This window comes from Sporosarcina sp. P29 (genome assembly GCF_002743265.1).
Lineage (GTDB): Bacteria > Bacillota > Bacilli > Bacillales_A > Planococcaceae > Sporosarcina.
Genome location: NZ_PDYX01000002.1, coordinates 1 through 57,671 on the forward strand (window position 1 = coordinate 1; position 57,671 = coordinate 57,671).

Below are 57,671 nucleotides of genomic sequence, written 5' to 3' on the forward strand. Positions count from 1 at the left end.
AAAATTCATATGCACGTATCACCTTTCTCTTTGACTTGTTTCTCGACAATTCAAGTATAAAAGAAATTGGTGATCACGTGCATTTTTTTGTTCAATTGTTTGAGAACCCCAACATTTATTATAGAACCAAAAAAGAAGCCGTCACAAGGACGACTTCTTTCCTACATACTCTTCTCAAGCTTCTTATACTTCATCAACATACCGATTCGCCACGGCAAGATCATCGAGAACGCGAGGATGAAGAACATGCCGCCGAGCTCTCCGACGTCTATAGTGTTACTGAGGACGATTTTGCCGACCATGCGAATGATTAGCAAGCCGAGCAAGATGACCAGAAACGCCTTCGACTTCTTCATATAAATCCTGTCGTTCTTAATCTCGAACGTTGTCGTATAAATTAAAAACGCAGAAAATATGATCCCCACGAGACTCGCCTCGAGTACTTGCGTCCACGGTACACGGAACTCGTCGAATAAGAACATCAACATCCCCGTCGACATGAACAATGGCGGTAAGATGATCTTTTTCGCCAGAATCGGCTTATTCGACGCCTTCGCTCGCATCGTGTAGACGATTGTCGTCATCACGACGAAAATTACCGTCGAACCGATGATTAAGTAAATGGAAGGAATACTTGTGAAGACATAATCTATCAGTTCTTGTATCTTATGCATCTGCGTTCCCCCACTGCACCAACTCATCTAGGCGTTTCTTCAGATCATTCATTGGAACAATCCGCGCGAAACGCGTCAACTCTTTCTGTTCGTTAAATAATAAGACAACCGGCGCTGTAAAGAGGGACAATTGTCCAGCCATTTCCGGAACTTCCGCTGCGTTCACGCGGTAGAAATCAAACGGATAATCGCCTTCGAGTGCCGCCACTTGCGGATAAAGTCCTTCGCAAACGGAGCAGTTATTCGTCTTCACGAACAACAGAAACTGCGGCGTCTCATTCAATACATGTTGCCACTCGTCAAAAGAAGTAATTTCTTTCATCATACACCTCTTTTCTGCTCACCAGCTTACATTAAAAGCCTTGGAAATCGCCAAAAATCGGGCTAAGCCAACTTGTGAAATAGACCATTCCGTTAAAGAATAGTATTATACCGAACACGATCATCAAGTAGCCGCCTACTTTCGTAATCTTCATACTGTGTTTGCGGATCCAGCCAATTCTTGTAATGAAGAATGACAAGAAGAAGAATGGAATCGCGAAACCAAGTACATAAAGCATCATATACAACATACTAGATGCTGGGTTCGTCGCGGCGAGATAAATGATGGCACCGATGATCGGTCCCATACATGGCTGCCATCCAGCGGAAAACGCTAGACCAATCAGTGCCGTACCAAAGTAACCCGCGGGACGATTTTTAAATTGCAGCTTTTTCTCTTGCATTAGAAATTCTGGTTTAAATAATCCAATCGTCATCAGTCCGAAGATGATGATGAAAATGGCACCTAGCTGACGAATCAAATCTTGATATTGCAAGAAGATGGATCCGATAAAGGATGTACTGAATCCTAAAATAATGAATACAATCGAGAATCCAAGTAAGAAGAACAGCGTGTGCAACATGCCAGCACGGTTCATTCCTTTTTTCTTATCTCCAAGTTCATCCAGTGACATGCCGGTGATATACGATATAAAGGCCGGGTATAGTGGCAGTACGCATGGAGAAATAAAACTCAGGAAACCTGCTCCAAACGCAAAGAAAATATTAACATCCGTCCCCAACAAAATTCCTCCTTTAACAGTAGGACAAGTAGAATGCCGGCAAGCGCCAACATTCCCACTCTATCGTACCAAACAAGAGGCTAGATTACGCTTCATTTGATTGTGAAATCTTTTTGACAATCACATAAACTTTACCCTTGCGTACCGTTCTGCAATTCATACATCGTGTAGTACAAGCCCTTTTGCGCAAGCAATTCTGCGTGTGTCCCACGTTCAACGATTTCGCCGTGGTGGAGCACGAGAATTAATTCGGCATCCGCGATTGTACTTAGACGGTGTGCGATCGCAATCGTCGTACGGCCTTCGCGCATCTTCTCTAAACTTTTCTGGATTGCAACTTCCGTTTCCGTATCAATATTCGCTGTCGCTTCGTCGAGCACAAGAACTTTCGGGTTCATCGCAATCGTCCGTGCGAACGCGATTAATTGACGCTGACCACTTGATAGTGTCGACCCACGTTCCGTCACTTTTTGTTCATAACCGTTCGGCAACTCTTCAATAAAGTGATTGGCTTGGACGAACTCTGCGGCTTCTCGCACATCTTCATCTGTCAACTCTTCGTTATGCAGACGGATATTGCTTGCAATATCACCGTAAAACATGAACGGATCTTGCAAGACGAGTCCTACTTTCTTGCGCAGTTCTTCTATTGGATAGTCCTTTAGCGATACTCCATCAATGAAGATGTCACCGCGCTCGTATTCATAGAAACGCATGAATAGATTGATAATCGAACTCTTCCCACTTCCTGTATGACCGACAAGTGCAACCGTTTCGCCTGCATTCGCGGTAAAGGAAATGTCTTTTAGTACATCATTTTTGCCGTCGTAACTGAACGTCACATTACGGAATTCGATCGTACCTTCTTGTATCTCTTGTGTAGACGCGGCTTTTTGTTCCGGTTCAATTTCCGGATTATCGATCAGCGCGAATACTCGTGATGCAGATACGATTGCTTGTTGGAACATCGACAAGCGTTGCATCACTTGATTGATCGGCTGGAATAGACGTCTCAGTAACGTAGTAAACGCATAGATAATCCCGACATCAACGACTGATGTAAGAGATGCCGTTCCGAAATAACTAAGTACCGCCACGATGGATAAGGCATACATTAAATCGATGAATGGCCCAAGCATCAAGCTGTCAAAACGAATATTTCGCAGTCCGACGCGGTAATGTCCTTCATTGACTTCAATGAACTCGTCAGACAAGCGTTTCTCCTGGCGAAAGGCTTGAATCATGCCCATACCGGATAAGGACTCGGAGATTTTCGCATTCAACTGACTGAGCCGTTCTCGGATATCTTGATAGAAGTCTGCACTGTAATAGCGGTAGACCGATACAAGAATGAGGAATAGCGGCAACAGGATCAGCGTATAGAGCGCGAGTTTTCCGTCTAGCGTAAAGAGCGCAATGTAGACGCCGACAATTCCGAAGATCGCCTGCATGAACGTAACCGCCACACTGACGAACATTTCCTTGATTGATTCGGTATCATTCGTTACACGTGAAACGATTCCGCCAGCTGGTGTCTGATCGAAGTACCGCAGTCCAAGCTTCTGAACTTTCGAGAACGCATCGATACGGATTTGCTGGATGATCGCGAGTGCGAGCTCTTGGAATCGCAATGTTTGGAAATACGACCCGACAATATTGACGAGTTGTAGTCCGATGTAGATCAGTGCAATAATCCATACTTCTTTCGCTGGGAAGTTTAGAGGTACGACATAGTCATCGAGGAATCGTTGGATCACTAGAGGTCCAAGAATCGTCGATGTTACCGTCAACAGCAATAATAGAGTCGCAATCAGTGCACTTTTCTTCATCGGCAAGACGTATTTCGCTAGCCTCATGAATGTTTTGAACTGATCCCTGGCGGACATCTTCTGTTTGTTATTCATCTGCGCCGCCTCCTTGCTCTACGATCGACTCTAGCTGTTGCAGATCGTACATTTCTTTATATATTCCGTTTTGTGCGATTAAACTTTCATGGTCGCCAATTTCAACGACTTCACCTTCATCAAGAACGATAATCTGATGAGCGTGCTGGATCGCACTTAAGCGGTGCGACGTAATGATAGTCGTCTTACCCGTTCTTTCTTCTTTCAATGAACGAAGAATCGCTTCTTCTGTCCGAGCATCGACGGCGGATAATGAATCATCCAGCAATAAAAGCTCAGGATCCATAAGCAACGCACGTGCAATCGACACACGCTGACGCTGACCACCGGATAATGATACGCCACGTTCTCCAACCATCGTCTCGTAGCCTTCTTCAAATGTCAGAATGTCCTCGTGAATATGCGCGGATTTCGCAGCCGCCACAATTTTCTCTGGATCAATCTTCGGGTTCGTAAAGGCAATATTTTCACCGAGTGTCGTCGAGAACAAGAAATGGTCTTGTGGCACATAGCCGATTGCTTGGCGTAAACATTCTTTCTTATACCGCGTGATCGGAATGCCACCATACGTAATCGTTCCTGTATACCCTTCGAATTCTCGCATTAATAACTTGAGAATTGCGGTTTTCCCTGAACCGGTCTTGCCGATGACGCCAAGTGTCTCACCTTGCTTGATCGTAAAGTGTAAATTACGCAACGATGCCCGCTGATCGTCTGGGAACTTGAACGTATCGATATCGAAGACAATATCTCCTTGCGGTAATTGACTCACCGCATTTGGACGATCTTGAATGCCTTGCTCAACCGAAAGTAAATCTTGAATTCGGCTGTACGACGCATTTCCTCGTTCCACAATATTGAATAGGAAACCAATTGCCAACATCGGCCATGTTAACAGTCCTAAATAGGAAGTAAACGCGACCAAATCCCCGATCGACAACTCACCTGATAAAATGAAGCGTGTACCGAAATAAAAGGATAGGACATATGAGATCGCAAATATCCCTGCAATCGTCGGATCGAACAACGCATCCACTTTCGCTACGCGCATATTCTCCTTAACGACTTGTTCCGAACGTTTCGTGAACGATTCGACATCTTCTTTTTGCTGGCCAAACGTCTTCAGCACTTTAATACCTGAAATACTCTCTTGCGCTTTGTCGTTCAAATCGGAGAATGCTTCCTGCGCTACACGGAATCGATTACGTAATAACCGTCCATAATAACTCGTCAGGATAATCATCACCGGAATTGGCACAAGAGCGATCAGCGTTAATTTCCAACTAATCGAAAACGCCATCATCAAGATGACGAAACCACCTGTCGAAATCGAATCGAAAAGTGTCAGAATTCCTGATCCCGCCGTTTGTTGCACCGCATTGATATCATTCGTTGCATGTGCCATTAAATCTCCAACACGTCGTCGCTGATAAAATGATGGCGACATGCGCGTGAAATGCGTAAACAGACGCTCTCTCATGACACGTGCAAGGTATACTGATGAGCCAAAGATCATCACGCGCCAAATATAGCGCAAGACATACATCAAGACTCCCGCCACTACTAGAATAAGCATCCAGCGTGTTAGCATCTCCGCGGTCAATTCATCTTTCGCGACCGCATCGACAATAAAACCGATAATTTTCGGCGGTGCCAGTTGCAGTAACGCGACAATCATCAGGGCCGTGATCCCTATGCTGTATTGTTTTTTTCTTTCAGAAAAAAACCAGCGTAAATCCAGTAACACTTTCACTGGCTTTCCTCCTTTATTCTGCATCACTTCTCTTGCAGTGTTTTTTATAGTGCTTGCTATTTGAGTTTAGCAAAACTTCTAGCATATCGAAAGTTACGGAACTGGGATATTTCAGTATTTGAAATAAATCCTCTCTATACTAGCGAGATCATACGACTTGATTCGACTTAATTTTATTTATAATGGCCACCGATTAATTGATTCCTTCTATACGCCGTACCGCCTGGCGTAACGGAAACCGCGCGAAGAATCGCAGCGGATCCATACTTCACACGAATTTCATCCATTACCTGACCAATTTTCTGTTGCTTCCAGTTCATTGGTTCAAATAAACTAAGTTGAAAGCTGTCATGTTCTTCGAGATTCGACAAGTTGACGGAAATATGGCGCACGGGACGCCCGTCATGGAACGTTTCAAACAGCTCCAGGCAAACGCGATAAATCGCCATCGTTTCATTCGTCGCTTCCGGCAACGTTTTTTGACGATTGAAACCGCCACCTAGCGCGTGCTTTGAATAACCGAACGATAACGTAATCGTGCGCCCTTTCTTTTTGGCAAGCCGCGCGCGCATCGCTGTATCCTCACACATCTCAAGCAACACGGCCAACACTTCGTCAGTCGTCGTATAATCGCGCAACAACGTCTGACCTTTGCCGTAACTCACTTGCCCCTCGATCAATACCGAGCCGAGGTCGGAATAATCGATACCGTGCGCATGATAATACAGTTGATTGCCCATCACACCGAACTTCTTCTCCAAATTTTCAAGTGGCGTGTGCGCGAGATCACCGACCGAATAAATGCCCATATCTTCAAGCGTTCGTTCCACTCGCTTGCCAATCCCCCACATTTTATGAAGCGGGGCAACAGGCCATAACTTCGCCGGCACATCCTCATACGTCCAGTGCGCGATTCCCGTTTTCTTCGCTTCAAGATCTAGCGCAAGCTTCGATAGCAACATATTCGGCCCAACTCCACACGCCGAACGCAACTCGAATTGCCGGTACAACTCATCCTGAATGCGGAAAATCAACGTCTCAAGAGGACCCCACAGTTTTTCGGTACCCGTAAAATCGACAAAGCTTTCATCGATACTGTACACATGAATCGCTTCTTTTGGCACATAGCGGTTCAACAACTTCGTCAATTCCATCGACACATCGATGTAAAACTGCATTTTCGGTTCAATTAAACGAATGCTTGGATCGTCCGGAATCTCATACAGACGCATGCCTGTCGTCACACCAAATCGTTTTTTTAGTGGCGGCGAAGCAGCTAGTACGACTCCGCCTTTTCTTTCGATATTGCCGACAATCGCAATCGGCACTTCCATTACATCGAGTCCTTCCATTGCTGCGGCGCAACTCGCGTAGAAGCTGCGCATATCAAGACAGGCAATTTTTCTATTCGGTAATGGTTTCATATGGCATTCACCTCTCATAAGAACAAGTGTTCTTATGAGTAGTATACCCCCATTTATTGCGTTCAAGCAATGGAAATTCGCGGGATTTGCGTATATTTTTGGTGAATTCTCTAACTAGACAAAAATATCCCGAAAATCAGAGTGTGACCTCTCACTTTCGGGATATGCTATTCAGGTATACTTTTATAGTATAGTAATTATTTACAGGGAAATATCTTCAGGAGGTTGGCCTGATTTATTCATTAAACGAATCGCTTCTGGTTCGATTTTCAAAATAACCAAGTTCGGATCTTCAGGACCATCAAACCATGCTTTCATATGATCGTTCCAGATTTTCTCTTTCAAGCTTTCGTCATCGGAAATTGTGACACGGCCGGAATACTCGACGAACGCGTCACCGAATCCTTCACCTTCATAGCCAAGCAGAATATGCGTGTGAGGATTGTCTTCGAGCTCATCCACCTTTTCCGTTTTTTTATTCGTTGGTGTATACAAAGTCAAACCATCACTCATGAATGTCATATACCGGCTGTACGGTTTATTGTTGTCCACCGTTGCCATCGTGCCCGTCATACTCTCGTTCAAAATTTTAATCACTGTATCTTTTGCAGTCATTTACTTCCGCTCCTTTCGCGATTACTCCTAGTCTTCCCACCACCGCGATTTCTAAACCTGATACGTTTCGTGTAGATAACTCATTTCAGCCAATATTGACTGCCATTGCGGGTTTGACCAAAATATCCGTATTCCGTTAAATAATTCCGAAGTGTAATGAAATCTTCATGGATTTCCGAAAGTCGATCATTCATTTCATGTTTACTGTACGAAATGTCCCCGTCAAAGCGTTTACTAATTTCCTGGACAATAATCCGTCGCTGTTTTTCTGTCGCCGGCATTTCTTTTAGCTGGCCATCTGTTCCTTCAGGGAAAAACGTGCGCAATATCGCTTGCTGCTCATCCTCGGCAACCAAATAATCATCATGGAAAAGCTGAGATGCTTTATGTGGCGGAATAAACGCCTGTGTGTACGACTCGCGTTCCTTCAATAACTCCATCATCGCAAGAAATACTTTCGCCTGACGTTCTTTCTCTTTTAGCGCAAAGCGATGATGCCGCACAGTCGTCGCACTGCCGATCTCCAGTTCTTCTTGTATATCCTTATCGCTTTTTCCTTGATAGAATAAACGCAACAAATCACCTTGATGATCCGTAATGCCCGACCATTTCTTATCAAGTTCAAGCAAATACGCAAACACTGATTGATGCGAATGTTCGATATGCACGTGCATAAATCGCTCTGCTTCATACAACGCATTTTCGTACGGATAAATCACACCTTTTTCAATCTGTTTACCACATAATAAACAATCATACGATGTAGAGCTTTCTATATAGCCTTGCTTTAATTCTGTTAATGAAGCATCCCAGAACGTTTCTGTAAATTCCATATATCTCACACTCCTAGTACATTTTTGGTCACAACAAACAAAATGTATATTCGTTTGTTCAATATATTATATGATACCCCGTACGTTCTATGACTTCAATAGTGCAACAAACAATATCTGATTTTGTTTGCGGTCTTTCTTAGAGCGCTATCCATACAGTCGCCAAACAAAATTGCACGTGATACACTACTTTCATACATACACAAACGGGGTGACATTATGTGTTTACTGGCATTTCAATTGCAAAGCCATCCGAAGTATCAACTTGTTATGATGGCGAACCGTGATGAAGCATACGGACGTCCAGCGGCGCCAGCCGACTTCTGGAGTGATCATCCGGATATTTTAGCAGGACGTGATCTCGAACAAATGGGCACGTGGCTCGGCGTTAACAAACAAGGAAAAGTCGCTGCGTTGACGAATTATCGCGACTTCTCACTACCGCAAACCGGCACACTGTCACGCGGTCATATCGTCTCTTCCTATTTACAATCAGAGCAGTCTGCACAAATATTCATGGAACAGTTGCATACGAACCGAGAGGATTATGCTGGTTGCAATGTGCTTGCCGGGTCAGCTCAGGAGATGTATTACTACTCGAACATCGAGCAATCTATCCAACAGCTAAGTCACGGAACACACGGACTGAGTAATGCATTTCTAAATACTCCTTGGCCAAAAGTGGATAAAACGAAAGCCTTACTGGCAGAGTACTTAGAACAAACGGAGACGATCGACCCCGATGTCTTATTCGATATGATGCAACGAGCGGAACGGTTTCCAACCGAACAGTTGCCTGACACAGGTGTAGGTGAGGATCTTGAGAGTTTGCTGTCTTCAATATTTATCGCGTCAAAAGACTATGGCACGCGTTGCACAACAGTACTGACAATAGATAGTGAAGATCAAGTGGAATTCGAAGAGCGCACATACGAAAAAAGCATATGTACTATCGCACAGAAATTCTCTTTCCACATCGAAAAGCCGGCTCACTCTTAAAAGAGTACAGCCGGCTTTTTTCTGTTTTTCATACATTATTTCCATATAATAGTTATAACATGTCCATATATTTTTTGAATTCAGCCAAGGCTTTTTCACGGTCTCCCGTACTGAATAAACGCTTATTCTCCGCTCCAATAATACGGTAATGCCCACCTGCGGTATGTTGTTGCAACTTATATTGCTGCCATTGCCCGATCTCCGTCCACCAATTAATCGACGCACTCGCTGCAGTTTCCCGCGAATGAATCTCTGTATGTACTGCCATTTCAGCTAATTCGATTGGATCTTCTCCCATGACCGAGCGCAACAAAGCACTCTCACGAAACAGCGCGCAAACTACTACCGCAGTAGCCCAACCAATTTCCTGGCGACCTTTCTCCAGTTGCACTAAAGTCTTCTTTGAGATACCTATAATCTCCGCCATTTGATCTTGCGTATAGTCCATCTCTGTTCGAATTAACTTCAAGCGGGGCGACACTAAGTCAATAACCGTCTGCTTATTCACTACTTTATTCCTCCTTTGCACTAATAGTGTATAATTACACTATTAGTTACTAAAGTTATTTAACTTGTAAAATAGTTGTTTATTGTGTGTTTTTTCTTCATTCGTGTAAATCAGCTTTTCTCTCTATAAGTAGTGTATCACAACTAGAATCCCTATATAAATCTCCATAGAAAAAACCTGCTGAACCGAAGCTCAACAGGTAGTAAATAGATCGTTTTAAATCGTTCTTGTAGAATCCCAGTTTGTAATATCTTCCTCTAGCGGAATTTGTGCAGCTCGTGCTTTCACTGCCGCGTTGAAGAACAAAGCTACTAGGAAGATTGAGATGACAGTCGCTCCGATTAAAGAGACATTCATTGGTAATCCGAATCCAATGGCTGCGTTTAGTATATAGGTCGTCGTAGCCATCAGCATGAACGTTCCGGGTATGAGTGCAACCCAGTAGTTCTTACCGGCAATGAAGAGATACATCGCACCTACGAATAACGCAATGACAGCCGTCGACTGATTCGCCCAGGAGAAGTAACGCCATAGAATGTTGAAGTCTATTTGAGTTAACGCGATTGATATAGCAAACATCGGAAGTGCGATCCATAGACGACTCATGATTTTCGCTTGCGGATACTTAATGTAGTCCGCGATAATCATGCGGGCACTACGGAATGCTGTGTCGCCTGATGTGATCGGTAAGATGATGACGCCGATCACCGCAAGTGTTCCTCCGACAGCACCAAGCATTGTCATGGATACTTCGCTCACAATAACTGCTGGTCCGCCAGCTGCAAGCAATTCACTCAATGTCACTCCGTTGAACAACGCCATACCAGCTGCTGCCCAGATCATCGCAATAATAGCTTCTGCAATCATCATACCGTAGAAAATTTTGCGACCTTGGCTTTCATTCTTCGTTGTCCGGGAAATAATCGGGGACTGTGTCGCATGGAAACCGGATAGCGCTCCACATGAGATCGTTAAGAATAATAACGGGAAGATTGGAATATTATCTGGATGTAAGTTCGCAAATGTTAATTCCGGAATTGGAACACCTTTGAACACCATCATGCCACCGATACCGACTGCACTGATCACAAGTAGTGCACCGAAGATTGGATAGAAACGACCGATGATCTTATCGATCGGTAATAGTGTTGCCAAAATATAATAAAGGAAAATAAGTGCTAAGATAATTCCCATTGCCATCCAACCATTCATTAGGTTGTAGAGCAGTCCTGCGGGTGCCGAAACGAATACCGTACCGACCAAGACGAGTAATAATAATGCAAACGCATTGACGATATGTTTCATCGCTTTACCTAAGAATTTTCCTGCTAGTTCAGGCAAGTGGGCTCCGCGGTTTCGGATGGAGATCATACCTGTCAGATAATCGTGTACAGCACCTGCGAAAATGGCACCAACGACAATCCAGATAAATGCGACCGGTCCGTATAACGCTCCCATAATCGGGCCGAAAATCGGGCCAACTCCTGCGATATTTAGTAATTGAATCAATGAGTTCTTGCTAGTGCTCATTGGCACGTAGTCGACTCCATCTGCGCTTGTATACGCTGGTGTCGCACGCTCTTCCTTCACGCCGAACATTTTGACGATGTACTTACCATACGTAAAATATCCGACTATTAATAAGACGATAGAAAATAAAAATGTAATCAATGCTTTTTCCCTCCCTTATAGTGATAACGCTTACATCAACTATAATAGAAAGATGTCCGAACTATGACAAAATCTCGTAACATGTCAGAATCGCGAAGTAAGATGCACTCCGAGAGATTAACATGTTACGAGATGCTTTATCCTTCAAGGCGTTGACGTAATTCTTTGACATAATTTCGGCTAACTGCCAGTTTCTCCGGCCGCTCATCGACTTCTAGTTGATAGGCTCCATTGAACCAAGGCGTCAAACTACTGACGTGCACGAGGTTCACGAGAATGCTTTTATGAATCCGGAAGAACGACGAATGTGTCAATCTACTTTCTAGTTCTTTTAATGTCATACGCGTTTCGTAATCGCGCGTAGGTGTCACGACCTTCGTCCATTTCTCTTCTCGGTGTACGTAAAGAATATCACCGATTGGAATATAGTGGATTTCACCTTCTGTTTCTACTGGTAATCGATCCATTCGTTTCGGCGACGTTTCAGGTTGAGCCCGTTGCAGCAACTGTTCTACACGTTCGATCGTCTGCCGCAGTTGCTCTTCATCATACGGCTTCAGTAAATAGTCCATCGCATGAACACGGAACGCTTGTGCCGCGAATTGCGGGTAGGCAGTGGCGAAGATAATTAACGGTACTTTTTTCAGTGCACCTAGCGTCTTTGCCACTTCCATGCCATCAACTTTCGGCATTTCAATATCGAGGAACACGACATCCGGCTGTAGTTGCATCGCCTTGATAATTGCCGACTCCCCGGAATCCGCCTCTCCGACAACTTTCACTCGTTCAAATTGTCCAAGCAAATAAATCATCTCTTCGCGCGCATACCTTTCATCATCCACGACCAATGCGCGAATCGTTTCCGTCATATCCGTTCACCTCCGATTTCGGAATATGGAATGAAATCTTCGTTCCTTCATTCGGTGTACTTTCTATTGCCAGTCCCGAATTTTCATCAAACGTCATCTTCAAGCGTCGATTGACATTATACAGGCCAAGCCCAGTACCTTTTTCAGACTCGACTTGATCCTGTCCGAGCATAGCGAGCCGCTCAGGAACAATTCCCGTGCCGTTGTCCTCCACTATAATATGAATATCATCGCCTAGTTCATGTATCGAAATATGAACGCTTGCATTCGCGTCCAACTCTTTAATACCGTGCGTAATTGCATTTTCCACGATGGGTTGCAACGTCAGTGGCGGAATCTTCTCTTGCAGGATGCTCGGATCCACATCGATACAAATCTTTAGCTTATCAATAAAACGCGCTTCTTCGATCATCAAATACGCTTCGACGTGTGCAAGTTCTTGCTGTAACGTAACCATCTTCGCCGTCGTGCCTTCGAGATTCTGACGTAAGAAAAAGGACAGCGATGACAGCAATTTACGCGCTTCGTCCGGATTCGTTCGGATCAATGAAATAATAATATTCATCGAATTAAACAGGAAATGTGGACTAATTTGCGCTTGCAATGCCTGGATTTCCGCTTCCTTCGCTAGTTGATAAGCATGATCTGCCTCGGCAATTTCCAGTTGATTGCTGAGTAATTCTGCGAGTCCCGCAATTAATTCAATCGTGACATCGGTAATCGCTTTACGCGAAGGATAGAATAGTTTCAACGTTCCAATCGTTTCACCGCGTGTTTTAAGTGGCGCAATAACAATAGCCCCTGATGCCGATACACTCGGATGTTCATGCATGACAGAGTCTGTGACTATGAGCCGACCTTCTCGAATCACTTGACGCGTTAAATCCGTCTGGATCGAACCTTCCATAACCGTCCCTTTGGATCCGACAAACGCAAGAATATCCGTTTTATCCGTCATCGCGACAGCACCTGGTTGCAACTCGTCTAGGAGGATACCGCACACCGCGGTGGCCGTATCTTTTCGCATGCCTGTCCGTAAATAACCCAGTGTCTGATCCGCAATACGCAATGTTTTTTGCGCTTGTAACGCCGTCATTTTATCTTGATCACTGATGACATTATACGCAATCAGCATGAATAAGGCAGTCCCAATACCGTTTGCTAAAATCATCGGTAAGCCAATCGCTTGTACCAATGCAAACGCTTTCTCAAACGGCTCTGCAATAACGACAATGAGCAACATTTGCAACGCTTCCGCAGCTGCACCAATCGCAAATGCCAAAAGCGGACTGATGTGCTTGCCTTTCTTATAGAAGTAACCTGCAAGAACACCAGAAATAATAGTGGAAATCCCACACGAAATAGCCGTGAATCCCCCTAAAGACATCCGATGAATCCCAGCGATAAGTCCAGCACCGATTCCGAGTCGATAGCCACCGAGCAAACCTGCAACAACAACCCCGATTACACGGGAATTCGCAATTGCCTCATCAGTATCGAGTTGCCATGACATATTTTCAAAATGAAACGTCTGCATATCTAGTGCCACACCAAAATACGTTCCGAAAATCCCGAACAATCCAAAAAAGAGTATCGCCGTCAGCTCTTGCCGACGATTCAATACATCTTGATGGATCATATTTTGGAAAAACCGAAAACGAGTCAGAAGGAAAGCGACCGCCACAATCATTCCGACCCGTTCGAACATGATGATCAGTAAATCTAGCATCGCTTTCCTCCGTTCTCAGAGATTACTTTTGTATCGCTTTGTTGACGACAGACACAACTTCCAAGCGTGTCATCTTCTCACGCCCTTCTTTTAGCGCATCCAGTGTACTATGCGCCAAAGCCAACGGAATATTACAGAAGTTCAAAATCGTCTTCGTATGGATATCTTCAATGTACGCATCCGCTAACGCCAAGTTCTCTTCTGCATAGGCAAACATTTCCGGCAGCTTCCAGTCGTTCGGGAAGAAGTTCACGTCACGCACCGCGTCTTCCTTATAGTTACGTAGAATATTAACAGACTGCAACCCGCGACCAAAACCAATCGCTAGGTCTCGATCCGTCTCCGTACCATCATACCAGCGCCAAATATCCGCAAGCATCACGCCCACTAATCCAGCGACATAATACGTATAGTCATCGAGATCTTCACGCGTCTCGATCACCCAGTCCTTACCTGCCCACTCCGCCATGCCGCGACCCATGATCGCAGTCGATTCAAGTACTTTATTACGTGCCGTTTCCGGACAGAACTCTACCCAGTCAGCTAAGCGCAACGTCACTTCAGGCAACTGATCACGGTATGGTGCGAATAACTCGTCCAGTGCAGACGCCATCGATTCACCTGTTGCGATTCCGCGGTCTAGAATATCGCTTACTTTGTTCAGCAAGTCGATAACGATCGACACGTCCAGTTGTTCATGATCTTCAATTTCATCGATTGCACGCATACACAGGTATGCAGACGCAACGGCTTCGCGAACGTTTGGTTCAAGTAATTTAATCGGTATGTAGAATGTACGGCTTGTCTCTTTTAAGACTTTCATTGCTTCTTTTTGTAATTTCGCTTCGGTTTTCATATAAGGTTCCCTCCATCAATCTTTGCACAGGTTGTGATTATATAGAATGGGTTTATTATAGCATTGATTGGGTTTGGGGTGCGACTGGAAAGGTGTTGGGGGAGGAAAAGCAAGTAGGTTGTGTGACGATTGTGCCTAAGATTGCTGAATGAGAATGGGTTGGCGCTGTTTCGTTGCGTTCCAGGCGGACGCGTTCGGGAGGGCCCGAACTAGTCGCGGTGCTCTTTTTAGTTGTTTCACCTGATCGGGCTGATCCTCCCTGAGTCGCCGCCTTCCACTTCACTTCACTGGATGGACGTTTAGGTAACTGTTCAAGTAGTAGTTCTCTGACTGCGACGAAACAGATCCTATAAAAAAGCTACCTAATGTCAACGTACGGACTTTCTAGGTAGCTCTTCTATTTTAACAATTACTCAGTCCGCGTATCATCTCTCGCACGACGAACCAAATACAAAATCCCTTCAATTGAAAGTACAACCAACAATGAAATCCCGAACAGTGGCATGATGACACCTAAAAACACCATAAGCACAACAAACCCTATCGAAATTTTACTCGTCGTCTTAGGCGGTGCCGAAATATTTCCTTTTCTCTTGCGTAACAACCACATCTTGAACCCGTAGAAAATCAGGAATAAAAATGCCAGACACACGATTAAATTAATAATTTTATTCGGCAAGCCAAACAGATGACCCTCGTGCAACGGAATTCCCCATGTGAACCATTTCGCTAAGATACCATACTCGTCATAGCCTACTTTGGAAATCAAATTGCCGCTGTATTGATCAAAATATGAAGTCATTTCTTCAGCAGGATGTACATCTAACCCTGTTACACCGGTGTTACTTCCTTTCGATACCGTGAACACACTATCTTCAGAAAATGGATATACGATCGAATACGGTGTTGAAATCTTTTCGCCCTGTACTATTTCCATCAATTCTTCAACAGCAATCCCATTATGGCCCATGTCCATTCCTGACATATCTCCATTTCCACCGTGATTCGCGTGTGGATCTGGTTTTTCGGATGAAGGGGCTTCTTCTTTACGAGTTGCCCAAGGAATCTCACTCATATCAGAAGTAGGTGGCTGTTGTTGTAGCAACGGCGTTCCAATAGAAGGATGTTCTTGGGAGGCAGTATAGATGAAATTCCCCATGAATGCGGACCAGGGAAGCCCTGTGAAAATAAGAATGATCATGGGAATAGTGATAATTGTTCCAATTAAAGCATGAACCCGTTTAAATTGGAGTCGATGTGTTGATTTCTTCGGTTTTTTTAGCGCACGACTTTTAAATGTCATATACAGTCCGGAAAATAATAAAAAGATTGCCCAGCATGCAGCTAATTCAACTAAGTAATTGACGACAGTTCCACCAACAAAGAGCGAACTATGAACATTTCTCATAATATTAGCGTACGTATACTTTGGATTTTGAGAGCCGACTATTTCGTTATGATCATCTAAAAATACGTATTTTTCTTCGCCTGACTCGGACTTTAGAGTGAGTCTCGTGTTATAGGGCTCGTCCATAATCATAACCTTCGAAACTTCAAATCCTTCGTTCTCCTGTTTCACGAGTGAAATTCCTTCGTCAATCGTCAGTTGGGATATTTCTTCACTGTTACCAAAGAAAAGATCCTTGTACGCAACCTTTTCGACATCATTGTAAAACAAGTACCCAATTCCACTCAGCGTAAGTGTAATCAGAAGTGGAGCCATGAACAAAGCACCAAAGAAGTGCCATCTCCAAAAACGATTGTATGTACCTTTTTTCATTGTGTCCCCTCCTCATCTAGTTAGTTATCATTTTATAGCTAACGCAATTGATCTCGTTTTGGATCACTATACCTCCAACAATATGGGCCTTTTTAAAGAATGAAGTGAACGAAAGCGTTATCAATTGCATATAAGCTTTTGTAAGTAAACCATGAAGATATGAACTATGAATGAATTAGAGAACTTTTTCATTTTCTACTATTCAGTATCAAGGACTCCATTATTAATAGTAAGCAGATTCTTTTTCTAATTTGAATACTTTTTAAACAAGGGGTAGAAAGTAAAGAGGTTATTTAAAAGGAGTAAATGGGTGAGGAAGTGAAAGCTATAGATATGAGGACTTTGATTTTAGGAATTCGATATGGATGTGTTTTTTGAAGGCGAAATTGAATTGTTTATATTTTTCTTAGAGGCGATTGATCATGTTCTGAGATTCGTGAATATGTTAAATGTTGGCGCACTAAAAGGAAAGAAACATTAACTATTTCATTCCACATGTATCATTTCTACTTATATCTGATAAAAAATATATTATTCCGGTAAATACGGACTAATATAAAAAGCGAATTCTTGTAATCGATCCTCATACTCCGAATTAATCCGTTTCGTGTATTTCATAATGGCGCGAGTCAGTAGCGCTCTAGTCTCAGCAAAGTTGTATTCGCCTTCCTGTTGATTAAAGATGGACTTGACTGGTTTGATCGTAAAAAAATCATCCACTGTTGCGCTGCTATTTAGCTCCATATAATTAAGTGTATCGACTGACAACACGCTGTATACACGTGCTAGAAGATCTTGATCTCCATCGTTTTCATCCGCCACTACCTTTGCTAACTGGTTGATGCTGCGTGGTCCATTATGAAGCGCGTGCCACTTAGGTATAAATCTCCTTTTGTCACGTTGTTGCAATTCATTATATTGAGTCACTACTTCCTTTAACTCGTCTTTCATTAGTTCCATTTGATGTTGTTGAATGGTCAAAGGGCAAATTAACGGACGAATTGTTTTGACGTTTGATTGATCTCTTGTGTAGTGTCTGTAAATGATAGTAGATTCCTTTCAATTATATAGTTTCATATAAAAGGGCGTGTCCTCTAGGTTAGTAAGTTACCTAGAGGACACGCTTTTACATTTTTGAGACGTAGGTCGGACCGTTTCGATAGGATATATGTATCGATACTCTCGATCGATGGTTTTTACTAGATTACTCTTTGACTTCACCCACTTGGAAATATTGATTCTTAAAAATATTTACCAAGTTCAAGTGATAATGATACACTTATACTCAAGCGATATATTGATTCTACTGGAGGTAGATTCCATGAACTGGGTTGAGATTCTTTCATTAAATGTAGGGAAACCAAAAGAAATGGATTTTGGAAAAAAGTCTGTTTCGACTGGTATTTTTAAAGTGCCAATTTCTCAAACAGTCTTTTTATCCTCTAGGAACTTTACCGGTGACGGTCAAGGTGATCTCGTTCATCACGGCGGTGTTCATAAGGCGGTTTGTGTGTATCCACATGAACATTATTCTCATTGGGAACGCGTCTTAGAAAGAACGCTTCCGTATGGTGCGTTTGGTGAAAACCTTACCCTAACAGGGATGACGGAAGAAGACGTATGTATCGGTGACTCTTTTCAGCTCGGTGAAGCGATGGTTCAAGTGAGTCAGCCTCGCCAGCCTTGTTTTAAGTTGGCGCTTGTCTATGAACGAAAAGATTTACCGCTTCTTGTACAAGATACAGGTTTTACAGGCTTTTATTTCCGCGTGTTGCGTGAAGGGTTGGTTTCGCCTATGGATACATTAATTCCGTTAACACGCCAAGTACATGCTATTTCAGTATCGGAGGCGAATCGGCTGATGCATCATGATAAACAGGACTTGGAAGGTGTTCGTCGGTTGCTGGAAGTTGAGGAACTGTCTCCGAGCTGGCGCAAGACGTTTGAAAAACGGGTGGCGGGTCAGGATGTAGATACTAGCGAACGGATTTCTGGTGAAAAGTGAAGTGGGTATTGGATCCACATGTAGTAAACTGTAGTTTATTTCACGAGAAGAGGTATAGGATATGGAAAATGATAAAATACGAACTATGACTACGTGGTTCAGAAACTGGTTTTTGGATAATAAAGTAGTCGCGATATTATTGATTTCCTTATTAATTTTATTGAACTTCCTAGTCTTTTCTAAAGTTATGTACATGTTTCATTTTGTAAAAGAGTTTCTCGGTGTAGTGGCATTACCTATCATCATGGCGGGAATTCTATTTTATCTATTGAATCCATTGATCGATATGCTGGAAAGAAAGAAAATCAAGCGGGTTTGGGGGATCGCACTAGTCTTCGTGGTCATTAGTGGTTTAGTCGCATGGGGTATTATCATACTGATTCCGACTATACGCGAACAAGCGACTAGCCTCATTCAAAACTGGCCAGAATATTGGAATAAATTAGTAGCACAATTCGATAGCTTGTTGAGTAGTAGTATGTTTTCTCAACTACAAGGAAAGTTGGACGATATCGATCAAAACATTATCAAGTCGATAACAGAACAAACGAATGGCTTCATGGACTCTGCTTTCTCGGGGATTGGCAGCGTACTCGGAACGGTTACGAATGTGGTCATCGCATTGCTGACGATGCCGGTCCTTTTATTCTTTTTATTAAAAGACGGACGCGATTTGCCGTATCATATGATGAAACTTTTGCCGACGAAGATGCGTGCCAATACGTATAAAGTATTGAAAGAAATCAATATGCAAATTAGCCAATATATCAGAGGTCAATTATTAGTAGCATTTTTTGTAGGATTGATGTTCTGGATTGGTTTGGCAATTGCGGGCCTTGAATATGCCGCTTTACTTGCGATATTAGCCGGAGTCCTAAACTTGGTTCCGTATTTAGGGTCGTTCCTGGCAATTATCCCGATTGTCATCATTGCGTTAGTTTCTTCGCCTTTCATGCTTGTTAAAGTAATCATTGTGTTCGCAGTTGAACAAGCACTTGAAGGTAGATTGATCCAACCGTTGATTTTGGGTAGTAATTTGAAAATACACCCTGTCACTATAATTATCGTGTTGTTAACGGCTGGAAAATTATTCGGTGTACCCGGTGTTATTTTAGGTATTCCCGCTTACGCTGTCATCAAAGTACTTGTAGAACATATTTTCAAGTGGTATAAATCCTATTCAGGTCTTTATGCAGAGGCATATAACCCTGCGCCTAAACCGAACGTTCCCATTGAAAAAAGGAAAGTGAAGAAGCGTAAAAAATTTAATTTTTGGAAAAAACGTTAGACTTTGCCGTTAATGAAAAAGTACAAGCCCGAAATGAGATAGCTCCTCATTCCGAAGTCAATAGGGCGTTAAATAAACAGAGCGTATCTTCTAGGTTAGTACATTACCTAGAAGATACGCTCTAAAAGTATTGAATTCATAAAGATGATTTGCATAATAAATTGGAAAAGCGCCCACTTCTTCGAACATCGTTCATTTCCCCTTGCAAAGTGCCCATAATCCTAGAACGCCACCCACAACTACGGTTAACGCGGTTAGTTTCTTCCTATCCAGAGTAGACTCAAACCTCACCTGGTCTGGTGTGATGACATATACGCCAATGGGTTTAATAGTAAAAGCACCGCCGCTACCGTCACCACCCCCACCTACTGCATATTTAACTTTCGCCACAGGGACTACTTTTTGCAAACCAAGTTCGATCGGTTCCCCGTATATGAAGGTCACGTCTTTTTGGTTGGCAAATTTATTAAAAATCGTATTAATGGGTGTTTCACTATACTCTTTCTTCCCAGCAAACTCGTTCGGTTGAGTTTGTCCATTATTCATGTCTATTCCCTCCTCTCTTTACTCATTCGCCTTCTTCGGTCAATCACCTTCTATAAGACGCTTACTGATGATTTATTATTTCATTTTAATTAAAACCTCTTTTAAGTAGATGAAATATAGTTTATATAACACTTAAAGGTGTTACAATAATACATAACACTTTAAAGTGTTATATGAATCGGAGGTATCCATGATGAATTCACAAGAGAAATTAGAAGAAATCCGTAAAACCGTTGTACTTCATGCGCCGCTTGAAAAAGTTTGGCAGGCGGTTTCTACATCAGAGGGCATGGCAGCGTGGTGGATGCCCAATTCACTTAAACCAATAGTAGGTCATGAATTTGTACTTCATACAGAGCAATTCGGGGATTCTCCTTGTAAAGTAACAGAACTTCAACCACCTACTCGTTTAGGCTTTAATTGGGGTAAAGATTGGCATGTTTTAATTGAATTGAAAAAATTGAGCGAAGAGGAAACAGAGCTTACGTTAATACATTCTGGTTGGGATGCAAATAAAGTAACTGAATTTGAACAACCTCATACAGTTGTTCGTGGATTTATGGAGAGCGGTTGGGAACGTATTGTCAAAGAGAAACTTCCGGCTATTTTGAAGGCTTAAAAGTGGTGAACCCAACTAAGCAAGATGTTTTCCAAGCGATTTCTGATCCGACTCGTCGTAGTCTGTTAAAATTGCTTGCCGAAAAAGAATTATCCATCACTGATATTGTGGAGTTTTATCCGATAAGCCGAACAGCAATAAATAAGCATCTTCATATTCTTTTTAATGCGGGCCTCGTCAGACGTCAGAAGGTGGGAAGGGAAACTCGCTATAAGCTTACTTCTGAACCACTAATTGAACTAAAGGACTGGCTTAGTTTCTTTGAACAGTATTGGGATAAAAACTTGCTCGCTCTTAAAGAATATGTAGAGAAAAATAATGATTAGCTAGTAGTGGAACCGAGTATAGGAAATGTAAATTCCTCGGTTCCTTTTACATGATTCGGTTACGACTTTGTCATTATTTAATTACTTGCCTTAACTCATCTGTCATTTGCTCAACTAATTCTGGTCTTCCATGAAATTGAGCAGGTGTATTTTGGAAGAGCTCAACTTTCCAATTGCCGTCTTTGTGAACAGTAACTAGAGTTTGTAGTGCATTTACTGTGGGCTCAATATCTGTTTTCCCAGGTGGAATCATCCCGGCAATGGCTTGTACGATTGCGGTATCCTTTCCAATTACACGAACGTCTTTCACTTTCGTCACAAAAGGCGCAGTGGGATGGTTTTCAAAGATTGACGTAAGATGCGATAAAATTTCCTGTCGTCCAACCATTTTACTTCCATCAAAACCAATTTGAATGCCTTGTTCCGTAAATAGTTCAGCCATTCCTTTTGCATCACGGTTGTTCCATGCGTCTATTAATTTTCCATAAAGACTAGTCATTCGATCTTCGTTAGAAATATTCATGCACTGTTCCCCTTTTTTCATATATATTATTTCCCTTACTTCGTCTCTTGTATAACGGGTAGCCACTACGTACTTCACTAATTGGTATGTGATTTCGATTTGATAATAGTTTCACTAATAAACCCCATTATGATGCCGACACCGATCGGAAGTAGTGAAATTTCAGTATGCGAAAGTGAGAAATTAAAGATAAGAATATCTATATTCCCTATAAAGCCTATTACATATAGTACTATCATCGTTCCAAATGAAACGAGTAACGGAATCCAAAAGGACTTATTCACAACTCCACCTCCCGATCTAGTAGATTGTCAGTGATGTATTTATTATGAAAACTAGTATTCTAATCTACTTGTTCTTTCACGTTGTACACATATGGCTCCTTAAATGCGATCTTCTCTAGACATTTCTTACGATAAAGTATATCATTTTTCCGCTAAATTATCTAACTACTCTGTCTTTCATTTTATTGAACACAGATCAAACCCGTCAATAGAAAAGCTTGTATTTGAAAATAAAAAACATCTATATAAGTCACAAATGGAGAGGCTTGCGTGATCTCATTTGTTTCCTATACAGATGCTACTCTACATATTAATTTAAATAGAAAGAGCTATTCCTTTTCATCAATAAGGGTCTGCTTTATGACCTTTGTCCACTGCATCTTTCACAGCCGATTTAGAATCGGGCGTTCCTTGTCCGAATTTTGATTGACCCGCGTCACGGCCAGGGACGTTAGGTTCTGCCGCCATCCCTTCGAACTCTTTCATTTTCTGTTCAATACCTGCTTGTACAAGACGTCCGTATTCAAAATCCGCTTGTGTGAAGTGATCGATCATTGCTTTTTGAATACGTACATCACACGCTGCGAGCGCTTCGGAGAGGTTATTAATTAATTCCTCTCGTTCCCATTCTTCAAACTGCCGGAACGTCTCGCCTGCTTGTCCATAATTATTCGGTCGGTCAATCGGTGCGCTCATCGCTGCTGCATTATACGTAGGTCTATGCGGAGGTCGACTTTCTCCTGTTGCTTCCTTAAATCCACCGAGCATGGAGGGTTCATAATTAATATGCGGATTGTCTCCCGACTCGCTTGGGTCTCGATGATCCATTTGACCACGTTGCTGGTTTGTCCGAACTTCTTTTTTGGGTGCATTAACAGGTAACTGGAGATAATTCGTGCCGATACGATGACGCTGTGTATCGGAGTACGAGAATGTACGACCTTGAAGCATTTTATCGTCGGAAAAATCCATTCCGTCTACAAGTACTCCGGTCCCGAAAGCGGCTTGCTCGATGTCCATATGAAAATCATCAGGGTTGCGGTCTAACACCATCTTCCCTACTGGCAACCAAGGAAACTGCTCTTCCGGCCAAAGCTTTGTATTATCAAGCGGATCAAAATCCAGTTCTGGGTGGTATCCATCTTCCATAATTTGCACAAAAAGTTCCCATTCAGGGTATTCTTTACGTTCGATCGCTTCAGATAAATCTTGCGTCGCATGCGCAACATTTTTCGCCTGAACGGCATCCGCATCTTCCTGAGTTAAATTACGAATGCCTTGTTTTGGCTCCCAATGATACTTCACTAGAACTGCTTCACCTTTGTCATTGACCCACTTGTATGTATTCACACCTGAGCCTTGCATGTGACGATACGTGGCGGGAATGCCCCATGGTGAAAACAAAAACGTGATCATATGGATAGATTCTGGTGATCGAGAGACAAAATCAAACATGCGTTGTGGATGCGGTATATTAGAAGCTGGATCGGCTTTGAATGCGTGAATCATATCAGGAAACTTCATCGCATCTCGAATGAAAAAGATCTTTAGATTGTTTCCTACCAAGTCCCAGTTGCCATCTTCTGTATACATCTTCACCGCAAACCCTCGTGGATCCCGTGCAGTTTCGGGCGAATCTTTAGCGCCTGCTACAGTAGAGAAACGAGCGACTAAAGGCGTTCTCTTTCCAGCACCCGAAAACACTTTGGCACGGGTGTACTTTTCAACTGGCTCGTCCCCTGCTTTGCCATACGTTTCAAAATATCCAAACGCACCCGAACCTCTCGCATGGACGACTCGTTCAGGTATTTCCTCACGATCAAAATGAGAAATTTTTTCGATAAAATGATAATTCTCGAGTGTAGCCGGACCACGGTCACCAATTGTCCTGATATTTTGATTATCCTGTACTGGATGCCCTTGGCGTGTCGTAAGTATTTCTCGCTCTTCCATTTGACCGTCATTCTGTTTACGTTGTTTCTTTTCCACTGTATTCCTCCTCGACAAAGTGCTTTCTAATTCTACCGACAGTATGACCCGAACAGGAATAAGATAAACACCTACACTTCACTTCGAGAGAAACGGTACAATTCGCACGCAAGGCTTCCAGAATACTGCTTGTTGTATATATTTTAAATGCTTCCACGTTTCCCGGGAAATCTCAGAAGGTCGGATTGAGCAGGGGTAGGAAGATAGTGAATTGAATACAAAAAGCACCGGCTCACTGAACAATGGATAACTGTTCGGAGAGCTAGTGCCTCTTGTGAAACTATGAATGAAACTTTTCTACCGTTGTTATACGTCTACCATTTCTAGAAATTGCAGCGTTCGATCATTTGTGGAGTGATTAAAGAATGTCTCTGGATCAGAATCTTCAATGATGACTCCTTCGTCTAGCATAATGACTCGGTCTGCCACGTTTTTCGCGAACTTCATTTCGTGTGTCACGACGATCATCGTCATCCCTTCCTCTGCTAGGTTTTGCATGACTTGCAACACTTCCCCAACGAGTTCGGGGTCTAAAGCAGAAGTCGGTTCGTCGAATAACAAGACTTTCGGTTCCATGGCAAGTGCTCGAGCAATCGCCACACGTTGTTTTTGACCACCGGATAATTTATTAGGATAGACTGCCGCTTTTTCGGATAACCCTACCTTTTTTAATATCCCGTGTGCCATCTTTTCCACTTCTACTTTGTTTAATTTTTTGACCATCAGAGGTGCTTCCATAACATTCTCTAATACAGTTTTATGTGGGAATAAATTAAAGTGTTGGAACACCATCCCGACTTCCGCACGGATTTTCGCCAAATTGTCTTTTTTCTGATTGACTTGCTTTCCATCAATTGTAATAACGCCTTCATTCGTTAATTCTAAAAAGTTTAAACAGCGTAAAAAAGTACTCTTGCCTGAACCACTGACCCCTATGAGCACCACTACTTCTCCACGGTGTACTTCCATGTCAATACCTTTTAACACGTTCAAATCTCCAAATGACTTATGAATATTTTCTGCTTTAATCATCGGATCTGCCCCCATTATTTATCCACATCCAATTTATTCTCATACCATTTTAATAGAGCGCTGAAGATTAGGACGAGAATTAGATAATAAAGACCAACTACGAGAAACGTTTCAAATTGTTTAAAGTTAGAGGCGGCGACGCGATTGGCCAAACCGAATAATTCAGATACACCAATAACATAGACTAGAGACGAATCTTTCAATGTGATGATGAATTGGTTTCCGAGCGGCGGAATGGCACGTCGTAAAGCTTGTGGAAAGACGATCCGTCTCATCGTTAATGAACTATTCATACCTAGTGCAAGACTCGCTTCACGTTGACCTTTATCAATTCCTTGAATAGATCCACGGAAGATTTCCGCAATATACGCACCATTATGAACACCTAGTGCAATCGCACCTGCCCAAAAGTTATCTAATACGATAATCGATGTGATCCCAAAGTATAGAAACATAATTTGAACAATTAACGGAGTTCCACGAATGAGCGTTATATAAATATTCGCGATCGTCTGCAGTATTTTGGAGTTTGAAATCTTCATCAGTGCGAAAATAACACCTAAAATCATCCCAATTACAACTGCAATCGCTGTGATTTCAATCGTTAATAGACCTGCTTGTAAAAATCCTTTGTACGTATTTTTGAATACGTCAACAAATGTTAGTATAAACTCAGGCACCGGCACACCAACTTTCTAAGAAATAGGTGGAGATTGTAGTTATTCCAATAACTCGACACCTTCTAAATCAATATCTAGTAAATTACGACCGAACCATTTATCTGAGATTTCCTCATACGTCCCGTCATCCATCATCTCTTGTAATGCCTCATCAAGTGCTTTTGTTAATTCTGGATTTTCTTTATTTACCGCAATGGAAGGTTGTTCTACCCACATCGGCTTGTCGACCTCTTTGATTTCAAATCCATTATCGATCGCTTCATAGCCTACGATGTCCGCAGTAATTACTGCATCTAAACGACCTTTAACCGTTAAATCTTTTAACGCTACTACATCACTGCTGTAATACTGGACATCATCCGATAATTCTTTAGCGGGTTCTTCATATGTGGACTGAGCTACTACACCGATTTTCTTACCATCTAAATCTTCTGGAGATGTAATTTCTTCATTATCCTTTGCAACGAAAATCATGCCACCTGAATAATAATAAGGCTCAGTGAAGTCCGCTTGTTCTGCACGTTCTTTTGTATAAGCCATAGAACCAATAATTGCGTCAAACTTATTTCCAACTAGACCTTGTAAAATTGTTTCAAATGGATTCGTTACGGGATTGGCTTCAAGACCCATTTTCTCAGCAAGTGCATTTCCTATTTCTATATCAAAGCCTGTAAGTTTACCGTCTTCTTCAAAACTAAATGGTTTGTACACGCCACTTGCAGCGAATGTAAATTTACCTTTATTTACTAATTTATAGCCTTGATCTTCAGTAGTATCAGATGTTTTCTCTTCGTCGGTACCACACGCAGCAAGCACTAACACAGATGCTGCTAGTAATAGAATCATCATTTTGATTTTTTTCATTTTCCCAAACTCCCTTTTTAGTTAGCACTATCGCTACTTTTTACTTTTCATTAGTGATTTCTTTTTTCAGTGATTTTCTATTACGGACGTGCTTTCTGTTTTCGAAGTACTAGTATGGATTTCTTTCGTGGATAAATCTTTATTTCGATAATTTGAAAACGCTTACAATTACTATTGATGAATGCGGTACTCCATACTATTAATATATCTAGCCTCCTTTTCATCGTGATTCATTGCATACTAAACTCATCATAGAATCGAAGTAGATTTTGGATCTTTATCACACTATCCTCACTTTCTAACTAGTAAGTTATTTACTATTAAACCATGATACCATAGAAAAGTGAACGATTAATTTTATATTCACATAATCTTTTTATCCAACACAATAAATATAATCTTTCTATTTTCACTACGTTACGACTATGTAACTACATATCATGTAGAAGCTATACAGTAAAAGTTTTCTTTTATATATCCTCCAAAATACATTTACTCATTCACGCTTTTCTTATTCTCTTTCTTCAAACCTTTAATATTTTTCTTGATTTTTTTACTCTCTATTTTCTTTTCCTTTTTCTCTTTTCTATCTTGTACAGACTTTTCCATTTCATCATCCAATGAATCGGTATCGTTTATAGCATTTTCACCAAACCAGTCCACTACTTTATTTTTTGCGAGCTGTTTTGTATTTGCATCAATATACGTAGCGACGACTAGTAAAGCTCCCACTACAATGGCCAAATCATCGGAATATCCTACGATTGGCGTGAAGTCTGGTATAAAATCTAACGGCAAAATGAAGTATCCTAGAGCGCCTAAAATAGTAGACTTTACTTTCTTCGGGACTGTCGGCTTTTTAAATGTATAGAACAGTAATAGAGCCCCATACGTTAACTTAACTCCTGCTTGTTTACCAAACTTCAGAATTTTATCCCAAAACTTTTCCTCGGAGAAATGCTTAGAATAGTCCTCGTTGTTTTTGACCAAGATAATACCTACCTTCTTTTATTTTCTGAGTTTGAGTGTCTTATTATTTTCATTTGTGACCTCTACGACTCGAAACGTTCGTTTGGTCATATGTATACCCTTCATTCCCGGTATTCTAACCATGGTATTTTATTAGTAAATGCTCTTGCTGTGCTTTTGAAAAATTTTCATTTTTTAAAATCGTGATGTGTAATTAACTAGCCGTAACTAGTTCTCTCACAACAATCCACCGCATTCTTTATGCTATGATACGTATACTACATAGCGATTTACGGAGGATTCCACATGAAAAAAGTTGCAATTATTCAAGATTTATCTTCATTCGGTAGATGTTCACTCACTGCCGCGATTCCTGTTCTTTCCGTGATGGGCGTGCAAGCGTGTCCATTACCTACAGCGGTTTTGTCTGCACAAACAGAATATCCGAGCTATTACTGCCATGATCTTACGAACGTCATGCCACGCTATATGGAGGAGTGGAAGAAGCTCAACGTTTCGTTTGACGGTATTCATACCGGCTACATTACGGGCAAAGAGCAAATTCACCATATCCTCACGTTTCTCGATAGCTTTTATTCTAATCGGACGCTTTTGCTCGTGGATCCGGTGCTTGGCGACAATGGAAAAGCGTATGATAATTTTGACGAAGAACTTCTTGAACAAATGAAAGTTCTTGTCGCGCGGGCGGATATTATTACGCCGAACATTACGGAATGCTGTTTGCTGACCGGTTGTAGCTATGACGTCTTGCATAGTTGCGTGGATGAACAAGATTACTTGAAGATTATCGAAGACGCAGGTAGACAACTACAACAGACAACTGGCGCTGAAATTATCATTACAGGCATTCAGCCACCTAGCCGGCAACATTCTATCGGCAATATGTATATTAACGAGACAGACACTCTCTTTAATACGGTGCCGTACAATGGTAAAAGCTATTCAGGCACGGGTGATTTATTTGCATCGGTATTGATGGGTAGCCGACTTCGTGGTGTAAGTATGGAACAAGCGATCACGCTCGCAAAGGAATTTTTGCTCACTGCCATTGAGGATACTGCTTTAGAAAATACACCGGTAGAGGCGGGAGTAAATTTCGAGAAATATTTGCGAATGTTATTGTGAGACCTACATATTAAAAAAGCACCGACCCACGAAAAAATATCGTGGATCTGGTGCTTTTTTATGAACTTCATCGTTTCATTTTCATTAGCATACAGAATCATTGGATTTCGGTACCGTAAGCCCGAACAGAGGCCGGAGATATAATGCTAAGAACGTTCCAGCAAGTGCGAGAATCCCCCAAATATATCCGTGTAAACTAAATGATGCGATGCCGCCGAAGTAGGCACCAATATTACAGCCGAATGCCAGACGTGCGCCATAGCCCATCATCAAACCACCAATGACAGAAGCTGCGAAATTACCAGTTGTTACGCGTGTGAATTTGAATAAACCACCTGCTGCTGAAGCGACGAAAGCTCCGATAATAACGCCAAAGTTCAGTACCGTAGTGGAATCAGTGAAAATAGATGCTTCTAGCGCAGACGCGTTGGCTCCTTGCCAATACCCCCAACTCGCTACATCAAAGCCTATGACAGAAGCTATTTTGGAGCCCCATAACGCGAAAGCAGAAGTAATGCCCCAAGGCGTACCACGCGTCATGAGCGTTAATGCGTTTAAAACCGCTAATACAATCGCAGCTGCAAACAAAGGCCAAGATCCGCGGAAAATTCGTTTCCAACCTCTTTCAGTAGGAAGTGCTGCCATTTTAGGTGCTTTTTTCTTTTTCTCAATCAGTAAAGTAATCCAAGCAATGAATCCGAATAGCGCAATGGAGACAAGCCAAGCGCCACCATAGCCTAAACCAGTGGAAGTGGCCAATGAAACCGGAGCGAATGCAGGCATTTCTTCCGTCCAGAATGGTAAGTGATACGCGCCAACTGTAGCACCAACAATAAAGAACGCAAGTGTTACGAACATAACTGTACGTCCGCCACCTATCGCATACAGTGTACCGGAAGCACACCCACCACCTAGTTGCATGCCGATTCCAAAAACAAAAGCACCTACGAGGAGGCTAACACCTACAGGCGAAACATAGCCGGCGACTGGGCCGCCAAAAAATGTCGTGCCATACGCTAAAATCGGTGCGAATAACGTAACCGCTATTGCCAGCATCAGCATATGCGATCGCATCGCTTGGCCGTTTCCGACTGATGCCATGCGTCGAAATGCTGACGTAAAGCCAAAGCGTGCATGGAACAAAGTGAAGCCAAGCAATAACCCAATGCCAAGAAGCATCGATTGAGAGATATGCTGAGTGGCTAGCAAATAAGCGAATAATGCGACTGCCACAAGGACCCCACCCGCAATCAGTAGTTTTTGCGGTGGGTTTAATAGAAGATCATCTCGTTCAACAGGACCTTTTACGTCGTTGACGGGTTGTACTTTTATAGTAGTCAATGCAAAACATCCTTTTCCTATTAATTTAGTAAGTATATTAATTCATATTAGTATTATCGGGTTTTAAAGTCAACTTGTTGAGCTTATTATAATTCTTTCATCGCTTCCTAGTAAACTGCATAAAAAAATCCTTAACCCTAGTACCAGGATTAAGGATTTTTCTATTATTTTATTTCTTCTACATCTTCTCGCGGTGTCGCACGGTACACGATAAACGACAGTACAACCGCCACAAGTGACATGGCAAACGCGATAAAGTACACCAATTCCACTCCAGCAACGAGTGCCAGGTCAGCAGTTAATGCGTCTTCAGGCGTCGTAGATTTCTTTAGAAAGTGTAATTGTCTAGCATTCATAATACTAATGAACACCGACACACCAATAGCTCCAGCAACAGGTTGCAGCGTCGACATCACTGCTGTACCATGCGGATATAATCGTTTCGGCAACTGATTCAATCCATTCGTCTCTGCTGGCATCATAATTGCGGAGACACTGAGCATAAGCAAGATATAGCTCGTGACGACAACCCAAATCGGTGTATCGAGTGTCAATCGGCTCATCATGAACATCGTTCCACTAAGCACAAACGTCGCAGGTATCATCAACACACGCGGGCCGAATTTATCGAATAATGACCCCATGAATGGTGACATTATACCATTTAAAATACTGCCCGGCAGTAGGATCAAACCTGCTGTCGCTGCGCTCAGTGCGAGTGGTCCTTGCATATAGATGGGCAAGATGATTTCAGAAGCGAACATCGCCATAATAATAATCAAGAACAAGAACACCGCGTGCGTGAACATCGGATAACGGAATACACGCATATCCATGACGGGCTCTTTCAACTTGAGCTGTCTTATAGCAAAAAGTGCAATTCCGATTACACCGACTCCGATCAACAGCAAAACGCGAGGGTTCGCAAATCCATCTGCACTTTCACCAACCGAACTGAATCCATAAACGAGTGATCCGAAACCAATTGATGAATACACCAATGAAATATAATCAATTTTCGGTTTTGTAACTTCCGTAATATTGATCAAATATTTGTAGCCGAATCCGATTGAAAATAATGCAAATGGAATGACGAGGATGAATAAATAACGCCATCCGAGATATTCCACGATCACACCTGATAACGTGGGACCAATCGCTGGTGCGAACATAATGACGAGTCCGATGATTCCCATAATCTTACCGCGTCTATGCGGTGGATAAATGAGCAAGAAAACGTTAAAGATGATAGGCATCAATAAACCTGTTCCGACAGCCTGAATGAGTCGCCCCGTTAATAGAATCGGAAATGTCGGAGCACTCGCCGCCACGATCGTTCCAATCGTGAAGACGGTCATTGTACCGAGGAATAATTGCCTCGTCGTAAACCATTGTAAAAGTAAAGCCGAGATCGGGATAACGACTGCCATGACAAGCATGAAGCCTGTTGCCATCCATTGCACAGTCGGTAACGTAATGGAAAATTGCTCCATTAGTGTGATCAGTGCGATGTTCAATAGTGTTTCATTCAAAATGGCGAAAAAGGCACCGATAATGAGTGCCAACATGATGGGCAGTACTTTCATATTCGGGTTATCCGCCAAGTATTCGTATTTCTGTTCTTCCATCTGAAAACCTCTTTCGTTGATCTCGTGAATTCGGCAATATAGTTACCGTTCATTTACTCTTATCATGCTTTTTTATAGGCGATGTGTCAATCTTTCTGAATCCAAAATGGCGATCTTTTTTCCATAGATTTATTATCTCTTTTACGCATGCTATCTAGCCTAAATACTCTCCTCCACTAAAATCCAATACAGGTGATTGAGGTACGCGCCTTTGCATGTTTTCTACAGGAATAGCTGGTTGTTCATTCAAATAATTTTCAAAGTTCGTCGGGTTAAATAACGTCGAAGGACGTAAGTACGCTCGGAATTCGGGATGGGTATTCCACTGCGACACTTTGAGATCAATGACTTGTACAAAATCCTGTTGTGTATAGCCTTCTTTCACTCTTGCGCGAATAAATTTCTTTGTTGCTGCAGATGTTGCTTTAAATTGCTTACCGGTTTTCTCGTTCAGATAAGCAATGACGAAAAGCGTAACGTCGAGAGGCTTCTCGACAAGATCATTATTCTTTATTTTTTTAAGTTCTTTAAGTTCTTTGGTTATAGGCCGTACCAGAGTGGTACAGTCCTTCGTTTCACTTTGGTACGACACAGCGTTTCGAAGTGAAACGTCCGGTGTATCAGATTGAAACGTCGCATCGTCTTCTTTTTCATTTGGTGATGTATCAGGTTGAGACATCGCATGAGGTATGTCTAGCTCACTTTTTGCTGGCATGGCTTCTTCAAACGACGTGTCATCTTGAATAGACAAAACAGGTAGTTTAGTATAATCAATCCGATACCATTTCGTCTTATCAATTTTCATTTTGTTATATTGTGAAGTCGAAATGAGGTATCCTTGCTTTTCCAAATTATAAATCGTGCGTTTGATCGTCATACATGACAAAAATGAAAATTCCTCCTGCCATTGATCAACTGTTTTATACACCCACTGATATTCGTCGCGCACATTTTTTGAAATAAGTGAACGGAAATGCAATTGCTGCAGAAATAACGCTTCATTTAACCCAACTAAATGCACAAGTGACGGTAGTAATTGTAACGGCTGTTCATTGATTAATAACTTCATACTGAATTCCTCCTAAAATGTCTGTAAGTGATAGCAATTCACCACTTCACTTACTATATAGAGGACTTTTTGCGTAAGGATACTCCTTTTTAAACTATTTTTTCTAGCTACAAAACTGTACGAAAAAAGAGCGGAAGCATAGGGCCTCCACTCACCTGTAATACATATTAGTTGATAGTCACTACTTCCTCGCTCGCTGGTTGAAGCAAATATACCGCATTCGACTTGCATACTTCGTAATCCACGAGATACATCTTTTCTCCGAAGTTCAGTCGCTTCGAATAAATATAGCCGGACTTCTCCAGTTTTCGTATCGCTCGGATAATCGTAGCCATTGACCAGAAATTCATCACCGAATGCCACTCTTTATACGATCTGCTTACCCACTGCGTTCCTTCTTCGATATCATTTGGACCAAAAGACAGCTCATGGATTTGCTGCAAGAACATCGATTCATTGAGTCCGATCTTCGCCGCTGTGTGTGGATGAAATTGCAGAAATGGTTCATGGATAATTTGCATACTAGTTTCCCCCTACTAACTTGTTGTAAGTGGCAGCTATTTGCCTCTTCACTAGCTATATAGAGAGCTTTCTGAATAAGGATACACCTTTTGAAAATAAAATGTGAAGATACATACGAAAAGAAGCTAGTGCAGGATAGAAATGCCGTCTGTTACACAGTTGACGACCATTTACACACCTTTCACTAACTTCTTTAAAGTGGACACATCGGATCTAAGACGAGTTGATGGATTATAATTCACGTACAGTGATCGGTATCAATCTACGTTCCATTTCATCTCGATGTTGTTCATATTGTGCGGGTAACTTCAATTCTTGTCCCATCGTTTCTTCCGACTCATCGTGAGCAAAGCCTGGAGGATCCGTAGCAATTTCGAATAAAATTTCACCATGCTCTCTAAAGTAAATCGCATTGAAGTAGTTTCGATCTTTAACTGCCGTCACGCCATAATCATGATCTGAAACATGTTCTTGCCATTCCAACTGATCTTGGTCATCTATCGCTCTCCATGCAATATGGTGAACGGTTCCGACACCCATTTGTCCTTTACCCGTTGCAGTTGCTTTAAGATCAACAATATTTCCGATATCAGCGGATGAACGGAAACGAATATAGTCTCCCTCTTTTCCAATCAGTTCAAGTCCCATGACGTTTTCCAAAAGTTCAGCTGTTTTAGTCGGTTGTGAAGAATATAAAGTAGCGCCACCGAATCCTTTAATCGCTACTTCAGGTGTCACGCCTCCAAATGTCCATGCATTTTGTTCACCTTCTGCACGCTCCACGATTTCAAGTTGAAGACCATGAGGGTCATTAAACTGTAGGTACTGCTCACCAAATCGTTCTGTCTTCGTTACATCTACGTTAAATTTGACTAAGCGTTGTTCCCAAAACATTAGTGCTCCAAGAGGAACAACATAAGAAGTTACACCTACTTGGCCATCTCCTATTTTCCCTTGATAGGCATTTGCCCATGGGAAGAACGTGATAATCGAACCTGGCTTGCCACCTTCATTACCGAAATATAAATGGTACGTACCTGGATCATCAAAGTTCACTGTTTTTTTCACTAAACGTAAACCTAGAACGCCTGCATAAAAATCGACGTTTTCTTGGGGATTCCCGACAATAGCTGTTATATGATGGATTCCACTAGTTTTCTTCATCATGTATGTTCACTCCTTAGGTATTATAACATTCAAGTTTAGCATCAATTACATTATTACTAATTCGAGACATCAGATTAAAAATTACAAATTTTGATCATGTAACCCTATTCTTTTTAGTTGTTCAATTAACTCTTGTTTTTCTATTACGCCTAACCCACTAAAAATTTCTTTCATCGCTTTTTTATGTTCTGGGAAGACTTTATTCATCAGTTCCGTTCCTTCAAACGTCAAAGCAGCATGTGTGACCCGACGATCATTCGGACACGGTTTTCTCATTAATACGTTTTTCTTTTCTAACTGATCAACCACATACGTAATACTACTACTGGCAATTAACACTTTCTCACCTATTTTTTGTATCGGTTGATCACCTTTGCTGTAAATGAACTCCAAAACCGCGAACTCTGTCGGGTTTAACCCCAAACATTTTATATCTTCAATGACACGCTTTTTGATTGACTCTACAGCTCGAGTTAGAACAACGAATAATTTTAGAGATAATGCCTCTTCCAGTTGATCTTTTGCATTCATACTTATCATCTCACTTAGTTTTACTATATTTTATTCACTCACTAGTGGCTCAAGTAATCCTATTCAATCAGAAAGAGGCGAGTATCGTCTATTCGTTATGCTGGATTCACTTGAAGTTCCACTGTGATTTTAATATCGTCGCCTACTAATACGCCGCCTGTTTCTAGCGCTTGGTTCCAAGTTAAACCATATTCTTTTCTAGAAATTTTGATAGCTGTTTCAAATCCAACTACGTCTACACCCCAAGGATTTTTCCCAGCTCCCGTACGCGATACGTTAAATGTAGTTTTCTTCGTAACATCTTTAACTGTCAAATCGCCAGTTACATCGTATTCGTCTTCTCCTGTTTTGACAATTTCAGTCGAATCAAATGTGATAGTCGGATACTGTTCTACATTAAAGAAATCAGCTGAACGAAGGTGGTTATCACGATCTTCATTATTTGTATTGATCGTGTTCACATCAATCTTGAAGTCAATCTTCGCATCTGTTAAATTGTCTAGATCTCCAGTAACCGATCCTTCCACTCCAGTGAAGCTACCTCTTACATTGGATACCATCATATGTCTTACTGAAAATCCTACGTTCGTGTGCGCTGCATCTACATTCCATTTTGTCATGTTAAAACTCTCCTCTTTATTTACGTATTAAGACTATTATACAATATAATTGTCTCGAATTCAATATATTTGATTTGGTTGTATCTGAAATCGTTGTATTTAAGTGTAAACACTCTATTACTATGACCCATATAGAAAACTTTATACCTTTAGCTTATTTACGGATTGTATTCAATGCTGTTGTCCAAGGAATTACTTGGTCTAACATTTGGTTTACTGAAGCGGCTTGTACGTCAGCAGCTTTAAGTTCTGTGCCATTTTCAAAGTCTGTAAATAATGAAAGTGCAGGGTGAACACGAACATGCGCCACGGATAATTCGCTCAAAATACCGCGTAAATGTTCTGCTGCACGAGCTCCGCCAACTGAACCGTATGAAACGATACCTGCTGCTTTGTCGTTCCACTCTACGCGAAGGTAGTCTAATGCATTTTTAAGTGAAGCCGAAATGGAGTGATTGTATTCTTGAACGATGAATACGAACCCGTCTTGTTTCGCGATAATTTCTGACCATGCTGCTGCGCCTGATGCATCGCCGCCTGCTTCGCCTAGAAGTGGTAATTTATAATCCGCGATATCTATAATCGTGTAATTCGCATCTCCGCGTTTGTCTGCCAATTCTTTTACCCATGCTCCTACTTGTGGACTTACGCGTCCCTCACGTGTGGATCCTAAAATAATACCGATGTTTGATTTTGTCATGGTTATTTCCTCCTCTTGTTTTGTTCCAAATAAATTACTGAAAAAGCTCATTGTTCATTCCAACTCCTTACAAATACTCTTTATCAAATGTACGTGTGCTACGTACTGTATCGATTGGTCTCACTGTTGCTTCAATTTCTTTACGGTTCCCTTCAAGGAATGGCGGTAATGACAGGATCTCTCCAACTGTTTCGTACGGTTCGTCTCCCATAAATCCAGGACCATCTGTCGCCCATTCAAAGAGGATGCCAGGTGCTACTGGTGCATATAAAGATTCAAAGAAGAAGCGATCCACATAGCCTGAAGTTCTAAAACCAGACGATTGCATATGGTCAATCCATTCATGCAATACGTTCGTATCTTCCACTCGGAAAGCAGCGTGATGTACTGTACCGAATCCTTGTCGACCAGCTGGTAACGTTTCATTATGTTCCACGATGACTTGCGCGCCATTTCCACCTTCACCGACTTCGAATAAATGGAATGAACCTTCACTTGCAATATTTCGCATGAACATTGCGTTTTCCAAAACACCTTTAAACTTATCAAATTCAGCGATACGAATATGAATAGGTCCTAAACCTGTAATGGCGAACTCTAATGGTACGGGACCATTTTGCCAAGGTGTTCCTGACTCAATACCTTCGTTCAACTCATCGGAAACTAACATATATTGTTGATCATCAAAGTCTACAAATGAAATCGTCTTTTTATCGAAAACTTCTTCGATTCCATTATGTTGTACTTCATATTTTTCAAAGCGTTTCACCCAGTAATCAAGTGCCGCATCTGTCGGTACACGGAATGAAGTTTTATAAATTTCATTCGTACCATGCGTACCTTTTGGAATACCCGGGAAATCGAAAAATGTCATATCTGTTCCAGCTGAGCCTTTATCGTCTGCGAAGAATAAGTGATAGGTTTGCACATCATCTTGATTGACAGTTTTCTTTACGAGACGCATTCCTAATACATAGGTGAAAAATTCATAATTCTTTTCTGCACTACTCGTAATCGCTGTTACGTGATGAATTCCTTTTAAATGGTTCATATACATCCTCCTATATATTAGCTCGTTTTGATATACTATTAGTTCGAGATAAATTCATTTAAAAAAAAGAGATTGTCTTTAAATTAACGTCAATTGCTTTTGCAATTAATTAACTTATCTCGAATTCAATATAAATATATCATGCGCTCATTTCATTGTCAACACTTTAATTTATAATAATTGATTTGATGATTAGTTCTTCCAACCACTAATCGTTCCATCCATAGACATAGGCGCATTCAATTCAACAAAGAACAATACAATCGTCGTGTCTTCATTCGCGACAAAGGATGGCAGAGGATGGATTACATCGGTTACCGCTTCTTGTTTGCCAATTGTGAGATGCTCCATCGTAATCTCCCCATTCATTACATAGAGAAAAGGAGTGAGACCTGTATACATTGGAACGTCTACCACTTCACCCGCCCTAGGATGCGCGTCTAATATGTAGACATGTTGTCGAACATAAAGAGGTGCCTCGCTTCCTTCAGGCCCCACCATCACATACCAAGCCTCATTGTCTAACGGTTTGTCATGAAATTGAATTCCCGGAGAAAGATCCGTTTCATTCGGTCGTACGAAGATTTGAAGCATTTCCACTTCATCTTCTTTCACTTTCTCTTCGTGCCAAAATCCTGATCCTGCATTCATCATCATTAATTTCCCGCGTGCAATGGGCGCTTCAAAACCAGCAGAATCACGATGCTGCATGACGCCTGAGCTAATGTAACTCAAAATTTCATCGTTGATATGCTGATGCATTTTAATCGTTAACCCTTTTTTCATCACCGCATGATCAATGATCGCTAATGGTCCAAATGCCGTGTCTGTTGTTTCATCACCAAGAATGTCGCCCGGTTGAACGCGTGTAATGGTGAAGGGTCCTCTAAATGGCACGGCATGATGTCCTGCTGCAAGTTTTTGTAACAATCGTAACTCCTCCTTTTTCATCGTATACAATAAAATCGACTATCCAAGAGGAAGTCGATTTTATGTTATAGTACGTGTTTTACACAAATACTTCTAGCTATTTAGTTTACAGGTCCTTTATTGATCGCAGTCAATGTAGGATTAACAGCAAAGATTTTTGCGTTAACGCCCGTAATGCCAAAACTAGCTAATCTCTTTGTATGCATTTCTACATATTTTTCAGCCGATTCTTTTGTTTCGAAATTGTAAATTCCACCGGCTTCTTTGGCTTCAGGATCTTCTGTCCATATTTTCCAAATGAATCCCTCTTCTTCATTGATACTTTTGGCTAAATCAGCAAATCCTTCTGCCATTTCTTCTCCAAACGGTCCATCCATTTTAAAATCAACTTGTGCAATGTAGCTCATGATCATTCTCCTTTTGGTTCAGTAGTTGTGAAATAGGTTTCTCCTAGTATTTCTTTTGCTTGATATGGATTCGGTGAAAGTTCCTTTTCTACATAAGAAGCTACGTTGGATTGTTCCACATCATACATCACTTCAAGTTCTTTTGAGAAAAGTAGTCTTTCTTGTTCAAGTAAGCTAGAAAGTGCTGGTTGTGGCTTTGGTTGTAGTGTGTCCACGTCTAACACTTTTTTTAATCCATCGACGTAGGATTCAAGTGGACGACCCCCTACAATTTTCAAGCCTTTATTTTCTGCATTGATCATAATGATGCTTGGGAAACCTGTAGCGCCTAAACTTCTCGCTTGGGCAAAGTCTTCATTCAATAATTGTTGTCCGATTGGTTGTTCCGCTTCATTGACAATCGCTTCTCCGTCAAGGCCAAGTGCATTGACGATTCCAACCATCTCAGCGCGTTCTGAAATATTTTGATTGAATACGAAAAGCTCTTCTCTTGTACGTCGTAAATAGGCAGATGCCAATGTGTCGCCATGATTCTTTTGAATAATTTTAAATACACGAGATGGTGGATACGAAGATTGGACTGGATTATCAACCATTAAACTACCATCAATCGGCATTCTTGAATGTTCTCCAACTTCTCTCCAATGACCCGCGACGTCGGCCGGCTTATAAATACCATTTCCAGGATCGATCGGCCCGTCATGCCATTTTTCCAATAAACCGCCCATCACCGTATGCATGTTGAAATAATGACCATATTGCTCTACAAAACGACGAAGCTCAGGTTCAATCGCCCAACAATGAGAACATATAGGATCCGTCACATAATACAAATTAATCTCTTTTGCTGGCTGGTTAAAATCGATCATTTCCATTTCATCGCTTCCAGCTTCTCCACATATTCCTGTTTCCATATCACACATCATATTATTGTTGTTTTTCAATGTATTATTCCCCTTTTCTTTAGTTTACGGAATCCGCGCTTTCTTCCGTTCGAATCTATTTTTTCTAATTTCCACTGCTAGCGTAAAATTTAATTACGTTTCGTATCCTCTGCTCTACGCGCTAATCATTTGCCTACAACTAAATTCTATACCATAATGAAAATGATCAACACCAATAGAACCTTGGTTTTGTCGCTTATACAACACATTGAAGACATTGTCGGAAAAGTAGGAGGGAAAACGACATGAATCAACCGAAGACGGACCCACGAATTCTACGTACACGTAAATTAATCATGGATACTTTTATGGAACTGTCGGGTAAAAAAGAATTTAAAGATATTACCGTTACAGATATTGCGGCGGAAGCGATGATTAATCGTGCAACGTTCTATTATCACTTTGAGGATATATATGACTTATTGGAAAAGGTATTATCTGAAGTGTTAGTAGTGAATTTGGATTGCAGCAATTATCAAGACAATGAATTAAATGAAGAAGTGATCACGAGTATTTTTGTAGCGATCACGAACTTCCAAAAATCCTTATCGAATCGTTGTCACAGAGGATACGAAGATACGATTGCACGGAATATTCGAGAACAGCTCGAAATCATTTTTTATAGAATGCTATTAAAACAACATAAAACGGAAGAAGATGAAGGGTTGAAAATTACCGCTGTCATCTTGAGTTGGGGAATTTATGGAGCTTCTGTAGAATGGAAAAGACAAAGTAACAAGATCACACCAGAAGAATTTATTCAATTAGCCATACCTCATTTACTTCACAAGCATGACATTTGAATCATGCGTGACATGCACACACTAAAGGAGATATAAACACGTATGAATGGATTATTTACAGGGTTTCGCGCTGTCTTAGTCATTTTCTGCCTATTGCTATTGCCATCGATAGCCTTTGCTTCGGACAATGTACCCCACACCGAGATGTATGACCACCAATTACAGCAATACAGTTTTTCGCAACCAGCTGCACTACAATCCACGGAATTGAGCGAAGGGTGGATTGCTGAACAACATGTGCGAGGCCAAGACAATCGGTCATTACTCTTTATAGTTTTAGCGGGTCTCGCTGTACTCACAACTGGAATGATGGCTGGCATCGTCTTCGCATACGCAAACTCCGTCATGCCGGGTCTGCGTAAATCAGATGATCGTACTTTCGTTCTTGCCATTAGACACTTGACTTCATCCGTAGCCAATCCACTTTTCCTCATTATTTCAAATGGTGCACTTATAGCGCAAATTGGATTTGTTGTAGTAGCTGTTTTGGCACAGCAAGTTGATCAAGTTGTATTAGGATCTATCGCATTGATCTTTTATATTGCGACTTTACTCATTACTTTCTTAGGAAACCTTCCACTAAATAAAGCTATTATCTCTGCTGAGCTACCTGCAAGCGATACTAAATGGAATGAATTAAGAGTCCGTTTTGAATCCAGTTGGACACGGCTGAACAACTTGCGTACCATCACTTGCATGTTCAGTGTCTCTGCACTCATCATTGCGTTGCTTATTATATAATAAGCAACGCTTCAATCAGCAAAAGGTATTGGGGTATGTGTTAGTTCATGCATTCTTTGGAGTACGCAAAGTAAAAACTATAATTTCTAACTTTGTATGAAACTTCCACCTATTCAAATTGGTTAAGTGTTGTACTATTCCGAATATATTAAAAGGTATTGACCTTTCTAATAGTAGTCTGTTAAATTGTATTGTAGTATATAATATTCAGTGACGAGAAAGAGTACGATAAGAAACCTGTTCCCAAGAGAGTCGGCATTTGGTGAAAGCCGATGGACAGTTCGTATCGGAAAATCATCTCTAAGATGCAAAGTTGAAAATAGTAAATTTTGCCGGACTTCCAACGTTAAATGGAACACGTATAATCGTAAGGTGACTGAGGGTTAGACCTTCTCATTGTTTTACGAAGCTTTTGGATCATGGGTGGTATCGCGAGTAAAAACTCGTCCCTATTTAGGGGGCGAGTTTTTTATGCGCAAAAATATAGGAGAGAAAATGAAGATGAATACAGCACAAGATTGACAGTAATCACCTTCCACAACGAAATGTATACGTTGAATCTACTGTACTGGGAAAATAACCAATACAGTTAACACTATATTTTGCAAAGTCGCAATATTCTAGATTATAATTGCTTTATACATATCGATATTATGTACTTTCATTTTACTCTAGACACACACAAAACACATCAGGAGGTATTATCGTGAGTAAAAAACACATACTATTCACAGGATTCATGCTTTTCTCTTTATTTTTCGGAGCTGGAAATCTCATTTTTCCACCATTTCTCGGTTTAGAATCTGGTACTAATTTTGCACCTGCTATTATAGGCTTCCTTATCACAGGTGTTCTACTACCCTTCATGGCAATCATGGCGATCGCCTTGTCTGATAACGGACTATTGTCGATGGGTAACCGTGTACATAAAGTGTTCGGAATCGTTTTTGCGATCATCATCTATATGTCGATCGGAGCTTTCTACGGTATTCCAAGAGCTTCAAACGTGGCGTATGAGCTAGGATTTAAACAAATCGTTCAAGTGGATGGAAGCTTCCCGTTGCTTGTATTCTCATTATTATTTTTCGGTTTAACCTATTACATCAGTTTAAACCCTAAAAAAATTGTAGATCGCATCGGCCAATTTTTAACGCCTATTCTCTTATTAGTTTTAGGAGTACTTGTCGTCCAAGCTTTTATCAAGTTTGATAACATATCTTCTGCTCCGCGACCAGATTATGCATCAGCCCCATTTGTTAATGGCTTTTTGGAAGGCTATTTCACAATGGATGCTGTCGCAGCGCTGGCATTTGGAATTGTTGTAATCAATGCGTTGAAAGATAAAGGTTCGAGGTCGAAGGCAGAACTTGTTAAAGGGACTCTTGGTGCCGGCTTGATAGCTAGCGCGGGATTAGCCATTGTGTATTTCTCACTAGGATGGATCGGCAAGGTGATTCCGAAAGAACAAAATTTCGGAAATGGTGCAGAAGTATTAACGAAAGCAGCCAGCATGTTGTTCCCAAGTGGCGGCGGACTTCTTTTCGGTATCATTGTCATGCTAGCTTGTTTAACGACTTGTGTCGGTCTAATTAATGCCTGTTCAAGATTTTTCAATGAAATATATCCAAAACTAAGTTACCAGGCATATGTCGCTATTTTTGTACTAGTCGGTTTGTTAGTATCTAACTTAGGATTGAATGCTATATTAGCATTGGCCATACCTTTATTAGTGTTTATTTATCCGATCTCTATTGTGTTAATCATTTTATCTTTATTCCAACATGTTGCAGGTGGCGGAAAGATGATGTATCGGCTCTCCATATTTATCACGTCCGCTTTTGCGTTATACGAAGTATTCACGAAGTTGGGATACAGTCCAGATCGCGTTACCGAGTGGCTAGAAGTTATTCCATTTTTCGAGTATGGACTCGGCTGGGCTGTACCCGCGTTAGTTGCTGCCTTCATTGGTTATATAATGGATAGGTTTTCTCCTCAAGGAAGTCAGTAAAATTAATAGAAAATCCCGCTTCTTTTATTAAAAGAAGCGGGATTTTTTGCCTTCTATTACTGCATATTCTAACATCATTACCGTTTATTGATCTTTTGCGCAGTTTTATACCCCGCGACAACCATGAATGCAACGACGATCACTGTTAGTATGATTGTGATCACATTTCACTCCTTCAATTTCACTTCTGTACTGTATCCGTCAGTTCAACAAACTCTTCTACGTCTTTTGCAACGAGTGAAATGCCAGCTGCCCAGAAATCTTCTTTCGTAATATCTACATCCAGATGTTTCTTCGCTAGGTCTTCCACTTTCATCGATCCCGTATCTCGCAAGAGCGCAATATACTTCTCTTCAAATCCTTCAGGCTGTTTCAAGTATTCTGCGTAGATCCCTAAGCTGAACAAGTACCCGAATGTGTAGGGGAAGTTATAAAACGGCACACTATCGATAAAGAAGTGCAACTTAGCCGCCCAAAAATGCGGATGATAAGAAGACAGGCTATCACCGAATGCTTCTTTTTGCGCTTCTACCATTAATTCATTCAAGCGAGTTTCTGATACAATGCCTTTTGCGCGTTCCGTGTAAAAGTTATCCTCAAACAAGAAGCGAGCACGAATATTTAAAAACATCGCTGTAGCGCCTTCTAGTTTATTAGCTAAAAGGGAAATTTTTTCTTCATTCGATGTAGCATTTCTCACCGTAGCATCCGCTATAATCGTTTCAGCAAACGTACTCGCTGTTTCTGCGACGTTCATCGCATAACTACGGTTCAGTGTCGGTAAATCTTTCATTACGTGACTATGAAATGCATGTCCTAATTCATGCGCTAATGTGCTCGTATCACTTGGTGAGCCTGTGAAAGTCATGAAAATACGGGATTCTTCAAATTCAGGCAAGCTGGTGCAATAACCACCTGGGCGTTTATTTGCGCGATCTTCCGCTTCCACCCAACGATTTTCTAGTACATGTTTTGTAAACTCGGTTAATTTCGGGCCAAATGAAGCGAAGTTTTCAATAATAAAATCGCAAGCCTCGTCGTATGTGAAACGCGTTGGCTTTGCTTCGCCTACCGCTACCGGAGCCGCCACATCTTGCCACCCAAGCTGATCCACGCCAAACAAATCTGCTTTTCGTCCCAAATAATCAATAAATGTTTGCTTCTGCGCGTCTACTGCTGACCACATCGCAGTGAGTGTATCTTCAGACATCCGATTATATTCCAGTGGCTCTTCTAAATGACCTTTTCTTCCGTGTACCTCTTGTAATGTTAAGCGATAGCCTGCTAAATGATTCAAGATGTCCGCAAAAATTGGTCCATTCGTAGACCATGTCTTTTCCCAATTCTCAAATAATGCTGCACGCACTTCTGGCTCAGGATCCGCGTACATTTTGTTCATCGCTTGCCCAATAGATAAGTCTGTTGTGTTGCCGTCTTTATCAGTAAAGGGAACAGTCATAGTAGAACCTACTGTATTGTATAGATCACTCCACGCGGCAAGACCGTCTTTATTTAATTTAGCAATCAGTTTTTCTTCCGCTTCAGATACTAGACGTTTACCTTCTTCACGTATTTCATTTAATGAAAAACTGATGACCCGCAATGTATCGTCTTCAAGTAATGTATTCCAGTTTTCATCCGAAATGGCTACCAGCTTTTTAGTAAAGATTGTAGATAGTTGCTGAATTTCACTGCTTAATTCCATTACTTGGCCTTTGACAACGCTTGCATACGGATCATCCATAAAGGCGTCACGCCACATATTAATAAATGTACCTACTTGGCCAAGTCCTTTACCGATTACTTCTTGCTTTTCTAATAGTTCATGTAAAGTAGAGGCATCGGTAGCCGGATCACTGTTCCATGCGTGTAACTGATCGGCATACAATTCAATATCTTCTTTAACAGCCGAAAGCTTCGTTTGAACTTCCTCAGAATTAGTTCCACCAGTAAAAATACTCTCTAGATCCCATGTGTTCGTATATTTCAATGTATGTCACTCTCCTTATATATATCTACTGTAAACTTTGTTACTAAAATAAGAAAGTTTCGATAACTATGTTCATTATAAACCAATTCGTCAAACTGTGTTCATTCTGTTTGATTTCAAGACGGTTTATACCTGTTCAATAACTCATCTGGTATATGACAATAATCAGTTGGACATTGAGCTAATCTGTCTTGATGTTCGTCTGCACTTCTCACATAATTTGTAAGCGGTCCTACTTCCACAACTATACGGTCAGCATCATTTCTCTTCGCAAGAAACACTGCCGCTTCTTTCACGTGTTCAAGATTTTCACTATAGACACCTGTTCTGTATTTCTCGCCAACATCTGCCCCTTGTTTATTCAAACTATATGGATCAATGATTTCGAATAAATACTCCATTAATTCTGTGACGGATACAACTGTAGGATCAAATTCTGTTTTTACACATTCAGCGTACCCGTCATAATCGCCTTCTAGTGAATGAAGTGTTCCATTCGCCCTCCCTGCTTCCGTACATGTCACACCTGGTAAGGTTTTTATAAAAGCCTGCACTCCCCATAAACAACCACCAGCAATATATACTACTTCCATATTGACGCTCCTCTCGTCTGTAAGTCTTGACCCGCTATACTAGGGTTTTGAGTCCTTCCACGCGTCGTCTAATATCTTTTCTGTTCCTTGATAGTATACATAAATTACACGCATGTTTAAACGTATTCCATCGCTGCACATGATGTTACGATCTCCCATCAACTTCTCGTTCGAAAAAAATGCAATGACATGATGAATATGTTTCATCCAAGTAATTTTTACGTATACGATATGTATGAATTTTCATCAAATAAAAAAAGACCCTACAAGTAGGGTCTTTTTCAAGCTGTTATTAAGCTTTTTGAACGTTAGTAGCTTGTAGGCCACGTTGTCCTTGTTCGATTTCAAATGTTACACTTTGACCTTCGTCTAAAGATTTGAAACCGTCGCCTTGGATTGCTGAGAAGTGTACGAATACGTCTTCCCCTGCTTCGCGCTCGATGAAGCCAAAACCTTTTTCTGCGTTAAACCATTTCACTGTACCTTGTTCCATAATTAATTGCCTCCTAGTGTGGATGTCCACACAATGATGTTACTATACTTGCTCAAAACTTTAGACGAAAAACAAAATATATTTACATGAAATATATTCTCGATCTGAAAAAGAACAAAGATAATACTCTTTAAATATAACAGACATATTAAAAAAAAGCAACCCCTTTGTTTCTTTCTTAAAACAAACCTTTAGGGTTCTTCTTTTTTATATCCAAGAACCTGCTTGTTTTCAGTGTTTACGTAGACTTTTGCAATCACATTCAAATATGCTTTTCCATCCGAATATCAGCTCGCATGCTGCCTTCATAATACGTGAAGTTTTCTATGCGTCCCATTTCTTGATACCCTAACTTCTTATAAAGCTTCAGCGCAGGCTCATTAAATTCAAATACGCCTAGCTCGATTCGCGTAAGACCATGCTTTCTCACTTGCTCTTCCAAATACTCTAAAGCCATACTACCAATACCTTTTCCACGATATTCAGGCTCACCTATCAAAATACTGATCCATGCTGTTTCTGACGTCTTGTCAAGCAGATGTTCAGGGTCCACGGTATAACTCATTTCACCGATGAGCCGGTTTTCCAAATACATCAGGTATACATGTTGATATGTTAAACGATGGTATATATCTTCTATGGTCAAAAGATCTTCTCGTTCCCATTCCGCTCTACTTGGATTAGGTTGAGACAATGATTTTAAATTCATGTCATTTCCCCATCGGTTGAGCGTATTCACAAGCATGGATGTTGGTTCGGTTAATGGTATGAATTCAATATTCATTGACAGCCCCTCCTAATTTCTATAATTTGCAATTGGATGAACTTGTTTAACAAGGAAACTTTGCATAGTACCATTATAATATAACCACTCGCTTTCTACGTACTGAAAAGAACATGAATCATCTTATTAAATGAAACAGCAAGTTGATCTCCTTCTATAGTAGTAAGCTACATAAAGTCATTAAGCGAAATAGCAAACATGTTACAATGAAAGAAACACGTAGATAGACAAGGAGCGGACACGTTGAGGTTGAATCAATATATTAGTTCTTCGGGATTCTGTTCTAGAAGACAAGCGGAGCGCTATATTACAGCAGAAAAGGTGCTAGTAAACGGCGAGATTGCGTCACATGTCTACTTTGTTAAAGAGCATGATCATATCGAAGTAGACGGCCACACTATCACGCACACAGCACAAGATATTTATATGATGCTTAATAAACCGAGTGGAATCACTTGTACTGCTTCTCCTGCGATTGCCGGTAATATTATCGACTTTATCGCCTATCCTGAACGTATATTTCCCGTTGGACGCCTAGATAAAGAAACGGAAGGCCTTATTTTATTAACCAATGATGGAAGTATTGTAAATGAGTTAATGAAAGAAGAAAATCAGCAGGAAAAAGAATATGTCGTAACGGTCAATAAAAAAATCACGGATCTATTTATAAAAGATATATCAAACGGCGTAGATATTTACAATCCAAGAACAAAAGGCTATACGACGACTAAGCCTTGTGACGTTACGCAGTTGGATGACTTTACATTTCGCATAACATTGACTCAAGGATTGAATCGACAGATCCGCAGAATGTGCAGACGATTTCAATATACTGTCACGCACTTGCAAAGAGTGCGAATCAAGCACATTGAGCTCGGATCATTGGAACGTGGTCACTGGCGTTACTTGTCTGACGAAGAGATAGCGAAGTTGAAACTGTAATTTTGTAAAAATAGCCTAGCATCGCATGTGCGATGCTAGGCTATTATAATAGGTCATTCATACTCACACTTAAGCTTTGCTCGTTTGTTTAGCTTCTACTAACAAGCCACCTTCACCGCCAAGGTACTCGATCATACCTTCTGAAGCACGGTAAGCGAATGCACCGATTGTTTCTGTAGGGTCATGGTTACTGTTATGCGGGAAGGAAGATCCACCAAGCACAAACAAGTTCTCCATATCCCACATTTGCGAATACGTATTAACAGCGGATGTAACAGGATCTTCACCCATAATGGCACCACCAAGGAAGTGGTTGGTATAGAACTTACTATCAAACTTCACGTCGTCCGGCACGTCAACTAGATCAATAATATCCGCACCCATTTCTGTCATGATTTCCTTACATGTTTCAACGCCATGTTGTGCACGTTTGATGTCTTGTTCTTCATAATGCACTGTCGCACGAATTAGTGGGTCGCCAAATTCATCTTTATACGTAGGATCCAAATCTAGATACGTATAGCGGTTAGGCAGGAAAGCAGTTTTTGCTCTAATGATTAAACTACGGTTATGATAAAATAAATTTTTCTCTTTATATTCCTTACCCCATGCAGGCGTACCCTCTGGAACGTGGTTATTATCAATCGGACGTTGCCCTAAATGGTAGTAACGAATTTCATAGCCATGAAGGAAATCGAGATCGGTATGATCTACGTTATCTCCTGCAAAGTCATCCACTTTCGCACCTAGTGCACCTGTACCCATTGATAAATTCCACTTTTCATTATCAAAGAAGCCGCGTGCACCTATGTAGGTACTAATATTACTAAAGTGACCTGTAAAGTTTTTCCCGATCACGCCTTCTTGAGTTTCAGGATTATACGGCTTGCCTATTTTAGATTTTAGTAATAATTTATTATTCGTAAAGACAAATCCAGCTAACACGACAATATCTGCAGGCTGGATATATTCCGTACCTGTAATATTATCAATATATTTCAAGCCGATTGCTTTCGTTCCATCATGAATGACTTCAGTCACAGTGGATTCATTCCGAATTTCAAAGTTTCCTGTTTTTCTTGCCGTTTCCAATACCGTAACGATTGGATCTCCTTTGGCACCGAAATCACATCCATACTCTTCACAGAACGCACAATACATACACGCATTGATCGTCTCGCCATCTGGATTTGTATAAGACTCAGACATATTCGCAGCTGGTAAACGATACGGATGATACCCAAGATTTGTTGAAGCTTTTTTAAACAGTTCGATCGATGGTGTCGTTTTCAAAGGTGGATTGGGATACTTATCCGAACGTGGAGGTCCGACAGGGTTTTCCTCACCAGAAACGCCAGCTGTTTTTTCGAATTTATCATAATACGGTTCCATTTCATCGTATGTAACGCCCCAGTCCTGAATCGTACAGTTTTCAGGAATCTTTTTGGCACCGTATTTTTCAACTGTTTGACTATGTATCTCAAAGTCATAAGGTAACCAACGTAAGCTTACGCCATTCCAGTGAACACTAGCGCCGCCTGTATCATTCCCAAAGCGCGCATAGTTATTATTACGAACCGGCTTCGCTGTTTCTTCCATACTACCTCTTGCTGTCACAGTATCTTTCGATAAATCTTGCATCATATCGTAACGAATGGAGTACTTTAATTCGTCTTTCGCACCAATGAAGTCGTCTCGTGATTGTTCTTTACCTCTTTCAAGTGCCACTACTTTGTATCCTTTTTTCGCGAGTTCAGCAGCAGTAATCCCACCAGCCCAGCCAGTACCTACAATTACTACGTCTACTTTCTTTAGTTCTTCTGCCATATCTTCTACCTCCTGAAAATGTTGAATTTATTTCTTTCTTTGATAGTCCGTCAAACTAATTGGATCTAGTTTAACAAATTCTTCACTTTCAATAACGTCTGCATAAGAAGGTCGAGCTCCAGCAAATTCTTTCATTCGCCAACCGTCCATGTTTTTATTGCCACCATATAAAGGATCAGAAAACGCCCCTTCTAATGTAGCTTGCTTGAGTAGCGCAAAGAACGCATCCGAAGGAATAGATTTCATGTCGAGCTTACCCGCTGCAAGATCGCCCATGATTTCATTTTGTTGCTCTTCAGTAGCCTGATCAAAGGAAGCATCAAAGCGCTTCATGCTTTCCCCATTCATCAAGCGTAAACCTTCCAGGAAAATTTTCCCTCGGTTCGCCCGTGAATGATTGACTTTTTCATCAGCCTTCTCGATTTTCTTCAAACCTTCCAGATTGGTAAAAGGTGCTTGACGGTAGTCGTCACCATTTATGCCCCAAGTTCCTGCGAGTTGTTTATCGATAAAATACGGTACATCCAACCCGATAGCTCCTGGGCCGTTATCGTCTTCAGGGAAAATCAGTTCCGTAGCCGTTGCCAGCACGATAAAGTCTTCAAAGCGTCCGAAAAACACTCGTGCATGGGACGGATCCACTTTGACAGCGTCTTCATTTTTTCCTTTTTTGCCGTCATCTGATTTCATCTGATTCGTAAATAAGCCACCTAGTAAAGATCCACCTGCTACGCCACCTACAACTAGACCGGTGTTTTTCAGAAAGTTTCTACGACCCGGATCATGACTTTCTGTTTTGGGGGTATTGTTTTCAGCCATTTAATCACTCCTATGCATGAAAATTAGTCAGTACTAGTATCCATTGCTTTGTTGCTTTATAGAGAAATTGTTAATTTGTGTCAATAAAAATACAGACTACCTATATTGACAAAATAGTAGCAATTTCACCATAGTCCCCCGACTTTACCACAGTTCATTTTGCTATTCAATACGTTATGTATGAATATATTTAAATTTTTCGATAATTGAATAGAGATATACAAGTCTTTTACGTGAAATTACTTGAAAAAAGATAAATGGCTGAAGAGTAAACTATGCCATTAGACTATTTTAATACTTTTAACTTAAGATTCTTCTCCTTTATATTCGCTAAATTCATTTTGTGAAAAACTGTTGTTATAGCTTTATACTCGATTAAAGTAAAATAAATACACATTTAAAACGTGTGAGGAAAGCTCCATCTAACATTTACTATCATGGATAATTCAGTATTAATAAATTACTTGTTAAGGAATCTTTGATTGTAACTCTTCATATTCAAACCTTACTAGTTTATTAAGTACATCATGGAAAAACCCTTGATTATTACTATATCCAAATAGTAATATAACTACACGAATGCAAAAAAAACAGCCTAACAACGCTACTGCGCTGTCAGGCTATTTCCTACTCATTTATTTGACACTGTTATTAACCAATTCCTTGACTGGTAAGAATAACTCACCCGTTTCCAAATACGTCACAGTGAGCTGATCGCCTTCTTTTACATATATAGAAAGGGGTTCAACCTCAGATGAAACAAGGAAATTCCGACCATCTTTCGCGAGAATTGATACGAGTGTAAAATCACCAACACGTTCTTTAAATACACGCATTGCTGTAATCGTTGCTTTCGCTTCTTCTGCATCAGAACTTCCATCCACCGAACTGCCACCACGTTGAAGTGCTGTTTTATACAATTTTAACGCTTCATTGGGTGTATTCGCAAATACAGAGATCTCAGGATTTGCAGCGGAAACAATGAAATAATTTTGCAAGAATCCGTTCGAATCTAGTACCGGTGTCAACCAGCTCGCTTCACCGTAGAAGTTATACAAGACAGGCATTTCACCATTCCATTTCTTCTCGATAAACTTCTTTTCAATAATTTGGAGCGCACCTTGTGAATCCATGTACGACTCTTCCAAATCCCCCGTATAATACGTCGCTTTCCCTGTTCGACCATCTGTTAAGGCATAGCCAAGCATGGAATCGACACCTTCTTTTGGACTGGTGAAATCAGTGAAGTAATACATATGTCCTTCCGCATCAAAGATCGGACTGACATTCGCTTCCGTCCCTTCATCTGAAGGAATCTTCACATCTTTTTTCCCAACAAGTGAATTCCAAAAACCATGGATGTAATTCCCGAAATAGCTATTTTGAAGACTTACCGCTTCTGGTGAAACCGCTCCATTAATAAACTCAGGAACATCTTGTAACGCATACTTCTTCGTAGCACCTGTTTCAGGATCCAACATGACAATTCCTTTGGCGTTAAATCCGTTACGCGCTGTAATGAATTCCCCATACGTGCGAATATAATGCGGCTTACCATCATCATCAATTTCTAATTGAACATCTCCGTAAAAAATCAAATCCGGCATTTCCATACGCATTTTACGATACACTTTTTTATGGAAGTAAGAAGACGTCGTATACGCCATTTCCGTTTTAATGAATTTCGGGTTATCTGACGAATCCGTTGCGCTCATTGTGAAATAACCAGGTGTTGTTTTTCCATTAAACCATTTAAAAAACCCTGAAAACTCCACAGGTGCAATATAGACAAATTCATCATTCACTTTTTGAATTTGCAAATGTCCCAGCTCATAATAGCTCGTATCCGGCACTTGACCAAATGCTTTTTTCATTTTATTGCGTGCAAACTTTGGTGGTACACTTGCCGGCGTTTTGGTTTCATCAAACGCAGTAATTTCCACTTTTTGCTTCATCGCAACCGTTTCATACTTTTTATTTGCGTTGAAAAGAGGTGCACTTAAGACGTACACTCCAACGAGTAAGGCTGCCAACGTCACGACCATTTTGACTTTACGCTCCACACCTTGAGAAACGACTGCCCCTAAAATAGCGACAACAAGTAACAATGCCCACAACGATGTCCAGTTGCGATCTAAATTTGTCACGTAATAAAATATGAATACGCCAATCGTACTGATCACCGTCAGTGTTCCAAAAGCGATCCAGCGGTTAAAAGACAATGGTTCTTTTTTGTTATTTACAGAGAGGAACGGCACGATCATCGCACTCGCCACGACCCCTACAAGTACTGAAAATAGTAGTAAACTCAACATATCCAACACTCTTTTCCGGTTACTAGATTTTGTTTCATACTACGTATACGGATAAGGTGGGAAATCGTTTCATATTTAATTCAACTTTACAAGAGGATATTTATGGAAGTAACTTTAAAATAGATATAACAAGTAATTCTTTAAAACCCCTACTGTTACTTTAGAGATCTATGAACCACCTATAGTAACAGTAAGGGCACTATTCCGTTTAGCATTATTCCTAAAGGCGCTAAAGTATGGTTCCATATTATAGTTGCTAAGAATGACGTTATTAACTTTACGTTTTACGATTAAAGTAAATATGCAACAACGATATCAAACATAAAAAGAAATTCTTGTTGCCTATTAGTTTGTTTTTTCTCCGTGACTATTAAAAATGTTTATTTTGACAGATTTATTTTTTACGAATTTGTTCGAAGATAAATTTTCTTCTAAATATATATATATATTCTTTTCCATTTCCTTACCCTCGCCTGATGCGGTTTCATTTAATAAAAGCTTTACTTCAATACGTAATTCTGGAGCAGTATAATCTAAGTCTATCTTGTCAAGTTGATCTGGATAGAATTCAGATAAATAATCATTTATAGTTACCATGATCTCGTGTATTAAATGATGTTCTTCTCTACGTTCTTCGCTTATCACTTGATCAATTCTGCTTTTATTTATATTTATAGAGTAGTCTTCAAATGATGTGGATGTAGTTGTACTTTTTACGATTTCTTTTATTTCATTTTTTACTGAATCATAATACTCTTGACTTCCAATAATCTCAATGTCTATCCCCTGTGAGTTGTTATCAACATTTGAATTCATGTTATATGTACCTATGTTATATTTTTTGTGTGTTTTATCTTTTATTTTTTCTACTATCTCAGCTATTTCTGTTTCTGATGGACTACTATCTTTTTCGGCCGAAATATTTACAGTTGATCGATTTAAAGATTCTAATCCAAGATATATTATAAAAACCCCCATGACACTCAATGCTATTAAAAGCATTTTTCGTCCCAACATTTCCACATCCTTTTCGAGTTACTTCAATGATATGAATATGTAGTAAAGGGTATACAAGAAAAAACAGACATAAAATATGTCCCCATTCATAGAACCAATGAGAACTCTTTGTTGTTAATTGCGTCTTTTGTACTAGTGAACTAAATAGGATACTTCAGTTACTATAAAGAGATTATTAACTCATTGTACGTAGATATAAGTCGAGAGAATCTTCTACTTCCTGTTCTACCATTCATTTATTTGTCAGTATACGAGTAAACTGTGCATGCGCTGCGCCAATACGACAAAAATGGTCCGCTCACTTTCGATAATATAACAGATTTTAGACTAGGCTTTAATTAGCTAAATGTGTAGAAATACTACTACAAACTTTAAAAAGGCGCTGACATTCCGGGAAAGGAATGTCAGCGCCTATATTTCTTCCAACATACATGTTCCTATCACAACTACCTTGTTTTAAGGAGTATATGAGTGAAGTCATCTATCATTTGACAATACAAGAACTTCCTTAAAACTCACAATTCCTTCGCAGAAGTCTCGTTCATACAAATACTTTTTAACACAGGCTTCGCTTCCAACGCCGTCACATCTTCTTCCACTGCATGCGCGTTCATTCGAATCGTCAGCAAGAACGCCAAAGCAAGTAGGACACTGCACATAATTAGCGCAAGTGGTATTTGCTCGAAGCGGTCGATGATCCAGCCACCGACGCCAGGCCCAAGCAACTGTCCTGCTGCGAAAAAGAACGTTACATAGCCTAGCGCGACCGGTGCGTACGTCGGATGTACTTGTTCCGTAGATAACGCTTGGCAGAGCGACAGCATCCCTACAATTGTCGCACCCCATAGGAATTGACTGACGATAAGTCCACTATATACCGGGAAAACCACAGGAATAATGAGTGAAACTGCACCAATTCCGAGTGTCGCTAGCAATGCAGATTTTCGTCCGATCCGGTCAGATACTCCGCCCCATAACGGACCACTAAAAATTGCCATAATCCCACTGATTGCCATGATCTGACCCGCCTGGAATTTCGTCAGTCCCACTTCAAGAATATAGCTGAACAAGAAGCTTTGCGGTACCAAATAAGCAAATCCAACGAGTCCGTAAATGAAGGCGACACGAAGTACGCGTTTATCTAAATATACTTTCGTCCAAAACGTGCGTTTCTGCGTTTCCTTTGGCAGTAACAGGATTGGTGGATCACGTAAAATGATCAACGCGATGATGATAGATACTATCGACAGAGCGCCATAGAAGAACCATAAATAACGCCAGCCCATATCGCCGAACCATGTACTGAAGAACGGAATTAACGCGCTTGAAATGAGTGTTCCTAATCCCATGCCACTCACGAGAAATCCGATCAGCATGCCGCGTTCCCTCGGAAACCAACCGACGAGTATGGTGATGAGCGGCGTATACGTGAAAGCCGTTCCTATTCCAAGCAGTAGCATCGCGAAAAGTGTCCAGCCATAACCAGCGACGAATGATAACATAAATAGTCCGAATGAAACGAGTCCTGTTCCAAAAATCACGAGCTTTTTTGCTCCGTATTGAGTTACGAGCAATCCAACAAAGATCACCATCATCAAATAGCCAATTGACACCGTTGTTGCGAGCAGTCCTGCTTGTTTATAGGACATGGCGAGGTTTTCTTTCATGAAAGGCATAATGATTCCATACGACATCCGTCCAAAGCCGAGAGAGCTGACAGTGACGGCGACGCTTGCAAATGCGTATTTCCAAATGTTTTGATCGTGTTCTTTAGCTAGCATACAAATCCCACCCTTTTTCCCGTTCAGTATAAAATTTCTAGTAATGGTAGTCACTCAGAGTTGTGTCAGGGTGTTTGATCGTAGTTGGTTTATCAACATTTCTGAGGTCGTTCATATTATGTCTAATGTGTGAACTCTATCTTTCACACTATAGCATTCCTGATAGAATATTCCAACTTCTTTATGGTGGAGTATTTTAGTTTACATAATAATATTATTGGTGAATTAAAGTGAATAGCAAATGGTAAAGCGCCGTTGATCTGCGTTCCAGGCGGACGCGTTCCGCGGGCACGGCTTCAATCTCCTCGTCACTTCGTTCCTGCGGGGCTTTCAGCTCGCGCTGTTCCCGCTGGAAGAGCCGTCACGAAGAACGGCTTTTGCGAGTAAAAGCGAAGCGTTAGGAGCACATCTTTGCACTCGCCGCCTTCCACTCCGATCAACTAGTTTATTCTTCTATTTAATGTAACGTGTAAAGATTAATCCACTAATTAAACGAAGACACCTTCAAAACGAGGGCCATCCGCCAGCACCATAGTGAGTACTATGAAGCAATTTATTTTCACTCGCCCATTTCAAAAAAACGCTGTCGCCACAAGTCGGATCGTTACGACTTCTAGCAACAGCGCTCTAGTGTCTTCTTACTTTTTATAGAAAAACGGTTTTCCGATGGTTTCGACTATACTGGGTGCCAATGCGTAGAGTCTGCTTGTCAGACCTGTAATTTTTGGCAAGTTTACTTCGCGTCTAGGTCGCTCGATAGTTTCCATGACAGCGCGTACGACTGTGTCAACCGTTAGTAACTGGCTGCCCATTGCTTGTTTATAGCCGCCGGTGACGTCTGCTAGCTCGATAAATGGTGTATCGATTGGTCCTGGATGGATGACGGATACGTCGACGTTATAAGGCGCGACTTCCATACGCACGGCGTTTGTATAGCCGATCAGTGCGTGTTTTGTTGCGGCATAGACGGATGTTTTCGGTGTGGCTACTTTTCCTGCTTGTGAACCGATATAGAGTAAGTGACCGTACTTGCGTTCGATCATTGCCGGTACTACACGAGCAGTCAGTTGCATCGGCACGAGGACATTTGTCTCAAGCATCGCCAGCGTGTCTTCATCGGTCGTCTCTTGTGCTAGATGGAACTTCCCTACGCCAGCAGAAAATACGATGAGGTCCGGTGTGCCAATGCGAGAAACTAGCCAATCTAGCTGCTTCGTATCTCGTAGGTCGGCACAGTATCCTTCTACGCCAAGTATGCGTAACTCTTCTAATGCTTTTGCATTGCGCCCTGTTGCGATGACACGATACTCGTTCAATGCTGCCAAGCGCTTCGCCAGTTCACATCCAATTCCACTCGTCGCTCCTGTGATCAGAACGGTTTTAGATGCGGACATAGTGATGAACTCCTGCTGAATCGGCAGTTTCTGATATTAATTCTGCCGCCACTAGATAATCCAGTTGCCCAATTGTTTCAGACAACGTCAGTCCCAATTCTTTCTCATAGACTGCTGGGAACAATAGCTTCGTCACGTCAAAGACTGTTTTCGATTCATCCAGCATCGCGAGAACTTTCATAGCTCGGTCGCGCTGCTTCGCTAAGCGTTCCGTTATGAGCGCATGTGCATTCGTAATCTCTCCGCCGTGACCTCCGTAGACGAGTGACACCGGTAAATCCAATAAACGTTCTAGCGATGCATT

At 41.2% G+C, this 57,671-nt stretch carries 56 protein-coding genes and 1 other annotated feature (1 of these 57 running past the window's edge); of the genes, 10 read left to right on the forward strand and 46 right to left on the reverse strand.

The window, feature by feature from the left end; translation table 11 throughout:
- Positions 1-161 precede the first annotated feature (161 nt).
- From CSV68_RS01860 to CSV68_RS01895, 8 genes are all read right to left on the reverse strand, one after another.
- Positions 162-674: a CcdC family protein gene (locus tag CSV68_RS01860; RefSeq protein WP_099661359.1), complete on the reverse strand. Its 513-nt coding sequence runs from the start codon at positions 672-674 to the stop codon at positions 162-164.
- Positions 667-996 carry a thioredoxin family protein gene (locus CSV68_RS01865; RefSeq protein ID WP_099633469.1) on the reverse strand — a complete coding sequence of 110 codons (330 nt, stop codon included), beginning with the start codon at positions 994-996 and terminating at the stop codon, positions 667-669. Before CSV68_RS01865 ends, CSV68_RS01860 begins: the two co-directional genes overlap by 8 nt.
- Before the next feature lie 31 nt (positions 997-1,027).
- Positions 1,028-1,738 carry a cytochrome c biogenesis CcdA family protein gene (locus CSV68_RS01870; protein ID WP_099633470.1) on the reverse strand — a complete coding sequence of 237 codons (711 nt, stop codon included), beginning with the start codon at positions 1,736-1,738 and terminating at the stop codon, positions 1,028-1,030.
- A 131-nt stretch (positions 1,739-1,869) separates the two neighbouring features.
- Positions 1,870-3,642: an ABC transporter ATP-binding protein gene (locus tag CSV68_RS01875; RefSeq protein ID WP_099633471.1), complete on the reverse strand. Its 1,773-nt coding sequence runs from the start codon at positions 3,640-3,642 to the stop codon at positions 1,870-1,872.
- Positions 3,635-5,395, reverse strand: a complete 1,761-nt coding sequence (locus CSV68_RS01880) for an ABC transporter ATP-binding protein (protein WP_099633472.1) — start codon at positions 5,393-5,395, stop codon at positions 3,635-3,637. The genes CSV68_RS01875 and CSV68_RS01880 overlap by 8 nt, the downstream gene beginning before the upstream one ends.
- Before the next feature lie 173 nt (positions 5,396-5,568).
- Positions 5,569-6,819 (reverse strand): Y-family DNA polymerase, encoded by a 1,251-nt coding sequence (locus tag CSV68_RS01885; protein WP_099633473.1) that lies wholly within the window; start codon positions 6,817-6,819, stop codon positions 5,569-5,571.
- A 201-nt stretch (positions 6,820-7,020) separates the two neighbouring features.
- Complete coding sequence (locus tag CSV68_RS01890; RefSeq protein WP_099633474.1) at positions 7,021-7,434, reverse strand: pyridoxamine 5'-phosphate oxidase family protein; 414 nt, start codon at positions 7,432-7,434, stop codon at positions 7,021-7,023.
- An 80-nt stretch (positions 7,435-7,514) separates the two neighbouring features.
- Positions 7,515-8,267, reverse strand: coding sequence for a DUF2087 domain-containing protein (locus tag CSV68_RS01895; RefSeq protein WP_099633475.1), 753 nt, complete (start codon positions 8,265-8,267; stop codon positions 7,515-7,517).
- A 219-nt stretch (positions 8,268-8,486) separates the two neighbouring features.
- On the opposite strand from CSV68_RS01895, the gene CSV68_RS01900 reads away from it, so the two are divergent.
- Complete coding sequence (locus CSV68_RS01900) at positions 8,487-9,266, forward strand: NRDE family protein (protein ID WP_099633476.1); 780 nt, start codon at positions 8,487-8,489, stop codon at positions 9,264-9,266.
- Between the two features lie 52 nt (positions 9,267-9,318).
- On the opposite strand, the gene CSV68_RS01905 is transcribed toward CSV68_RS01900, so the two are convergent.
- The 7 genes from CSV68_RS01905 to CSV68_RS01935 all read right to left on the reverse strand — a co-directional run bounded on the left by CSV68_RS01905 (position 9,319) and on the right by CSV68_RS01935 (position 17,630).
- Positions 9,319-9,774 carry a helix-turn-helix transcriptional regulator gene (locus CSV68_RS01905; protein WP_099633477.1) on the reverse strand — a complete coding sequence of 152 codons (456 nt, stop codon included), beginning with the start codon at positions 9,772-9,774 and terminating at the stop codon, positions 9,319-9,321.
- A gap of 216 nt (positions 9,775-9,990) precedes the next feature.
- Positions 9,991-11,445, reverse strand: coding sequence for a carbon starvation CstA family protein (locus CSV68_RS01910; protein ID WP_099633478.1), 1,455 nt, complete (start codon positions 11,443-11,445; stop codon positions 9,991-9,993).
- A 137-nt stretch (positions 11,446-11,582) separates the two neighbouring features.
- On the reverse strand, positions 11,583-12,314 hold the full coding sequence (locus tag CSV68_RS01915; RefSeq protein ID WP_099661360.1) for a LytR/AlgR family response regulator transcription factor: 732 nt from the start codon (positions 12,312-12,314) through the stop codon (positions 11,583-11,585).
- On the reverse strand, positions 12,280-14,043 hold the full coding sequence (locus CSV68_RS01920; protein WP_099661361.1) for a LytS/YhcK type 5TM receptor domain-containing protein: 1,764 nt from the start codon (positions 14,041-14,043) through the stop codon (positions 12,280-12,282). The genes CSV68_RS01915 and CSV68_RS01920 overlap by 35 nt, the downstream gene beginning before the upstream one ends.
- Positions 14,044-14,065: 22 nt before the next feature.
- Positions 14,066-14,899 (reverse strand): squalene/phytoene synthase family protein, encoded by an 834-nt coding sequence (locus CSV68_RS01925; protein ID WP_099661362.1) that lies wholly within the window; start codon positions 14,897-14,899, stop codon positions 14,066-14,068.
- A gap of 409 nt (positions 14,900-15,308) precedes the next feature.
- A complete protein-coding gene (locus CSV68_RS01930; RefSeq protein WP_099661363.1) occupies positions 15,309-16,679 on the reverse strand; it encodes a PepSY-associated TM helix domain-containing protein in 1,371 nt (456 codons plus the stop codon).
- Positions 16,680-17,210: 531 nt separating this feature from the next.
- On the reverse strand, positions 17,211-17,630 hold the full coding sequence (locus tag CSV68_RS01935; protein WP_099661364.1) for a hypothetical protein: 420 nt from the start codon (positions 17,628-17,630) through the stop codon (positions 17,211-17,213).
- A gap of 370 nt (positions 17,631-18,000) precedes the next feature.
- Between CSV68_RS01935 and CSV68_RS01940 the strand changes: the two genes are divergently transcribed.
- Positions 18,001-18,684: an MOSC domain-containing protein gene (locus CSV68_RS01940; protein ID WP_099661365.1), complete on the forward strand. Its 684-nt coding sequence runs from the start codon at positions 18,001-18,003 to the stop codon at positions 18,682-18,684.
- 61 nt (positions 18,685-18,745) lie between these two features.
- A complete protein-coding gene (locus tag CSV68_RS01945; protein ID WP_099633485.1) occupies positions 18,746-19,972 on the forward strand; it encodes an AI-2E family transporter in 1,227 nt (408 codons plus the stop codon).
- A 192-nt stretch (positions 19,973-20,164) separates the two neighbouring features.
- Here CSV68_RS01945 and CSV68_RS01950 read toward each other — a convergent pair whose 3' ends face one another.
- Entirely contained in the window at positions 20,165-20,518 is a 354-nt protein-coding gene (locus tag CSV68_RS01950; RefSeq protein WP_099633486.1) for a hypothetical protein, read from the reverse strand.
- Positions 20,519-20,711: 193 nt separating this feature from the next.
- Between CSV68_RS01950 and CSV68_RS01955 the strand changes: the two genes are divergently transcribed.
- Positions 20,712-21,137: an SRPBCC family protein gene (locus CSV68_RS01955; RefSeq protein ID WP_099633487.1), complete on the forward strand. Its 426-nt coding sequence runs from the start codon at positions 20,712-20,714 to the stop codon at positions 21,135-21,137.
- A 2-nt stretch (positions 21,138-21,139) separates the two neighbouring features.
- Positions 21,140-21,463 (forward strand): ArsR/SmtB family transcription factor, encoded by a 324-nt coding sequence (locus CSV68_RS01960; protein WP_099633488.1) that lies wholly within the window; start codon positions 21,140-21,142, stop codon positions 21,461-21,463.
- A gap of 73 nt (positions 21,464-21,536) precedes the next feature.
- Here the strand turns inward: CSV68_RS01960 and CSV68_RS01965 are convergent, their stop codons facing one another.
- The 7 genes from CSV68_RS01965 to CSV68_RS01995 form a co-directional block, all read right to left on the reverse strand.
- Positions 21,537-21,986: an SgcJ/EcaC family oxidoreductase gene (locus CSV68_RS01965; protein ID WP_099661366.1), complete on the reverse strand. Its 450-nt coding sequence runs from the start codon at positions 21,984-21,986 to the stop codon at positions 21,537-21,539.
- A gap of 77 nt (positions 21,987-22,063) precedes the next feature.
- A complete protein-coding gene (locus tag CSV68_RS01970; protein ID WP_099633490.1) occupies positions 22,064-22,270 on the reverse strand; it encodes an ATPase in 207 nt (68 codons plus the stop codon).
- 342 nt (positions 22,271-22,612) lie between these two features.
- On the reverse strand, positions 22,613-24,223 hold the full coding sequence (locus CSV68_RS01975) for a catalase (protein ID WP_099661476.1): 1,611 nt from the start codon (positions 24,221-24,223) through the stop codon (positions 22,613-22,615).
- Between the two features lie 342 nt (positions 24,224-24,565).
- Positions 24,566-25,291, reverse strand: a complete 726-nt coding sequence (locus CSV68_RS01980) for an amino acid ABC transporter ATP-binding protein (RefSeq protein WP_099661477.1) — start codon at positions 25,289-25,291, stop codon at positions 24,566-24,568.
- Between the two features lie 14 nt (positions 25,292-25,305).
- Positions 25,306-25,971, reverse strand: a complete 666-nt coding sequence (locus tag CSV68_RS01985; RefSeq protein ID WP_099633603.1) for an amino acid ABC transporter permease — start codon at positions 25,969-25,971, stop codon at positions 25,306-25,308.
- Positions 25,972-26,010: 39 nt separating this feature from the next.
- The gene (locus tag CSV68_RS01990; protein WP_369823490.1) at positions 26,011-26,826 is read right to left on the reverse strand and encodes a transporter substrate-binding domain-containing protein; all 816 of its coding nucleotides are present in this window, start codon (positions 26,824-26,826) and stop codon (positions 26,011-26,013) included.
- A gap of 501 nt (positions 26,827-27,327) precedes the next feature.
- Positions 27,328-27,825 carry a YkvA family protein gene (locus CSV68_RS01995; RefSeq protein WP_233192842.1) on the reverse strand — a complete coding sequence of 166 codons (498 nt, stop codon included), beginning with the start codon at positions 27,823-27,825 and terminating at the stop codon, positions 27,328-27,330.
- A gap of 285 nt (positions 27,826-28,110) precedes the next feature.
- Here CSV68_RS01995 and CSV68_RS02000 point away from each other — a divergent pair, with 285 nt between their 5' ends.
- Positions 28,111-28,950: a pyridoxamine kinase gene (locus CSV68_RS02000; RefSeq protein ID WP_099661368.1), complete on the forward strand. Its 840-nt coding sequence runs from the start codon at positions 28,111-28,113 to the stop codon at positions 28,948-28,950.
- An 84-nt stretch (positions 28,951-29,034) separates the two neighbouring features.
- Here the strand turns inward: CSV68_RS02000 and CSV68_RS02005 are convergent, their stop codons facing one another.
- The 12 genes from CSV68_RS02005 to CSV68_RS02060 form a co-directional block, all read right to left on the reverse strand.
- On the reverse strand, positions 29,035-30,291 hold the full coding sequence (locus CSV68_RS02005; protein ID WP_099633494.1) for a YeeE/YedE family protein: 1,257 nt from the start codon (positions 30,289-30,291) through the stop codon (positions 29,035-29,037).
- 164 nt (positions 30,292-30,455) lie between these two features.
- Positions 30,456-31,919: an MDR family MFS transporter gene (locus CSV68_RS02010; RefSeq protein WP_099661369.1), complete on the reverse strand. Its 1,464-nt coding sequence runs from the start codon at positions 31,917-31,919 to the stop codon at positions 30,456-30,458.
- A 154-nt stretch (positions 31,920-32,073) separates the two neighbouring features.
- Positions 32,074-32,988 (reverse strand): conserved phage C-terminal domain-containing protein, encoded by a 915-nt coding sequence (locus tag CSV68_RS02015; protein WP_099661370.1) that lies wholly within the window; start codon positions 32,986-32,988, stop codon positions 32,074-32,076.
- A gap of 167 nt (positions 32,989-33,155) precedes the next feature.
- On the reverse strand, positions 33,156-33,509 hold the full coding sequence (locus CSV68_RS02020) for a hypothetical protein (RefSeq protein WP_099633497.1): 354 nt from the start codon (positions 33,507-33,509) through the stop codon (positions 33,156-33,158).
- Positions 33,510-33,741: 232 nt separating this feature from the next.
- The gene (locus CSV68_RS02025) at positions 33,742-34,677 is read right to left on the reverse strand and encodes a ring-cleaving dioxygenase (protein ID WP_099661371.1); all 936 of its coding nucleotides are present in this window, start codon (positions 34,675-34,677) and stop codon (positions 33,742-33,744) included.
- Positions 34,678-34,758: 81 nt separating this feature from the next.
- On the reverse strand, positions 34,759-35,208 hold the full coding sequence (locus CSV68_RS02030) for a MarR family winged helix-turn-helix transcriptional regulator (RefSeq protein WP_099661372.1): 450 nt from the start codon (positions 35,206-35,208) through the stop codon (positions 34,759-34,761).
- Between the two features lie 95 nt (positions 35,209-35,303).
- A complete protein-coding gene (locus CSV68_RS02035) occupies positions 35,304-35,828 on the reverse strand; it encodes a YceI family protein (protein ID WP_085426150.1) in 525 nt (174 codons plus the stop codon).
- A 154-nt stretch (positions 35,829-35,982) separates the two neighbouring features.
- On the reverse strand, positions 35,983-36,579 hold the full coding sequence (locus CSV68_RS02040) for an NADPH-dependent FMN reductase (RefSeq protein WP_199174999.1): 597 nt from the start codon (positions 36,577-36,579) through the stop codon (positions 35,983-35,985).
- A gap of 16 nt (positions 36,580-36,595) precedes the next feature.
- Positions 36,596-37,579 carry a ring-cleaving dioxygenase gene (locus tag CSV68_RS02045; RefSeq protein WP_099661373.1) on the reverse strand — a complete coding sequence of 328 codons (984 nt, stop codon included), beginning with the start codon at positions 37,577-37,579 and terminating at the stop codon, positions 36,596-36,598.
- Positions 37,580-37,771: 192 nt separating this feature from the next.
- Complete coding sequence (locus CSV68_RS02050; RefSeq protein ID WP_199175000.1) at positions 37,772-38,509, reverse strand: pirin family protein; 738 nt, start codon at positions 38,507-38,509, stop codon at positions 37,772-37,774.
- 101 nt (positions 38,510-38,610) lie between these two features.
- Positions 38,611-38,916, reverse strand: coding sequence for a monooxygenase (locus tag CSV68_RS02055; RefSeq protein ID WP_099633501.1), 306 nt, complete (start codon positions 38,914-38,916; stop codon positions 38,611-38,613).
- Positions 38,917-38,918: 2 nt separating this feature from the next.
- Positions 38,919-39,842 (reverse strand): DsbA family oxidoreductase, encoded by a 924-nt coding sequence (locus CSV68_RS02060; RefSeq protein ID WP_099661479.1) that lies wholly within the window; start codon positions 39,840-39,842, stop codon positions 38,919-38,921.
- A gap of 263 nt (positions 39,843-40,105) precedes the next feature.
- Here CSV68_RS02060 and CSV68_RS02065 point away from each other — a divergent pair, with 263 nt between their 5' ends.
- The 3 genes from CSV68_RS02065 (at position 40,106) to brnQ (ending at position 43,412) form a co-directional block, all read left to right on the forward strand.
- Positions 40,106-40,663, forward strand: coding sequence for a TetR family transcriptional regulator (locus CSV68_RS02065; protein WP_099633502.1), 558 nt, complete (start codon positions 40,106-40,108; stop codon positions 40,661-40,663).
- Between the two features lie 42 nt (positions 40,664-40,705).
- The gene (locus CSV68_RS02070) at positions 40,706-41,404 is read left to right on the forward strand and encodes an anthrone oxygenase family protein (RefSeq protein ID WP_233190394.1); all 699 of its coding nucleotides are present in this window, start codon (positions 40,706-40,708) and stop codon (positions 41,402-41,404) included.
- Positions 41,405-41,605: 201 nt separating this feature from the next.
- Positions 41,606-41,858 (forward strand) — a binding site (T-box leader).
- Positions 41,859-42,110: 252 nt separating this feature from the next.
- Positions 42,111-43,412 (forward strand): branched-chain amino acid transport system II carrier protein, encoded by a 1,302-nt coding sequence (gene brnQ / locus CSV68_RS02075; protein ID WP_099661374.1) that lies wholly within the window; start codon positions 42,111-42,113, stop codon positions 43,410-43,412.
- Between the two features lie 181 nt (positions 43,413-43,593).
- Here the strand turns inward: brnQ and CSV68_RS02080 are convergent, their stop codons facing one another.
- The 4 genes from CSV68_RS02080 to CSV68_RS02095 all read right to left on the reverse strand — a co-directional run bounded on the left by CSV68_RS02080 (position 43,594) and on the right by CSV68_RS02095 (position 47,272).
- On the reverse strand, positions 43,594-45,402 hold the full coding sequence (locus CSV68_RS02080) for a M3 family oligoendopeptidase (RefSeq protein WP_099661375.1): 1,809 nt from the start codon (positions 45,400-45,402) through the stop codon (positions 43,594-43,596).
- Positions 45,403-45,518: 116 nt separating this feature from the next.
- Entirely contained in the window at positions 45,519-45,995 is a 477-nt protein-coding gene (locus CSV68_RS02085) for a peptide-methionine (S)-S-oxide reductase (RefSeq protein WP_099633505.1), read from the reverse strand.
- Positions 45,996-46,287: 292 nt separating this feature from the next.
- A complete protein-coding gene (locus CSV68_RS02090) occupies positions 46,288-46,488 on the reverse strand; it encodes a cold-shock protein (RefSeq protein WP_085130578.1) in 201 nt (66 codons plus the stop codon).
- A 262-nt stretch (positions 46,489-46,750) separates the two neighbouring features.
- Positions 46,751-47,272: a GNAT family N-acetyltransferase gene (locus CSV68_RS02095; protein ID WP_099633506.1), complete on the reverse strand. Its 522-nt coding sequence runs from the start codon at positions 47,270-47,272 to the stop codon at positions 46,751-46,753.
- 243 nt (positions 47,273-47,515) lie between these two features.
- Between CSV68_RS02095 and CSV68_RS02100 the strand changes: the two genes are divergently transcribed.
- A complete protein-coding gene (locus tag CSV68_RS02100) occupies positions 47,516-48,214 on the forward strand; it encodes a pseudouridine synthase (RefSeq protein ID WP_099633507.1) in 699 nt (232 codons plus the stop codon).
- Positions 48,215-48,283: 69 nt separating this feature from the next.
- Here the strand turns inward: CSV68_RS02100 and CSV68_RS02105 are convergent, their stop codons facing one another.
- The 7 genes from CSV68_RS02105 to CSV68_RS02135 form a co-directional block, all read right to left on the reverse strand.
- Complete coding sequence (locus CSV68_RS02105; protein ID WP_099633508.1) at positions 48,284-50,041, reverse strand: GMC family oxidoreductase; 1,758 nt, start codon at positions 50,039-50,041, stop codon at positions 48,284-48,286.
- A gap of 27 nt (positions 50,042-50,068) precedes the next feature.
- Positions 50,069-50,860: a gluconate 2-dehydrogenase subunit 3 family protein gene (locus CSV68_RS02110; RefSeq protein ID WP_099633509.1), complete on the reverse strand. Its 792-nt coding sequence runs from the start codon at positions 50,858-50,860 to the stop codon at positions 50,069-50,071.
- 635 nt (positions 50,861-51,495) lie between these two features.
- Positions 51,496-53,175 carry a hypothetical protein gene (locus CSV68_RS02115; protein ID WP_099633510.1) on the reverse strand — a complete coding sequence of 560 codons (1,680 nt, stop codon included), beginning with the start codon at positions 53,173-53,175 and terminating at the stop codon, positions 51,496-51,498.
- A 345-nt stretch (positions 53,176-53,520) separates the two neighbouring features.
- Complete coding sequence (locus CSV68_RS02120) at positions 53,521-54,192, reverse strand: hypothetical protein (RefSeq protein ID WP_099633511.1); 672 nt, start codon at positions 54,190-54,192, stop codon at positions 53,521-53,523.
- Between the two features lie 515 nt (positions 54,193-54,707).
- On the reverse strand, positions 54,708-55,973 hold the full coding sequence (locus CSV68_RS02125) for a YbfB/YjiJ family MFS transporter (protein WP_099661376.1): 1,266 nt from the start codon (positions 55,971-55,973) through the stop codon (positions 54,708-54,710).
- 638 nt (positions 55,974-56,611) lie between these two features.
- Positions 56,612-57,367, reverse strand: coding sequence for an SDR family NAD(P)-dependent oxidoreductase (locus tag CSV68_RS02130; RefSeq protein ID WP_099633513.1), 756 nt, complete (start codon positions 57,365-57,367; stop codon positions 56,612-56,614).
- Positions 57,354-57,671, reverse strand: partial view of an MBL fold metallo-hydrolase gene (locus CSV68_RS02135; RefSeq protein ID WP_099633514.1) — the 3' portion only. The gene runs 624 nt beyond the window's last position; 318 of the gene's 942 nt are visible here — the last part of the coding sequence; its start codon lies beyond the right edge, outside the window; it ends in the stop codon at positions 57,354-57,356. Before CSV68_RS02135 ends, CSV68_RS02130 begins: the two co-directional genes overlap by 14 nt.

What these genes read in the sequence shown, in the direction of transcription:
- CSV68_RS02105 (WP_099633508.1), bottom strand. Translation starts at nt 50,041, where the DNA reads ATGGCAGAAGAACTAAAGAAAGTAGACGTAGTAATTGTAGGTACTGGC.
- CSV68_RS02055 (WP_099633501.1), bottom strand. Translation starts at nt 38,916, where the DNA reads ATGAGCTACATTGCACAAGTTGATTTTAAAATGGATGGACCGTTTGGA.
- CSV68_RS02095 (WP_099633506.1), bottom strand. Translation starts at nt 47,272, where the DNA reads ATGAATATTGAATTCATACCATTAACCGAACCAACATCCATGCTTGTG.
- CSV68_RS02060 (WP_099661479.1), bottom strand. Translation starts at nt 39,842, where the DNA reads ATGATGTGTGATATGGAAACAGGAATATGTGGAGAAGCTGGAAGCGAT.
- CSV68_RS02025 (WP_099661371.1), bottom strand. Translation starts at nt 34,677, where the DNA reads ATGATGAAGAAAACTAGTGGAATCCATCATATAACAGCTATTGTCGGG.
- CSV68_RS01875 (WP_099633471.1), bottom strand. Translation starts at nt 3,642, where the DNA reads ATGAATAACAAACAGAAGATGTCCGCCAGGGATCAGTTCAAAACATTC.
- CSV68_RS01965 (WP_099661366.1), bottom strand. Translation starts at nt 21,986, where the DNA reads ATGAATATTTCTAACGAAGATCGAATGACTAGTCTTTATGGAAAATTA.
- CSV68_RS02010 (WP_099661369.1), bottom strand. Translation starts at nt 31,919, where the DNA reads ATGGAAGAACAGAAATACGAATACTTGGCGGATAACCCGAATATGAAA.
- CSV68_RS02000 (WP_099661368.1), top strand. Translation starts at nt 28,111, where the DNA reads ATGAAAAAAGTTGCAATTATTCAAGATTTATCTTCATTCGGTAGATGT.
- CSV68_RS02090 (WP_085130578.1), bottom strand. Translation starts at nt 46,488, where the DNA reads ATGGAACAAGGTACAGTGAAATGGTTTAACGCAGAAAAAGGTTTTGGC.
- CSV68_RS02125 (WP_099661376.1), bottom strand. Translation starts at nt 55,973, where the DNA reads ATGCTAGCTAAAGAACACGATCAAAACATTTGGAAATACGCATTTGCA.
- CSV68_RS01885 (WP_099633473.1), bottom strand. Translation starts at nt 6,819, where the DNA reads ATGAAACCATTACCGAATAGAAAAATTGCCTGTCTTGATATGCGCAGC.
- CSV68_RS02070 (WP_233190394.1), top strand. Translation starts at nt 40,706, where the DNA reads ATGAATGGATTATTTACAGGGTTTCGCGCTGTCTTAGTCATTTTCTGC.
- CSV68_RS01900 (WP_099633476.1), top strand. Translation starts at nt 8,487, where the DNA reads ATGTGTTTACTGGCATTTCAATTGCAAAGCCATCCGAAGTATCAACTT.
- CSV68_RS01915 (WP_099661360.1), bottom strand. Translation starts at nt 12,314, where the DNA reads ATGACGGAAACGATTCGCGCATTGGTCGTGGATGATGAAAGGTATGCG.
- CSV68_RS02020 (WP_099633497.1), bottom strand. Translation starts at nt 33,509, where the DNA reads ATGCAAATTATCCATGAACCATTTCTGCAATTTCATCCACACACAGCG.
- CSV68_RS02115 (WP_099633510.1), bottom strand. Translation starts at nt 53,175, where the DNA reads ATGTTGAGTTTACTACTATTTTCAGTACTTGTAGGGGTCGTGGCGAGT.
- CSV68_RS02120 (WP_099633511.1), bottom strand. Translation starts at nt 54,192, where the DNA reads ATGTTGGGACGAAAAATGCTTTTAATAGCATTGAGTGTCATGGGGGTT.
- CSV68_RS02130 (WP_099633513.1), bottom strand. Translation starts at nt 57,367, where the DNA reads ATGTCCGCATCTAAAACCGTTCTGATCACAGGAGCGACGAGTGGAATT.
- CSV68_RS01935 (WP_099661364.1), bottom strand. Translation starts at nt 17,630, where the DNA reads ATGAAAGACGAGTTAAAGGAAGTAGTGACTCAATATAATGAATTGCAA.
- CSV68_RS02040 (WP_199174999.1), bottom strand. Translation starts at nt 36,579, where the DNA reads ATGAGCTTTTTCAGTAATTTATTTGGAACAAAACAAGAGGAGGAAATA.
- CSV68_RS01920 (WP_099661361.1), bottom strand. Translation starts at nt 14,043, where the DNA reads ATGCTAGATTTACTGATCATCATGTTCGAACGGGTCGGAATGATTGTG.
- CSV68_RS02015 (WP_099661370.1), bottom strand. Translation starts at nt 32,988, where the DNA reads ATGAAGTTATTAATCAATGAACAGCCGTTACAATTACTACCGTCACTT.
- CSV68_RS02045 (WP_099661373.1), bottom strand. Translation starts at nt 37,579, where the DNA reads ATGAACCATTTAAAAGGAATTCATCACGTAACAGCGATTACGAGTAGT.
- CSV68_RS01945 (WP_099633485.1), top strand. Translation starts at nt 18,746, where the DNA reads ATGGAAAATGATAAAATACGAACTATGACTACGTGGTTCAGAAACTGG.
- CSV68_RS01950 (WP_099633486.1), bottom strand. Translation starts at nt 20,518, where the DNA reads ATGAATAATGGACAAACTCAACCGAACGAGTTTGCTGGGAAGAAAGAG.
- CSV68_RS01955 (WP_099633487.1), top strand. Translation starts at nt 20,712, where the DNA reads ATGAATTCACAAGAGAAATTAGAAGAAATCCGTAAAACCGTTGTACTT.
- CSV68_RS01890 (WP_099633474.1), bottom strand. Translation starts at nt 7,434, where the DNA reads ATGACTGCAAAAGATACAGTGATTAAAATTTTGAACGAGAGTATGACG.
- CSV68_RS01860 (WP_099661359.1), bottom strand. Translation starts at nt 674, where the DNA reads ATGCATAAGATACAAGAACTGATAGATTATGTCTTCACAAGTATTCCT.
- CSV68_RS02035 (WP_085426150.1), bottom strand. Translation starts at nt 35,828, where the DNA reads ATGACAAAATGGAATGTAGATGCAGCGCACACGAACGTAGGATTTTCA.
- CSV68_RS01940 (WP_099661365.1), top strand. Translation starts at nt 18,001, where the DNA reads ATGAACTGGGTTGAGATTCTTTCATTAAATGTAGGGAAACCAAAAGAA.
- CSV68_RS02065 (WP_099633502.1), top strand. Translation starts at nt 40,106, where the DNA reads ATGAATCAACCGAAGACGGACCCACGAATTCTACGTACACGTAAATTA.
- CSV68_RS01895 (WP_099633475.1), bottom strand. Translation starts at nt 8,267, where the DNA reads ATGGAATTTACAGAAACGTTCTGGGATGCTTCATTAACAGAATTAAAG.
- CSV68_RS01975 (WP_099661476.1), bottom strand. Translation starts at nt 24,223, where the DNA reads ATGGAAGAGCGAGAAATACTTACGACACGCCAAGGGCATCCAGTACAG.
- CSV68_RS01925 (WP_099661362.1), bottom strand. Translation starts at nt 14,899, where the DNA reads ATGAAAACCGAAGCGAAATTACAAAAAGAAGCAATGAAAGTCTTAAAA.
- CSV68_RS01930 (WP_099661363.1), bottom strand. Translation starts at nt 16,679, where the DNA reads ATGAAAAAAGGTACATACAATCGTTTTTGGAGATGGCACTTCTTTGGT.
- CSV68_RS01865 (WP_099633469.1), bottom strand. Translation starts at nt 996, where the DNA reads ATGAAAGAAATTACTTCTTTTGACGAGTGGCAACATGTATTGAATGAG.
- CSV68_RS02085 (WP_099633505.1), bottom strand. Translation starts at nt 45,995, where the DNA reads ATGGAAGTAGTATATATTGCTGGTGGTTGTTTATGGGGAGTGCAGGCT.
- CSV68_RS02110 (WP_099633509.1), bottom strand. Translation starts at nt 50,860, where the DNA reads ATGGCTGAAAACAATACCCCCAAAACAGAAAGTCATGATCCGGGTCGT.
- CSV68_RS01980 (WP_099661477.1), bottom strand. Translation starts at nt 25,291, where the DNA reads ATGATTAAAGCAGAAAATATTCATAAGTCATTTGGAGATTTGAACGTG.
- CSV68_RS02030 (WP_099661372.1), bottom strand. Translation starts at nt 35,208, where the DNA reads ATGAATGCAAAAGATCAACTGGAAGAGGCATTATCTCTAAAATTATTC.